Annotated in this window: 57 protein-coding genes and 1 pseudogene (2 of these 58 running past the window's edge); 44 read left to right on the forward strand and 14 right to left on the reverse strand. The window is 43.1% G+C overall.

The window, feature by feature from the left end; genetic code table 11:
• The 4 genes from EV213_RS03270 to EV213_RS03285 all read left to right on the forward strand — a co-directional run.
• Nucleotides 1-613 carry the 3' end of a copper amine oxidase N-terminal domain-containing protein gene (locus tag EV213_RS03270; protein ID WP_133579060.1) on the forward strand. The gene continues 1,001 nt to the left of window position 1, outside the view, so the window shows 613 of its 1,614 coding nt (coding positions 1,002-1,614); its start codon lies off the left edge, out of view; the stop codon is at nt 611-613.
• 197 nt (nt 614-810) lie between these two features.
• On the forward strand, nt 811-2,016 hold the full coding sequence (locus EV213_RS03275; RefSeq protein WP_133579061.1) for an aminotransferase-like domain-containing protein: 1,206 nt from the start codon (nt 811-813) through the stop codon (nt 2,014-2,016).
• Between the two features lie 73 nt (nt 2,017-2,089).
• A complete protein-coding gene (locus EV213_RS03280) occupies nt 2,090-2,326 on the forward strand; it encodes a hypothetical protein (protein ID WP_133579062.1) in 237 nt (78 codons plus the stop codon).
• A 59-nt stretch (nt 2,327-2,385) separates the two neighbouring features.
• Nucleotides 2,386-2,982 (forward strand): S-layer homology domain-containing protein, encoded by a 597-nt coding sequence (locus EV213_RS03285; protein ID WP_133579063.1) that lies wholly within the window; start codon nt 2,386-2,388, stop codon nt 2,980-2,982.
• 1,016 nt (nt 2,983-3,998) lie between these two features.
• On the opposite strand, the gene EV213_RS03290 is transcribed toward EV213_RS03285, so the two are convergent.
• On the reverse strand, nt 3,999-4,844 hold the full coding sequence (locus EV213_RS03290) for a PRC-barrel domain-containing protein (protein WP_133579064.1): 846 nt from the start codon (nt 4,842-4,844) through the stop codon (nt 3,999-4,001).
• 157 nt (nt 4,845-5,001) lie between these two features.
• Here EV213_RS03290 and EV213_RS03295 point away from each other — a divergent pair, with 157 nt between their 5' ends.
• From EV213_RS03295 to EV213_RS03320, 6 genes are all read left to right on the forward strand, one after another.
• On the forward strand, nt 5,002-5,685 hold the full coding sequence (locus EV213_RS03295) for a FadR/GntR family transcriptional regulator (protein ID WP_133579065.1): 684 nt from the start codon (nt 5,002-5,004) through the stop codon (nt 5,683-5,685).
• Between the two features lie 46 nt (nt 5,686-5,731).
• Nucleotides 5,732-6,463: a (Fe-S)-binding protein gene (locus EV213_RS03300; RefSeq protein ID WP_133579066.1), complete on the forward strand. Its 732-nt coding sequence runs from the start codon at nt 5,732-5,734 to the stop codon at nt 6,461-6,463.
• A gap of 6 nt (nt 6,464-6,469) precedes the next feature.
• Complete coding sequence (locus tag EV213_RS03305; protein ID WP_133579067.1) at nt 6,470-7,912, forward strand: LutB/LldF family L-lactate oxidation iron-sulfur protein; 1,443 nt, start codon at nt 6,470-6,472, stop codon at nt 7,910-7,912.
• Entirely contained in the window at nt 7,893-8,612 is a 720-nt protein-coding gene (locus EV213_RS03310; protein ID WP_133579068.1) for a LutC/YkgG family protein, read from the forward strand. The genes EV213_RS03305 and EV213_RS03310 overlap by 20 nt, the downstream gene beginning before the upstream one ends.
• A 311-nt stretch (nt 8,613-8,923) precedes the next feature.
• Entirely contained in the window at nt 8,924-9,886 is a 963-nt protein-coding gene (locus tag EV213_RS03315; protein WP_133579069.1) for a sugar kinase, read from the forward strand.
• A 7-nt stretch (nt 9,887-9,893) separates the two neighbouring features.
• Nucleotides 9,894-10,538 carry a bifunctional 4-hydroxy-2-oxoglutarate aldolase/2-dehydro-3-deoxy-phosphogluconate aldolase gene (locus EV213_RS03320; RefSeq protein WP_133579070.1) on the forward strand — a complete coding sequence of 215 codons (645 nt, stop codon included), beginning with the start codon at nt 9,894-9,896 and terminating at the stop codon, nt 10,536-10,538.
• A gap of 1,126 nt (nt 10,539-11,664) precedes the next feature.
• Here EV213_RS03320 and zwf read toward each other — a convergent pair.
• Entirely contained in the window at nt 11,665-13,215 is a 1,551-nt protein-coding gene (gene zwf / locus EV213_RS03325; RefSeq protein WP_133579071.1) for a glucose-6-phosphate dehydrogenase, read from the reverse strand.
• A gap of 336 nt (nt 13,216-13,551) precedes the next feature.
• Between zwf and EV213_RS03330 the strand changes: the two genes are divergently transcribed.
• From EV213_RS03330 to EV213_RS03345, 4 genes are all read left to right on the forward strand, one after another.
• Nucleotides 13,552-13,869, forward strand: coding sequence for a hypothetical protein (locus EV213_RS03330; RefSeq protein ID WP_133579072.1), 318 nt, complete (start codon nt 13,552-13,554; stop codon nt 13,867-13,869).
• Between the two features lie 210 nt (nt 13,870-14,079).
• A complete protein-coding gene (locus EV213_RS03335; RefSeq protein WP_166639143.1) occupies nt 14,080-14,856 on the forward strand; it encodes a DUF4397 domain-containing protein in 777 nt (258 codons plus the stop codon).
• Between the two features lie 410 nt (nt 14,857-15,266).
• Nucleotides 15,267-16,139 (forward strand): Cof-type HAD-IIB family hydrolase, encoded by an 873-nt coding sequence (locus EV213_RS03340; protein ID WP_133579074.1) that lies wholly within the window; start codon nt 15,267-15,269, stop codon nt 16,137-16,139.
• A 59-nt stretch (nt 16,140-16,198) separates the two neighbouring features.
• On the forward strand, nt 16,199-17,200 hold the full coding sequence (locus EV213_RS03345; RefSeq protein WP_133579075.1) for a LacI family DNA-binding transcriptional regulator: 1,002 nt from the start codon (nt 16,199-16,201) through the stop codon (nt 17,198-17,200).
• Between the two features lie 334 nt (nt 17,201-17,534).
• Here the strand turns inward: EV213_RS03345 and EV213_RS03350 are convergent, their stop codons facing one another.
• Both EV213_RS03350 and proB read right to left on the reverse strand, forming a co-directional pair.
• Entirely contained in the window at nt 17,535-18,782 is a 1,248-nt protein-coding gene (locus EV213_RS03350) for a glutamate-5-semialdehyde dehydrogenase (protein WP_133579076.1), read from the reverse strand.
• Complete coding sequence (proB, locus tag EV213_RS03355) at nt 18,775-19,881, reverse strand: glutamate 5-kinase (RefSeq protein WP_243739974.1); 1,107 nt, start codon at nt 19,879-19,881, stop codon at nt 18,775-18,777. The genes EV213_RS03350 and proB overlap by 8 nt, the downstream gene beginning before the upstream one ends.
• 431 nt (nt 19,882-20,312) lie before the next feature.
• On the opposite strand from proB, the gene EV213_RS03360 reads away from it, so the two are divergent.
• From EV213_RS03360 to EV213_RS03485, 26 genes and pseudogenes are all read left to right on the forward strand, one after another.
• Nucleotides 20,313-22,580: a YcdB/YcdC domain-containing protein gene (locus tag EV213_RS03360; protein WP_166639144.1), complete on the forward strand. Its 2,268-nt coding sequence runs from the start codon at nt 20,313-20,315 to the stop codon at nt 22,578-22,580.
• A 448-nt stretch (nt 22,581-23,028) separates the two neighbouring features.
• Nucleotides 23,029-24,147, forward strand: a complete 1,119-nt coding sequence (locus EV213_RS03365) for a CpaE/TadZ family protein (RefSeq protein WP_133579079.1) — start codon at nt 23,029-23,031, stop codon at nt 24,145-24,147.
• Nucleotides 24,144-25,391 carry a TadA family conjugal transfer-associated ATPase gene (locus EV213_RS03370; RefSeq protein ID WP_133579080.1) on the forward strand — a complete coding sequence of 416 codons (1,248 nt, stop codon included), beginning with the start codon at nt 24,144-24,146 and terminating at the stop codon, nt 25,389-25,391. The genes EV213_RS03365 and EV213_RS03370 overlap by 4 nt, the downstream gene beginning before the upstream one ends.
• 12 nt (nt 25,392-25,403) lie before the next feature.
• Complete coding sequence (locus EV213_RS03375) at nt 25,404-26,375, forward strand: type II secretion system F family protein (RefSeq protein ID WP_133579081.1); 972 nt, start codon at nt 25,404-25,406, stop codon at nt 26,373-26,375.
• Nucleotides 26,376-26,378: 3 nt separating this feature from the next.
• Nucleotides 26,379-27,242 carry a type II secretion system F family protein gene (locus EV213_RS03380; protein ID WP_133579082.1) on the forward strand — a complete coding sequence of 288 codons (864 nt, stop codon included), beginning with the start codon at nt 26,379-26,381 and terminating at the stop codon, nt 27,240-27,242.
• A gap of 18 nt (nt 27,243-27,260) precedes the next feature.
• Entirely contained in the window at nt 27,261-27,467 is a 207-nt protein-coding gene (locus tag EV213_RS03385; protein ID WP_133579083.1) for a Flp1 family type IVb pilin, read from the forward strand.
• A gap of 32 nt (nt 27,468-27,499) precedes the next feature.
• Nucleotides 27,500-28,186 (forward strand): TadE/TadG family type IV pilus assembly protein, encoded by a 687-nt coding sequence (locus EV213_RS03390; protein WP_133579084.1) that lies wholly within the window; start codon nt 27,500-27,502, stop codon nt 28,184-28,186.
• A gap of 194 nt (nt 28,187-28,380) precedes the next feature.
• Nucleotides 28,381-30,447 carry a hypothetical protein gene (locus EV213_RS03395; RefSeq protein WP_133579085.1) on the forward strand — a complete coding sequence of 689 codons (2,067 nt, stop codon included), beginning with the start codon at nt 28,381-28,383 and terminating at the stop codon, nt 30,445-30,447.
• 15 nt (nt 30,448-30,462) lie between these two features.
• A complete protein-coding gene (locus EV213_RS03400; RefSeq protein WP_133579086.1) occupies nt 30,463-31,047 on the forward strand; it encodes a TadE/TadG family type IV pilus assembly protein in 585 nt (194 codons plus the stop codon).
• 12 nt (nt 31,048-31,059) lie between these two features.
• A complete protein-coding gene (locus EV213_RS03405; protein ID WP_133579087.1) occupies nt 31,060-31,560 on the forward strand; it encodes an A24 family peptidase in 501 nt (166 codons plus the stop codon).
• 13 nt (nt 31,561-31,573) lie between these two features.
• Complete coding sequence (locus EV213_RS03410) at nt 31,574-33,253, forward strand: DUF6382 domain-containing protein (protein WP_133579088.1); 1,680 nt, start codon at nt 31,574-31,576, stop codon at nt 33,251-33,253.
• Entirely contained in the window at nt 33,250-34,143 is an 894-nt protein-coding gene (locus EV213_RS03415) for a PP2C family protein-serine/threonine phosphatase (RefSeq protein ID WP_133579089.1), read from the forward strand. Before EV213_RS03410 ends, EV213_RS03415 begins: the two co-directional genes overlap by 4 nt.
• 6 nt (nt 34,144-34,149) lie before the next feature.
• Nucleotides 34,150-34,818 (forward strand): DUF4352 domain-containing protein, encoded by a 669-nt coding sequence (locus tag EV213_RS03420; RefSeq protein WP_133579090.1) that lies wholly within the window; start codon nt 34,150-34,152, stop codon nt 34,816-34,818.
• Between the two features lie 284 nt (nt 34,819-35,102).
• Entirely contained in the window at nt 35,103-35,780 is a 678-nt protein-coding gene (locus tag EV213_RS03425) for a DUF4352 domain-containing protein (RefSeq protein WP_133579091.1), read from the forward strand.
• 50 nt (nt 35,781-35,830) lie between these two features.
• On the forward strand, nt 35,831-36,022 hold the full coding sequence (locus EV213_RS21190; protein ID WP_133579092.1) for an FHA domain-containing protein: 192 nt from the start codon (nt 35,831-35,833) through the stop codon (nt 36,020-36,022).
• On the forward strand, nt 36,019-36,912 hold the full coding sequence (locus EV213_RS03435; protein ID WP_133579093.1) for a PP2C family protein-serine/threonine phosphatase: 894 nt from the start codon (nt 36,019-36,021) through the stop codon (nt 36,910-36,912). The genes EV213_RS21190 and EV213_RS03435 overlap by 4 nt, the downstream gene beginning before the upstream one ends.
• Before the next feature lie 6 nt (nt 36,913-36,918).
• On the forward strand, nt 36,919-37,590 hold the full coding sequence (locus EV213_RS03440) for a DUF4352 domain-containing protein (RefSeq protein ID WP_133579094.1): 672 nt from the start codon (nt 36,919-36,921) through the stop codon (nt 37,588-37,590).
• 271 nt (nt 37,591-37,861) lie between these two features.
• On the forward strand, nt 37,862-38,344 hold the full coding sequence (locus tag EV213_RS03445; protein ID WP_133579095.1) for a hypothetical protein: 483 nt from the start codon (nt 37,862-37,864) through the stop codon (nt 38,342-38,344).
• 371 nt (nt 38,345-38,715) lie between these two features.
• A pseudogene (locus tag EV213_RS21280) lies at nt 38,716-38,859 on the forward strand (FHA domain-containing protein); the annotation flags it as partial.
• The gene (locus EV213_RS03455) at nt 38,856-39,749 is read left to right on the forward strand and encodes a PP2C family protein-serine/threonine phosphatase (RefSeq protein ID WP_133579097.1); all 894 of its coding nucleotides are present in this window, start codon (nt 38,856-38,858) and stop codon (nt 39,747-39,749) included. The pseudogene EV213_RS21280 and the gene EV213_RS03455, both read left to right, overlap by 4 nt.
• A 6-nt stretch (nt 39,750-39,755) precedes the next feature.
• Nucleotides 39,756-40,433: a DUF4352 domain-containing protein gene (locus EV213_RS03460; RefSeq protein WP_133579098.1), complete on the forward strand. Its 678-nt coding sequence runs from the start codon at nt 39,756-39,758 to the stop codon at nt 40,431-40,433.
• Nucleotides 40,434-40,567: 134 nt separating this feature from the next.
• Nucleotides 40,568-41,236: a DUF4352 domain-containing protein gene (locus EV213_RS03465; protein ID WP_133579099.1), complete on the forward strand. Its 669-nt coding sequence runs from the start codon at nt 40,568-40,570 to the stop codon at nt 41,234-41,236.
• A gap of 104 nt (nt 41,237-41,340) precedes the next feature.
• Complete coding sequence (locus tag EV213_RS03470) at nt 41,341-41,586, forward strand: hypothetical protein (protein WP_133579100.1); 246 nt, start codon at nt 41,341-41,343, stop codon at nt 41,584-41,586.
• 54 nt (nt 41,587-41,640) lie between these two features.
• Nucleotides 41,641-42,009 (forward strand): DUF4352 domain-containing protein, encoded by a 369-nt coding sequence (locus EV213_RS03475; RefSeq protein ID WP_133579101.1) that lies wholly within the window; start codon nt 41,641-41,643, stop codon nt 42,007-42,009.
• Nucleotides 42,010-42,095: 86 nt separating this feature from the next.
• Entirely contained in the window at nt 42,096-42,779 is a 684-nt protein-coding gene (locus EV213_RS03480) for a DUF4352 domain-containing protein (RefSeq protein WP_133579102.1), read from the forward strand.
• A gap of 55 nt (nt 42,780-42,834) precedes the next feature.
• Nucleotides 42,835-43,491, forward strand: a complete 657-nt coding sequence (locus EV213_RS03485; protein ID WP_133579103.1) for a DUF4352 domain-containing protein — start codon at nt 42,835-42,837, stop codon at nt 43,489-43,491.
• 379 nt (nt 43,492-43,870) lie between these two features.
• On the opposite strand, the gene EV213_RS03490 is transcribed toward EV213_RS03485, so the two are convergent.
• The 9 genes from EV213_RS03490 to EV213_RS03530 all read right to left on the reverse strand — a co-directional run bounded on the left by EV213_RS03490 (nt 43,871) and on the right by EV213_RS03530 (nt 52,007).
• A complete protein-coding gene (locus tag EV213_RS03490) occupies nt 43,871-44,053 on the reverse strand; it encodes an AbrB/MazE/SpoVT family DNA-binding domain-containing protein (RefSeq protein WP_133579104.1) in 183 nt (60 codons plus the stop codon).
• 507 nt (nt 44,054-44,560) lie between these two features.
• Nucleotides 44,561-45,022 carry a DUF4385 domain-containing protein gene (locus EV213_RS03495; RefSeq protein WP_424923017.1) on the reverse strand — a complete coding sequence of 154 codons (462 nt, stop codon included), beginning with the start codon at nt 45,020-45,022 and terminating at the stop codon, nt 44,561-44,563.
• 122 nt (nt 45,023-45,144) lie between these two features.
• The gene (locus tag EV213_RS03500; RefSeq protein ID WP_133579106.1) at nt 45,145-47,370 is read right to left on the reverse strand and encodes a serine/threonine protein kinase; all 2,226 of its coding nucleotides are present in this window, start codon (nt 47,368-47,370) and stop codon (nt 45,145-45,147) included.
• A gap of 5 nt (nt 47,371-47,375) precedes the next feature.
• Nucleotides 47,376-49,244: a hypothetical protein gene (locus tag EV213_RS03505; protein ID WP_133579107.1), complete on the reverse strand. Its 1,869-nt coding sequence runs from the start codon at nt 49,242-49,244 to the stop codon at nt 47,376-47,378.
• Complete coding sequence (locus EV213_RS03510; RefSeq protein ID WP_133579108.1) at nt 49,241-49,879, reverse strand: hypothetical protein; 639 nt, start codon at nt 49,877-49,879, stop codon at nt 49,241-49,243. The genes EV213_RS03505 and EV213_RS03510 overlap by 4 nt, the downstream gene beginning before the upstream one ends.
• Before the next feature lie 200 nt (nt 49,880-50,079).
• Nucleotides 50,080-50,436, reverse strand: coding sequence for a YflT domain-containing protein (locus EV213_RS03515; RefSeq protein ID WP_133579109.1), 357 nt, complete (start codon nt 50,434-50,436; stop codon nt 50,080-50,082).
• Nucleotides 50,437-50,510: 74 nt separating this feature from the next.
• The gene (locus EV213_RS03520) at nt 50,511-51,242 is read right to left on the reverse strand and encodes a glycerophosphodiester phosphodiesterase (RefSeq protein ID WP_243739975.1); all 732 of its coding nucleotides are present in this window, start codon (nt 51,240-51,242) and stop codon (nt 50,511-50,513) included.
• A gap of 151 nt (nt 51,243-51,393) precedes the next feature.
• Nucleotides 51,394-51,837, reverse strand: a complete 444-nt coding sequence (locus EV213_RS03525) for a YkvA family protein (RefSeq protein ID WP_133579110.1) — start codon at nt 51,835-51,837, stop codon at nt 51,394-51,396.
• Between the two features lie 26 nt (nt 51,838-51,863).
• Nucleotides 51,864-52,007: an FbpB family small basic protein gene (locus EV213_RS03530; protein ID WP_133579111.1), complete on the reverse strand. Its 144-nt coding sequence runs from the start codon at nt 52,005-52,007 to the stop codon at nt 51,864-51,866.
• A gap of 1,538 nt (nt 52,008-53,545) precedes the next feature.
• On the opposite strand from EV213_RS03530, the gene EV213_RS03535 reads away from it, so the two are divergent.
• The 3 genes from EV213_RS03535 (at nt 53,546) to EV213_RS03545 (ending at nt 56,165) form a co-directional block, all read left to right on the forward strand.
• On the forward strand, nt 53,546-53,827 hold the full coding sequence (locus EV213_RS03535) for a hypothetical protein (RefSeq protein ID WP_133579112.1): 282 nt from the start codon (nt 53,546-53,548) through the stop codon (nt 53,825-53,827).
• 200 nt (nt 53,828-54,027) lie between these two features.
• Entirely contained in the window at nt 54,028-54,744 is a 717-nt protein-coding gene (locus EV213_RS03540; protein WP_133579113.1) for a response regulator transcription factor, read from the forward strand.
• Entirely contained in the window at nt 54,732-56,165 is a 1,434-nt protein-coding gene (locus EV213_RS03545) for a sensor histidine kinase (protein ID WP_133579114.1), read from the forward strand. The genes EV213_RS03540 and EV213_RS03545 overlap by 13 nt, the downstream gene beginning before the upstream one ends.
• Nucleotides 56,166-56,247: 82 nt before the next feature.
• On the opposite strand, the gene EV213_RS03550 is transcribed toward EV213_RS03545, so the two are convergent.
• Nucleotides 56,248-57,414, reverse strand: coding sequence for an aminotransferase A (locus tag EV213_RS03550; protein WP_133579115.1), 1,167 nt, complete (start codon nt 57,412-57,414; stop codon nt 56,248-56,250).
• 209 nt (nt 57,415-57,623) lie between these two features.
• On the opposite strand from EV213_RS03550, the gene EV213_RS03555 reads away from it, so the two are divergent.
• A protein-coding gene (locus EV213_RS03555; protein WP_243739976.1) for a MurR/RpiR family transcriptional regulator crosses the window boundary here: on the forward strand, nt 57,624-57,671 show its 5' portion. It continues 813 nt past the right edge of the window; only the first 48 of its 861 coding nucleotides appear in the window; it begins with the start codon at nt 57,624-57,626; its stop codon lies off the right edge, out of view.

Below are 57,671 nucleotides of genomic sequence, written 5' to 3' on the forward strand. Positions count from 1 at the left end.
ACTTGTTAGCTTTTTACATGACTTGACTGTCTCTAAACGCGGTGGTGGAGCGTTGAACTTCTCATTACGTACAGTCGTATCGAAAAATCCAACGAAAGATTTAGAGACAATACAAGGCGACATCCTACCTCTAGATTACCGTCGTCACCCAAGAGGTACTTGGGAAGGCAGTATCATTCAGTCCACGCTTCCTGAGTATACAGCCGGCGCAGAGATTGAATCCTTTATGATTTCGAACGGTGTCACGGATAACCTCATGTCGAAGGAAGCAAGTACAATTCCAGAGCTGACACAAGCCAATATTGGCCACTTCGGTGCTGTTTATCGTGTGCGTATTCCTGTAACGAAAACCACGCCAGGCACGGATGTTATTGAAGTCAAAATGACACCGCGTGGAGGGAATTATTCAGGCGTGTTGAAAACAAGAGCCGGGACATTTGTCATTCCAGTGACGAATGCGGCTAAGGAGTCGATTTTGATCTATCGTCAAGCCGTCACACAGGGCGAGTCTGTACTAGAATTTGACATGATGCATGCAGGTGGCTCAAGCACTCCGTTAGCCATAAGTGTTGAAACATTAGATGGAAACGTACCTGTTCAAATCGTTCGTTAAATAAGCAATAACCCGTAGGATCAGCAACATTTGAAAACAAATCAATAGGGGAATTCCACGACCACAGGGATTGTGATACAATGTATGACAATCCTTGTGGTTTTTTGTTCATTTATTTATATATTGTCAGAATTTTCATCGATTTATATTGTTGTTCTTTTGATCTAGTAACTATTTATGAAAGCTGGTGTCGTAAAATGAAGTATGGGTTTGCTCAACGCGTTCGGTTTATGCAGTCGTCAGCAGTAAGGGATATTTTGAAGGTTGTCAATAAAGGTGATGTCATTTCGTTTGCTGGAGGTCTTCCAGATGAAGATCTTTTTCCTGTAGCTGCGATGAAGCAAGCGTTTCAAAAAACGTTTGAAGCAAGTGATAATAAAGCGATGCAATATGGTGAAACAGAGGGGTACGCTCCACTAAGAGAACAGCTTTCTGAAAAATTACAGAAAAAAGGAATTCATCGTCCAAGTGACAATGTCCTTGTTACATCGGGGTCACAGCAAGCGATTGACTTGTTTGCGCGTGTCATGTTTAACCCCGGAGATATCGTGCTCACTGAAAATCCCACCTACCTTGCTGCTCTGCAAGTGTTTGAGTCATATGAGGTGAGGGTGGTTCCCGTACTTTCAGATGACAATGGAATGGACCCAGAGGATTTAGAGCAAAAGATGAAAAAGCTAAAGCCAAAATGTGTATATGTCGTACCGACGTTCTCAAATCCAGGCGGAAAAGTATGGTCCTTTGAACGCAGAAAGCTGCTTCTTGAACTCGCTCAAAAACATCAAGTTGTCATTTTTGAAGATGATCCATACGGCGATATCCAATTTAACAGCGAAGAGGTTTATACGCCTATTGCTTCTCTTGACAAAGAAAATAAATATGTTTTATACACGAGCACCTTTTCAAAAACAGTCGTCCCTGCCATGCGCCTCGGGTGGATCGTTGGACCACATCAAATCATTCGAATGATGGCGCAAGCGAAGCAAGCAACCGACCTTCATACGAATTCTCTTGCACAGGTGGCGATGCATCATCTTGTCAATGATTTCGATTTGGACGCTCATGTTTCGACATTGTGTAAAGCTTACAAGGAGCGGATGCTTGTGATGAAAAGCTTGCTGGACAGTGTTGAAATGGATGGGTTGACGTATGTTGAACCAAAAGGTGGGATGTTTTTTTGGGTGAGTCTTCCATCCTACGTGCATACCGCGTCCTTACTTCCAGAAGCCGTTGAACAGGGAGTAGCTTTCGTACCTGGGGCTCCGTTTTATGTGTCTAATGCGGAGGAAAATACGATGCGCTTGAATTTCACACATTCAAAACCTGAACTAATTCATGAAGGCATGCGACGTCTCGTGAATGTGATTAATGAAAAAAAAGAAGCAGCACCACAGCAAGTCTAACCTGAACTCCACGTTTCCTAACGAGGAAAAACGGGAAAATGATGGCATATGAGTGCTAGGGAGGAGACCTACCGTGCAGGAAATCCGTCATTGTTTATATCCAATTATTAATTCGTTAGGAGAAATGGAGTATTGGGAGGTTTCGATTGCCAAGCAAGATCGAGCATTTACAGCAATGGCGTTAGAGCGTAATTTTCAAATGTGCATCTCCTGGCATCCTCTTCAAGCTACCTCTGAGAGAGACGCAGAAAACGAAATTCGTCAATCAATACACAGAAATGGACAAGGAGTAAACGAACAAGAGTGTTAGAGAGTTTTATTCCAAGAGCTAGCTGGCTGTCCATAAGTGGCCAAGGAGGGTGAAGAAGGATGCGCAAACGAATGCTAGGGTGCTTTCTTATAGTACTCGTCGTTGTAGGATCAGGCTTTGAGAGAGTGTCTGCTGCCCCATTTGAAGATATTCAAGGGCATTGGGCGGAGGATTCACTTAGGAATGTAATCGAACAAGGATGGATGAAAGGGTATGTTGACGGTCGATTTGGTGTCAACCGGAACATTACCCGAGCAGAAGTAAGTTTAATACTTAAAAGATCGTTCTCCTTTCCCGCCGAGGGTTCTGAGGATTACACGGACGTTCCAACCTTCCATTGGGCGTACGATTCAATAAAATATGTCTCAGGAGCAGGGTTAATGCAAGGGATGACGGGAAACAAGTTTTATCCAAACGAGGAATTAACACGTGCACAGCTTGCACAGGTTATTGTGAGATTAGATTCGAATGGGTCGACCTCACAAACACGACAAGTTTTTTCAGATGTTCCCTCTTCCTTTTGGGGATATGATGCCATTATGCAAGCGAACGCAAATGGAAGCATGACAGGTTATGCCGATGGTAGCTTTTTGCCGAATAGAGATGTTACTCGGGCTGAGTTTGCTGTTGTGTTGAGTCGAATTAAAGTCGGTTGAGGAAAGCTACTTGTTCAGAGCTCATTGCCTCTATTGGTAACTGCGCTTTTGAAAGACAATTGTTTCTTGAAGGGAATCGATGAGGAACCATACAGTAAGTGGACTGTATGGTATACGAATTTGCTCACTGTATGTGAAACAATCCCGCAAGATATGTGGGATTGTTTTTTTTTTTTGCTCTTATTTCGAAAAAATGCATTTTGCGTTTCTATTTTGCTCATTTGAGCCATGGTTGAACAAGAAAAAGAAAATCAAAAGCTAGCGAGACTCCAGCAGCAAAGAAATTACGACGAGTTTTTTCGAGTCGATGATGTATTGGGGTGCAAGGGAATTACGACCGCTTCGTCAAAATACTTCGCTTTCTGTGGGGCACGGCTTCAGCTTCCTCGGGAAGCAAGCTTTCCGAGGGGATCTTCAGCTCGCGCTGATCCCACTAGAGTCTACGTATGTTGACTTCGCTGGGGTTTGCTTCTGCATAAATTGTTTTTATTTTTTATTGGTCTCCGTCTAACGGGGAAAAAAGCGTGTGAAGGCGTGATTGCTTACCAATCAAGACAAGGAAGTGCATCGTTTCATGCAAAGTTACATCACCTAGTGCAGTATTGATGCAGCGGTGGACTTAAGGATTGTTTTTAATTTAGACAACTTGTGCAGTGCGAAATCACCTTCAACGCAGGCTGTGCTTGAGTGGCCGCGAGGTGACATAGATCAATGGACTTCATAAAAATAACGCCTGCTGTATTCAGTAAATATAAAGATATCATTGCTCACAATCCTGTGATTTCTAATAGGTCGTCTTTCAGATATGATGCTGACTTCTGCCCCTTAATCAATAAAAGAGTCTTTTTTAATAGTGATCAAATCATAAAAAATGAGTCAATCATTAAAAGCAAGCGTATGACCGAACGTCTTTATGTCAACCCCTAGTTGTGGTGATGAACCCAATAAAATTTAGGTTTGTCTCCTGAGTTTATTATAAAAAAAAAGCAAGAGCATATGCCCTTGCTTACTGATGATTATTTCGTCCAATAGTGAGGACGGTTATAATGTGTAAATAAACGCTCCTCATAATCTCTCGTAATGGCTTGGTCATGCTCGAAGACGGGTGCATTCTGAAGGAGATCGTGCTCTAAAGGAACCGTAACGGTGCGGTCAATCCAGCTAATATCTTTTACCCACTCTGGGGAAAGAAGGATGGTTTGACGATTAAACGTGCTTCCAGTGTCTATGACAAGATAGCGTATCTTTTGTGTTTCACCTTCTATAACGACATCACGAATCTTACCGATCTCACCTTCTTTGGCATGGACGTCATACCCTTTAATGTCGTCGACACTTTGCAGGGCACTGTCATCATGACGCAAATGTTCTTCCAATTCCTTTTCTTCATGCCCTTCTCGGATGTCGTCCTGTGTGCCAGCACGATTTTTATTGGCCTCATTTCCAAGTTCTTCAGGAATTGGTGGCAGCGGAGCAACCGACCCAGGGACCGATGTTCCTGAAGAATTATAACCGCCACCTGCCATATTACCGGAGCCGAGCCAATAATAGCCCCAGCCGTGAAAGTCACTTAGTTCCTTCTCATATTGTCGATTTATCGGTTCATGCTCCTCAGGTTTAGGACTATCCTTAATTTGATCTTTTGTTAGGTTGACATGAATGAGCTGCTCTTGTGGATCAAGCCTTTCAAATGATTTTGGGCTTAACAGCACTTTTCCACCAAAAAACCATGTGCGCGTATCCGCAACGACGTAACGAACTACAAAAGATTGATCATCAAAATAAAAATCTTTAACCTTTCCAACCTCACCGTCTACAGCACCTAATTTATATGACTCCAAATCTTTTGCTTGATATAGCATGATCTTCAGCCTCCTGTTAGAAAAATTATATTTGTAAGATTACATTCCCTTGCATTGTTTTTCATAAACTTATTAATTTTCTGTTGAATGATCGGAGTGTGTTTTGTAAAATGAATGTATGTATAGGTTGAAGGAGAACGGCAGAAGGAGAACGGCAATGGAAAAAATTCAACGTAAAAAAATGTACGAAGAGGTAGCGGATCGAATAACACAACGTCTTGAGGATGGTCAACTAAAACCAGGAGATCGTTTGCCTTCTGTGGAAGCGTTATCAAAAGAGTTTGGTGTAGGAAGATCGGCTATTAGAGAAGCCCTAAGCGCTTTGCGAGCGATTAATGTCCTTGAAATGAAACATGGGGAAGGGACTTATATACGAACCTTTCAGCCGCAACACATGACGTTTCCATCTGTGTCAGCATCATTAATGAAAAAAGAAGATATCGCTCATCTTCTTGAAGTCAGGCAGTATCTTGAGACTGGGACAGCGGCTGCTGCTGCCATTAGAAGGACGCCTGATCATTTAGCTGAAATGAAGCAGTCGCTTGCATTGATGAAAGGAACCGTTATAGAAGAAGCTGCGGATTTTGCATTTCATCAGACCATTCTTACAGCCGCACAAAACCCTTTATTACAGCAACTTTGGAACACCATTTCAGATATGTTGAAAAGAGCAATGCGGGATACACGCCGAATTTGGTTTGAGCAGGAGACGATGAGTGCACAGCTTCACAAAGAGCACAAGGCCATTTATCTCGCCATCGAAAAAGGGGACGCCAATGAGGCGAGAACCACCATGGAGACGCACTTGCGAACAGTTCAAAGGCAGTGGAATGAAATTTAACGATACAATAGTCATCAGATGACCTGATGACCTAAGGAGGATACACATGAAGGTTAGTTTGTTTGCGACGTGCTTAATGGATGTTTTTTATCCAGAGACTGGCAAAGACACTGTTGAATTATTGGAGCGTCTTGGATGTGAAGTTGATTTTCCAGAAGCACAAACCTGTTGTGGACAGCCTGCTTTTAACAGCGGGTATCATACGCTATCAAAAGAAACGATGAAGCATATGATGACTGTTTTTGCTGAATCGACATATGTCGTCACACCTTCCGGCTCATGCGGAACGATGATAAAAGAGTACCCAACACTATTTAAAGACGATCCTGAATGGTATGAACGTGCGATCTTGCTAAAAGAGAAAACCTATGAACTCACAGATTTTATCGTTCATGTTCTTGGGGTCGAAGATGTCGGTGCCACATTTCACGGCACAGCGACGTACCACACTTCCTGCCATATGACACGGCTCTTGAAAGTCACAGAGGCACCGAAGACATTACTTGGAAACGTCAGGGGATTAACAATGAAACCATTAAAAAACGCGCAAAACTGTTGTGGGTTTGGGGGGACATTTGCGGTGAAAATGCCACCGATCTCAAAAGAAATGGTGGATGAAAAAGTAAACCATGTGGAAGAAACAGAGGCGGACGTTCTAATTGGTGCAGATTGTGGCTGTTTAATGAATATAGGGGGTCGCTTGCAACGTAGAAACAGTGACGTCAAAGTGTTGCACATAGCTTCTATTTTAAATAGCCAAACAGGTGCAAAGGAGTGAAAAAAAATGCCCATTCGATTTGGTGAACGAGTGTTTGATAACCGAGTACAATCTGGCATCGAAAATACATTTATGCGTGGAGCGGTGTCTGGCGCTCAAGAAAGGCTGTTTGAGAAAAAGGCGGTTGCTGAAGAAGAGCTTGGTGATTGGGAAGAATGGCGTTTGTTAGGTGAAGAAATTCGGCAGCATACGATCGAAAACCTAGATTATTATTTACAACAATTGACTGATGTTCTTTCCGCGCGTGGGGGACATGTGTATTTCGCAGAAACTGCGGATGAAGCCAATCAATACATCCAAGCTATTGCTAAGCAAAAAAAGGCAAAAAAAATTGTCAAATCCAAATCCATGGTCACAGAAGAAATTGGTATGAACGCTGTGCTTGAGTCCCTAGGATGTGAAGTCATAGAAACTGATTTAGGCGAATACATCCTGCAGCTCGATGATCATGACCCGCCGTCGCATGTTGTTGCGCCAGCGCTTCATAAAAACAAAGAACAAATTCGAGATGTGTTTAAAGAAAAAATCCAGTACACAAAAACAGAGGATCCAAAAGAGCTGGCAAGATATGCGCGTGAAATGCTGCGTGAGGAATTTCTAAAAGCGGATATCGGCATCACAGGCTGTAACTTTGCTGTTGCTGAAACGGGGAGTATCGCCCTCGTAACAAACGAAGGGAATGCTCGTTTGTGCACTGCGTTGCCGAAAACACAAATTACCGTTATGGGAATGGAACGGATTGTGCCTACCTTTGAAGAGCTCGATATTATGGTAAGCCTCCTTTGCCGGAGTGCTGTCGGTCAAAAGCTGACTAGCTACATTACTTCTCTTACAGGCCCTATTGATGAGACGGAAACGGACGGTCCGGAAGAATTTCATCTCGTGATTTTAGACAATGGTCGCTCGAATATTTTAGGCACGGCCTTTCAATCCGCTCTCCATTGCATTCGTTGTGCGGCTTGTATGAATGTATGTCCAGTGTATAGGCATGTTGGAGGACATGCTTATGGATCGATCTATCCTGGGCCAATTGGTGCTGTACTCACGCCTTTGCTAGATGGTTATGACGATCACAAGGAGCTTCCTTATGCATCGACGTTATGTGCGGCTTGCACGGATGCGTGTCCTGTACGTATTCCCCTCCATGAGCTTCTGAATGAACATCGGAAGGTCATTGTAGAAAAAAATAAAAAGCAACCTCTGGCTGAACGGGCAGCAATGCAAGGGTTTAAAACCGTTACCACGTCGGCAAAATTGTTCCAATGGGCGACGAAGGCGGCCCCGTATCTTACTGTGCCGTGGGCGAGACATACGTACATTCAGAAAGGCCCTGGTCCGTTAGCAGATTGGACCGACTCAAGGGATTTTCCTGCACCTAAAGCGGAGCGTTTTCGCGATTGGTACAAAGCGCACAGAGAGGAAAAGGCCAATGACAAAAGGACGCATTGAAGGACGTGATCGATTTTGTGAGCGCGTGGCCACATCATTAGGGAGAGAGCGCCTTTTTACAGTAGCGAAGCCTGTATGGTCACGGGCGCCTCAAGACAACGTGCTGTCACAATGTACGCAGGAGGAATTGGTAGAGGTCCTAAAGGCACACTGTGGCACAATTCACACAGATGTTTACGAAACGACATCAGAGTCACTCGCATCAACACTCACTAAACTGGTCAATACCTATGGAGGAGGACCTCTCGTCTATTGGCGTGACAAACGGTTTTCTGAATATGGCTTGACCACACTGCTTGAGGAAGAGTTCCCAAAGCAGTCTGTTGTCACAACCTGCTGGGACAATCGTAACCGCGAACGAAGTATCACAGCCTGCGAGCAAGCCAACATTGGGATTACGTTTTCGGACAGTACGCTCGCAGAGTCAGGAACGGTGGTGCTCTATAGTGGAGAAGGAAAAGGAAGATCAGTTTCTCTTTTGCCTACCAATTATATTGCAATTATCCCTCAAAGTACGATTGTGCCAAGAATGACACAATCAGCGAGAGCGTTACGTGAATACAGCAAGACAAACGGTGGAGCTCCATCCTGTGTCAATTGGATTTCAGGGCCAAGCAATTCGGCAGATATCGAATTGAGTCTTGTTGTTGGCGTCCATGGTCCCATTGCGGCGAGTTATGTCATCGTCAAGGATGCGTAAAAGCACGTGCTCAGCTTTCGCATCTGAACAAGCTGTTGATACATTGTAGTTTAGCTTAGGTACACCACTGTTATTAGCTATATAGTGTAAAGAGAGGTCCCACTCAAGAATTACATAAACGAAATGGCGGGCTGTCTATAGTCAGGTCAAGCTCACTTTTCCGCAATTGTTCTAACGTCAGCACTTTGCTATACTAGTGAATAGAGATCGTAAGGTTGTTGTTGGTCCAGTAAGACTAGTCTTTGAGTGAAAAGCCTAGTGAACAGTTTAAAGAGTTCAGTGTAGCATTTAGTGTAGAGGGGGCTATAAAAATGAACCCAATGGATATCGTTACAATAGGGGAAACAATGGTCTTGATGAGTCCACAAAAGTCAGGTCCATTGCGTTATGTGCCCGGATTTCATAAGCAAATGGGTGGCGCAGAGTCGAACGTAGCCATTGGCGCAACACGTCTTGGCTGTAGTGTGGGATGGATATCTCAAGTTGGTGATGATGAGTTTGGTCGATACATCACACAAAACATTCGTTCCGAGGGCGTTGATGTGTCGCAGGTCGTATCAACAGGAAAAGCGCCCACAGGTGTGTTTTTCAAAGAAAAAAAGAATGCTAAGCAAACGAGAGTTTACTATTACAGAGCGAATTCAGCAGCCAGTCAGATGTCAACTGAGCAGCTGCCTTATGAGTATTTAAAGAATGCTCGACTTTTACATTTAACTGGCATTACGCCTGCATTGAGTGAAAGCTGTAAGCAAATGATGTTCGATCTTATCACTTGGGCAAAAGCAGAAGGGATTCTTGTCTCATTTGACCCAAATGTACGACTCACGCTTTGGAGCAAAGAAGAGGCCGCACAGGTCCTTCATGATTTGGCTATACAAGCGGACATCCTGCTTCCAGGCATTCCAGAAGGCGAATTAATGTGTGGGGAAAGCGACCCTGTGAAAATAGCGAGCTATTTTAGACAAAAAGGCGTCGACAATGTGATCGTAAAGCTTGGACCAGAAGGGGCTTATTACGATTGTGAAGGCGAGCAGGCACAAGTCAGTGGCTTTAAGGTGGATACGGTTGTTGATAGCATTGGTGCTGGCGATGCATTCGCAGCTGCTGTACTCTCTTCGCATTTGCAGGGGTTCCGTTGGGACGAGGCAGTGAAGCGAGGCAATGCAGCTGGTGCGCTTGTCGTTATGACAGAGGGTGACTATGAAGGACTGCCTGATACGGAAGAATTAGATGCCTTTATGGCACAAAAAATTGAAGACGATGTGTTGAGGTGACCACAAAATGAAACAAGAACACTTATTGAAGCTAAAAGAATCAGGGATTGTTGCGGTCGTACGTGGAGCAAACGAAGAAATCATTGAGCCCCTTGCCGAAGCATTGGCTAAAGGTGGCGTTTATGCACTCGAAATTACGATGGATTCTGAAGACGGCGCTTCAATGATTAAAAAAGCACGTGAATTGCTCGGGGATTCTGCGTTAATTGGTGCAGGAACAGTGCTTGACAGCATCACCGCAAAGCGAGCGATTGAAGCAGGGGCAGCGTTTATTTTCTCTCCAAATTTGGACATTGAAACGGTAAAGATGACAAAACGTTATAACAAAATTTCAATCCCTGGTGTCATGACGCCGACAGAAGTGCTTCAAGCCTATGAAGCTGGTGCGGATATCGTAAAGGTGTTTCCTGCGAGCGTTGTGGGACCTGCCTTTTTCAAAGACGTACGCGGACCACTACCATTCGTTGATATGATGCCAACAGGCGGCGTCACGATTGACAATGTACAGGAGTTCATCAAGGCCGGTGCATGTGCTGTTGGTTTAGGTAGTGCGCTCGTCGATATTAAGCTTGCGAAAGAAAATCGCTATGATGAAATTACTGAACGCGCAAAAGCCTTCAAACAAAAAATTGATGAAGCAAGACAGTCTTAAACAATCTCTATACGCAAATAGCTGAACGTATTCCTCTTCAAGTGAGTTAGGAACGTTTGAACCTCTTCCTTTTGGAGAGGTTTTTTGCTGTAAGAGCAAGTGAGTAGTGGCTAGTGCCCTTTCCACTACCTTCGTTGGTTATGGTCGACATTGAACCAACTAGGTCTATCTCATTTCATTCGTTCTTTACATTAACCAAAAACGGTCACTAGTGAGACTCTAGCAGTAAAGAAAACATGACGAGGTCTTTATGGATCGCTGCGTCAACAAACTTCGCTTTCTGTGGGGCACGGCTTCAGCTTCCTTGGAAAGCAGGCTTTCCGAGGGGATCTTCAGCTCGCGCTGATCCCACTAGAGTCTACGTATGTTGCCTACGCTGATGTTTGTTTCTGCGTACATTGTTTACTGTGGCTCGCTCTCGTATAGAGGGTAAAAGCCGTGTTGCAACCAAATAAGGCAAGTACATGCATTGTTTCAAGGTAGATCACCTGGTGCATCTTACACGAGTTCGTAATGTCGTTTGGTAAAGGAGTTAAGTGAAACTTTAAAAGGTCGGTCTCCTTTGATTCGCCCTTTATTATTAACCAAAAGCGACGACTAGCGAGACTCCACGACTAAGAAGTCACGACGAGGTCTTTTCGAGTCGATGATGCACTTGTGCCCTTTCAGGCTGAACGCGAATGTATAGCCGTTTGCCTAGAGAATGGTTTCAAAATGGGCATTTGTAAGAGAACACGCACATCTTTTTTTCTAGGGTGTGTCTGAGAACTCAGAAGGGAGTAGATGTTGCCGAATTTTCGTTCCAAGCAAGGCGCTTTTTCGCAGACGTACCGGACGTACGTCAAGGAAAAGGAACGCAGCAGGGGACGAAAAGGCGGTGACAGATGCCTCTTAGCGAGTTTTAAGACACGCCCTAAATAGAATAAGATCTACATTACCTGAAAAGGCACTAGTTCTGTAACATTTGAATGAAAGCCTACTTTCATAAAGATTTAAACGTACTGGATGCAAAAGTAGAAGGCGGGTCCACGCCATAAAAGCGATCTATGAGGCAATGTTCTTACGAAAAAGCTAAAAGGGGTGTCCAAAAAGTCATAGCCATGACGAATGGGACACCCCTTTTACATTATTGTTTTATTGATGTGTCGTTCTCTAATGCTTTGCCAGAGATGACCGTGTTTTTGTTTTCAACATTTGTGATCGGCCACCAGTGAAAGCCATCCTTAGCTAATAATTCGTCTGAAGCAATTGGTCCCATTGAACCAGCAGGATAGTTCGGGAATTCTTCTCCCAATTTATCTCTCCAATGCTCCGCGATGCTGTCAATAAATTGCCACGAATGGGCAACCTCATCCCAGCGTGTGAAGTTTGTAGCGTCACCAATCATGCAATCATGCATTAACCGTTCGTAAGCTTCAGGTGAATTCATTTTTAAAGCGCTTTTTTTCGAAAATTCCATAGCAATTGGTGTCGTCTCTCCATTACTACCAGGTTTTTTCACATTCATTTGTAGCGTAATGCCTTCATCGGGCTGAATATGAATCGTTAAAAGATTTTTGCCGAGGCTGACATCCTGTGTACCATAAAGGTTCATTGGCAAGTCTTTAAATTCAACGACAATCTGTGTTGATTTTACGGTCATGCTTTTTCCAGTTCGAATGTAAAAAGGAACGCCAGCCCAACGATGATTGTCAATCATCAACTTTGCAGCCACAAACGTTTCCGTGTTGGAATCATCGGTAACACTCTCTACTTCGCGGAAGCCTTTAATTGCTTGAGAATCAATTTCTCCGGCACCGTATTGTCCACGAACAAAGTAATCATCTGCTTCACTTGCTGGGACATGACGTAACGAACGTAATACTTTTACTTTCTCTCCGCGGACCTCTTCGGTCGAAAGGTTAATTGGCGGCTCCATTGCTAGAAGGGACACCATTTGGAGCATATGGTTCTGGACCATATCACGCAGAGCACCAGACTTCTCATAATAATTGCCACGTTCACCGACATCAAGTGACTCACTAGAGGTCAGCTGAATGTTAGCAATGAAGCGATTGTTCCAAAGCTGTTCAAACATTGCGTTCGCAAACCGAATGACTTCAATGTTTTGTACCATTTCTTTGCCCAGATAATGGTCAATACGATAGATTTCATCCTCTGAAAACACTTGGCGAATTTGATCGTTAAGCACCTCAGCAGAAGGAAGGTCATGACCGAAAGGCTTTTCAATGACAAGTCGCTTCCAGCCGTCTACTTCAGTTAACTTAGCTTCGTCGAGATGCAGAGCAATTGTTCCAAAATATTCTGGAGCCATCGCCATGTAAAACAAGCGATTGTTCGGCACTTCATATGTATCATCTAGCTGATCAAGCAGCTGTTTTAGGCTAACAAACGAAGCGGTATCACGAACGTCAAAAGGATGATAGTAAAAGTGATCGGAAAAGGACGCTACGTCTTCGGAATCGACCTCTGCATCGCTTGCATCATGAACAGCTTCAATCACTTTTTCCCTAAAGAAATCATTTGACCATTCTCTACGGGCAACGCCAACAACAGCGAAGCGATCAGACAAATTACCGTTTTTAAAAAGGTTGTAAATTGATGGGAATAATTTTCGCTTTGCTAAATCTCCGGTGGCTCCAAAAATAACTATTACACAAGAGGGCTGGTTGGTCATTGCTCTTCTCCTTTATTGCGTTCTATTCTGAAAAAGGTTTATTGCTAAGTGTACCGAAAGCGCGAGCGAACTTCAACTAAAAAAGACTCATAAGAGAGGACATAGGTCTCTCTGTGAAGAACACTCACAACATAAAACGACAGATAATCAAATTAAAACAAGATTTTGTTTTTTTATTGTATCATATAAAAAGGGTTGAGTACGCTAATGCGTTAAATTAAAAACGTGCAAGCGCTATCATTTTGTGGTATAATTCTTTCACTTTAAACAAAGAGTTTCAATCAGGGCAAGTGTCACAGCTCATGCGTTACAAAAAAGCGAGGGGAAGTGAGGCTGTTGCTAGTACGCCGTGATCTTTCATCCTGTCGTTCGCCGTTCGTGACCGTTCAATACGTGCAAGATACGTTGCAGAAACGCTTGGAGTTTTTCAAAGAAAGTACGTTAAACAATGAAAGACTGCTTTGTGGATACGTTGATATTGAAGCATCAAAAAAGACGATCCAAGTCGTATTGCTTGATGAAACGATCGACCGGGATTTTATAGAAGATACGCTACGGCAGCTAGGTCTTCAATTCGCCCCGGACCGTGATAAAGACGCTCTTCATTTTAGCTTGACCCTTTTGTCTTGGAAGGAGCAAGAGGAAATGATTTGACCATTTAAAGGTAGAGAGCACCTCTTGATTTTCGGAGACCGTCTACTGAACCGCTCCTGTTACCAAAAATGTGATTCGTTTCAAGAAAGCCTCTTCGAAAAGGAAGTTCCTTTTCGAAGAGGCTTATTTGATGATATGAAATGGTGTTATCCTTGTCCTCCATCGCATAGGTTTTTAAAGGAACAAAAACCGAAAGTAGGAGGAATCTTGATGATGCACTCGCAAACCTTGCAAAAAGCGCTGTACTACGGTCAACTGGCAGAGTACTATAAATACATCAATCCCCACCAGCATATTCACTATTATCAGAAGCATTACCGGTACGTTTGTCAGCTCGTCCAAGAAAGTCACTCCCCATGGCGATCTACAGACGATGAACGGACATTCGCAGATCCATCGAAGTATAGCTATTACGCCTATGCCCGCGTCTTACATGCTTCACCGGATGCACCACCTGTGGATGTGTATGTGAATGGGCAGCCGTTGCTTCGCCAATTTGCCTATGAGCAGCACAGCCAATACGCTCGCCTTCCGGAAGGTACCTATACCATCGAAGTTTTTCCAAGCGGCAAAACGACAAACCCCGTCATTCGCACAGAAGTTTCCTTAGATGGCGGCAAGGCGTATACGCTGGCAGTAGGTGGCACATTGGATGACATAGGACTATATGTATTCGAGGATTCTCCACGCGTGCCCGCAAACGAATCCAAATTCCGTGTCGTTCATTTGTCCCCAGGTGCGCCATCCATTGATGTAGGGGTTGTTGGGCGCGATCTTGTATTTGAAGACATCGAATTCGGCGAAGCGAGTGATTATCTTGGCGTTTCCCCGATGACAGTGGATTTGGAGATCAAACAGGCAGGAACGAATACGGTTCTTTTAGAGGTTCCAGATGTCACCTTTAGAGAAAATCGAGTATATACACTGTACGCTGTAGGTTTGCCTAATGGGGAGCCAGCCTTGGAAGTCCTTGCACTTGAAGATTGAGCAAAGAATGTAATGAGCGCTAGGGGAATGCAAATCGTAGGTTAACTTAATGCGTTTTATACGGAAATACTTAAAATGGCAATGGCGTGTCTACAAGCTTATTGTCATTTTTTTGTGAGCAAAAGCAGATTAACGTATAGACCAAGACATATAGTCTCGCTTCGAGCCAGAGGTTTGATGAAGCTGTGGCTAAAAAACTCATGCAGCCTCATAATATGAATACATGTCATTTTTTTAATCGATTCAATCATTATTTCTTCATTTACTGTCAAGAATAGAAATGATAGCGATTTCTATAGCATGAAATTAATCCCATTTTAATAAAAAGAGTCTATTTCGTTTACACGTTTTTAAGAATTCTATAAGATGATGACAGGCACGAAAATATAACAGTAAGGCAGGGATAACGTATGAAATGCATAGCCTTAGATATGGACGGAACATTGCTAGGACATTCACATGAGGTCGAGGTGGAGGAAGCAGATGCTATCCGTTTTGCTCGCAAACAAGGTACAGAGGTTGTCATTTGTACGGGGCGTTCAAGAAAGGAAGCTCTTTTGCCAATCGAAAAAGCCGGTCTTTCACTGCCGATGATTTGTGTGAACGGTGCACAAACGTGGTCTGAAGATGGTGAATTGCTATCTGCTGTTCATTTAGAGACAGACCAATTTCGCTCTGTCGAATCAATCTTAACTGAGTTGGATATTTATTTTGAAGTGTATGCGACGTCAGGCAATTACACGACGGATGCAGATAAAGCTGTGAGTGTGTTTATTGATCTTTTGTCTTCCTTTCAAGGAAAGGATTCGGATTATGAGCAAATCAAGAAAGCAGCACAAAAGCGTATCAATGAAGGATCTGTTCATATCGTAGATGATTATCAGGATGTCATTGGAAATGAGGGCGAAGGGTTTTTAAAGGTATTAGCCTTTTCATTTGATGACCATAAACTTCAGAAAGCAAGAGAGCTTTTGGATGACATCGAAGAATTGGCTGTCAGTTCCTCAGGTAAAGGAAACCTAGAAATTACGAATGTAAAGGCACAAAAGGGGTTTGCACTTGCCGAGTTTGTGCAAAACAAAGGCATTACCCTTGAAGATACGATGGCTGTAGGAGACAACTACAACGACGTTTCAATGTTTACGCTTGCTGGAAAAGCGGTGGCAATGGGCAACGCAGACGACACAGTAAAGAGCAAGGCGGATGAAGTGACGCTCACCAATGATGAGCACGGGGTGGCACATGCCATTTTAAATGCGTTAAACGTTAGTGAAAAAGCGTAACATCTCGAATAAGTGTATACTAGAGAAATAGGACTGAGCCTATTGGAGGGGGATGCACGATGGCCGCCAAAATGAAAGAAGTGGCAAAGCTGGCCAATGTGTCCACAGCAACAGTGTCGCGTGTCTTCCATGAACCGGAAAGAGTGCGTCAAGAAACAAGGGAGAAAGTTCTTGCGGCAGTAGCACAGCTGAATTACCAGCCGAATGCACTTGCGCGTCATCTACGTCGTTTAAAGACGAACATTATTTTGGTTGTTGTGCCAGACATTACGAATACCTTTTTCTCAGGCGTACTCCGCGGTATCGAAGAGATTGCGACGAAAAATGCCTATCGAGTCATTGTGGGAGACGCTGAATCTGATCCGGAGAATGAATATGACTATGTCAATTTACTACGGCAAAAACAGGCGGATGGGATGATTTTGCTTAGCGCGCGTATGGATCAAGGTATGATTGAACAGTTGGCAGAGGAATACCCTGTCGTTTTAGCCTGTGATTATGTGAAAAGTTCGACCGTGCCGATTGTCTCCATCGACAATGAGCTTGGTGCCAAGCAAGCCGTAAGGTATTTAGTAGAGCTTGGTCATAAACACATCGTACATATAGCTGGACCATTACATACAGTGTTAAGTCAGGATCGAAAACGTGGGTTTCTGAAAGGTATGGAAGAGGCTTCTCTCTCTGTAAATGACGGTGATGTGGTGATCGGGCACTTCTCTTATGAAGGAGGCCGTGATGCGGCGATGTCAGTCATTCAAACGGGGAAGGTGCCAGATGCTTTTTTCTGTGCTAGTGATGAGATGGCCTTTGGCGTCATAAATGCGCTGCATGCGTCAGGGTATGTTGTGCCTCGTGATGTGTCAGTGATCGGATTCGATAATATTCCGTTTGCTTCGATTTTCCAACCACAGCTCACGACCATTGCCCAGCCGATGAGACAAATCGGCGTCAAAGCAATGGAGATGATGCTTGCGTTATTGGAAGGTGAAGCTCTTTCTCTCCGTCATGAAGTCCTCCAGGAGGAGCTTCTTGTGCGAGAAACGACGAAGCCTAACGCATAATCGTAAAAATCACTAGAAGTCTGTCAGCATGAAATAGAGTATAGAAAAAATCCGAACGACGATGAAATTTTGCTTAGAATTTCATAGGACCGTTCGGGTTTTTTTGTATCAGTCAATATGCGGTTGTTTTACTTAACTCAATTTTTCGTAGCGCAAAAACCATCTTAAACGATTGCTATGCTTGAGTGGAGGCAAAGTGGGGTAGATCGATTAATAACTTGTGAACCCAGGGAAAGATCGCCTTTTAGTAACAAAGCGGATCTCTACGCTCTAAATAACGAGCGGCAAAGGAATAACGACGAGAGCCTTTCGAATCGATGTATCAGTGATGATCTTACCCTTTAATTTGACCGGTTCCTTCTATTAAATATTTGCTGGAGGTCAAGGCGAGCAGCCCCATTGGTCCGCGGGCATGGAGTTTCTGCGTGCTGATGCCGATTTCCGCGCCAAAGCCAAACTCAAACCCGTCTGTAAAACGAGTTGATGCATTATGATACAGAGCCGCGGCATCGACTTCTTGAAAGAAGGACGTCACATGTTCAGTTGTTTCTGAAACAATGGCTTCTGAATGGGTGGTCCCATACGTATTGATGTGGGCAATGGCTTCCTGCACATCAGAAACCATTTTCACCGTGACGATTAGGTCATTGTATTCTGTAGCCCAATCGTCTTCCTCTGCTGGAATGGCTTCTTCATAAAAGGAAACGATGCTCGCGTCGCCACGAATTTCAACGCCATTCGCTGTGAGGTCGTCTAAAAGTGCTTTGAGATAATTTGCCGACCAATCTTTGTGTACAAGGAGCGTCTCGGCAGCATTGCATACCGAAGGGCGTTGCGTTTTGGCATTCACAGCGATTGCAATGGCCATGTCTTTTTGGGCGGATGAATCAATAAATACATGACAATTGCCAGCTCCGGTTTCTAAAACAGGCACTGTAGATTGCTCCAGGACAGCTTGAATAAGAGCGGCACTCCCACGAGGAATCAATACATCTAAGTGAGAATTAAGCTTAAACATCTTTGCAGCGGTTTCCCTCGATGTGTCCTCTAAAAGCTGTACCGCACCTTCAGGGAGTGCAGAAGCTTTAAGAGCTGTTTGGATCGATTTCACAAGCGCGCGGTTTGAGTGAATGGCGGTCGAGGAGCCTCGTAATAAAACGGCGTTCCCCGTTTTTAAACATAGGCTAGAGGCATCAATTGTGACATTTGGTCGCGCCTCATACACCATGCCGATGACGCCAATGGGCACTCGAACCTGCTGAATCGAAAGTCCGTTCGGTCGCTTCCATGTTGTCATTTCTTCTCCAATTGGATCAGCGAGCTGCTTTAGCTCACGCAGAGCACTGCTCATTTCCTTGAGACGGTCTGACGTCAACCGAAGGCGATCTTGAAGCGATTCACTCATGCCTTGGCGTTGTCCTTCCTCAAGGTCAAGGCTGTTTGCCTCTAAAATGGACGTCTCATCTACCGCGAGCTGAACCGCGATGCGTTCAAGGGCATCGTTTTTTTCATCTGTCGTGCTTGAAGCTAAAGCTGTACGTGCTTCTTTTGCTGCAGTGGCTTTCGTTAGCAAATCACTCATGAATCATCTCTCCTTGTTGGATAGTGACTAAATTGTTCCGGTGAATCAATGGTGCGGTTGTATCACTGGCATTGCTTTTTTCTTGCACTACTTCTTGCTGTGAGTGCATTGAGGCAATGCCTCGAGCGATGAGCTGACCTGACGGATTTCGCACATCCACCACATCACCCGCTGAAAATGCCCCGCTCATTTGCAACACACCCGCTCTTAACAAACTTCTTCCTTTTGAAAGAATGGCTTCCGCCGCCCCTTCATCAACGATGAGCGTACCTTTTGGCACAGAATGAACCGCAATCCACTGTTTTTTCGTCGTCGCCTGACTATTTCCTTGGAAGCCGATATACGTCCCATCGCCTTTTCCTTCGATAATATCAAGCAATTTCTCAGCACCAGACCCACTGCCAATAAACACTTGACTACCGAACGCCATCGCAGCTTTTGCTGCCTCCACTTTAGAGCGCATACCGCCCGTACCAACATTGCTGCTGCTTTTCCCGGCGGCTTTTAGTAGTTCGTCTGTCACCGCAGGAAGAAACTGATATTTCTTTGCTTCAGGGAAAAGGTGGGGAGGGCAATCATATAAACCGTTAATGTCCGTAAGTAAAATGGTCATTTGTGCATGAACAAGACCACTGACGAGTGCCGACAGCATGTCGTTGTCCCCAAAGGTCAATTCATCAATCGCCACAGAATCGTTTTCATTAATAATGGGAAGCACGCCACGCTTCAACAACTCTTGCAACGTCTGGTGGGCATTTCGGTATTGCTGCGAGTGTGAAAAATTCTCGCGCGTGAGCAAAAGCTGACTCACCGTGATGTTCTCATGCTGAAAGGCTTCAGAATAATGCCGCATCAATTCCACCTGTCCGATAGACGCCGCGGCTTGTTTGCCTTGGACGGTCACAGGACGACTTGGATACCCAAGAAGGCTATACCCTGCTGCGACCGCACCAGAAGAGATCAACACAATTTGATGCCCGGCTCGCCTGAGCATGCCGATGGCGGTTGTATGATCGTGTAGCTTTGCCACATCAAGGGCACCCGTCGCATTGGTTAGCGATGAACTGCCTATTTTGACGACAATCGTTTTTTTACGCACAAGTTTCGACCTCTTTCTTCGTACTGCTTTTAAAAAACACAAAAACCCGTCCTTAAAAAAGGACGGGGAATCTCCGTGGTACCACCTTTATTTTGGTTTTGCTGCGCGAAAAAGCGCACAAAAAACCAAGCTTCCGAATGCCTGTATCGCTGGCAGCGCCTCATTTATCACAAGGGAACTCCAGGGCGGGTTTTTGTCTCCATTCTTGCTGAAGCCTTTCAGCCAAGGGCTTCATTCTCTATCAAGCGGGCGACAATACTATTCCCTTTCATTGTTCATCGTTTTGTATTGTTCTCATTATTACGCGAATTTTTTTAAGTGTCAAGCAGGTCATGTGTAAACAAAAAAAGAAAAATAAAGAAGGCTATGTAACCTTTACCAGTTCTCGTACGACTAATGTATATATTAACGCATTCATAGGAGGAACAACCATGTCAAAGAAGACTGTACTTACCATCCTTACTGCTGCCATCGCATTCCCTGCATTGCCAACAACAGGCGCTTATGCGTCAGAAACCGTCAGCTCATCAGTGGCGAATAGTTATGTAGAGGAACCCTCGATGCCAATGGATCGCTCCATCTCCTCTGACGCTGATGGCGAAGCAAAGTCGCAAGCAGAGCTCCAGGCTGAAGCCACTGTGACAAAAGATGAAGCAGTGCAAGCGGCAAAGGCGTTTAAAGCAATTCCATCGTCTTACACACTTCAAAGCGTGTCGCTGCATTCTATGGGTGACACCCCTGTATGGAACATTGATTGGGAGTGGCAGGGGGGCGAGGATGAGGAGAAGTGGGGAAACATCTCTGTTGAAGTAGATGCTACTTCAAAAAACATCCTGACCTACCGTCATTCGATTCCTCTCGATGAACAAATTAGCCAGTACCCGCCTGATGTTGAAAAAGCAGAGGCCGAAAAAATCGCGCAGTCTTATTTGGATAAGGAGTTCCCTTCCATTAGTAAAGAGCTTGGCGACGTATTGGAAAGCGAAGACCAACGTCCTCCATTAAACGGGCGTGTTAGCTATTCCTTTACGTTCCCACAGGTAATCAATGGGGTTCCTTTCCCGGAGAACCATGTACAGGTGGAGGTCCGTGGTGATGGAAACATCGAATCTCTTCGTATCCGACAAAGAGATGTGCAAAATGTACAGTCGCCAGGAGAAGTTCTTGACAAAGAAGCAGCATTGGCTGCGTTTCAGCAAGACGTCCCTTTGCAGCTGTACTACAAGACTTTCCACCGCGGGTCACGGAGTGGTAGTGATGAAGTGACCGTGCTCGCGTACGAACTGGCATACCAATCTGCAATGTTTGATGCGAAAACTGGCGATTGGATTCGTTTGGATGGTGAAGTGATTGAAAAGGAGAATGAACCGGTTGCTCCATTAGCGGAAGAGGCGATTGCCCCAGCACCTGAAGCGAAAAAAGAGCTGTCTCAGGAACAGGCCATTAAGCTGTTTAAAGAAAAAGCAAAGGTTTCAGAGGGGTTCACTTTAGAGAACATTTCCTATGATCAATATGATGACCAAGCTTCATGGCGGATGAGCTTAACGAACGAAAAACAGACCATTAGCGGTGCAATAGACGCTAAATCACATCGCATTGTTGATTATTCTTTTTGGAGTCATAATAGCGAAGATGAGCAAAAAGAACCTGCTCTCAAAAAGGATGAAGCAAGAGAAAAAGCAATTGAAGCCGTGAAAAACTTTGCGCCACATTTGCTTCACCAACTTACAGAGCATCCAAATCGATATACGATTTATTATAATGAGGATGAATATTCGTTTGAGTTTGCGCGTTTGTCTGATGGTGTAATTGTTGAGAACCAATCGGTGAATGTCAATATCGATTCGCATACGGGCGAGCTATCAAATTATCATGAGAACTGGGACGCTGGATTTGAAGGACCACCAAAAGCAGAAGCACAATCGGCAGAAGAGGTGCGTGAAGATATTGTTGCTCCATTTGACATAAATCTCATGTACACAACCATTGGTGGAGAAGAAAGTGACGAGGAACGACTTCAGCTCGTGTACGCCTTGAGTGGTTACCAAGATCAATATGAAACGTATTTTGATGCCGTTAAAGGCCGTTACCTGTCCATAGAAACAGGGTCGCCTATTATCCCCGTAGAGAATGTCACAGATATTGAGGGGCATTGGGCAGAAGAAGCCCTGCGTCTCCTCGTAAGCTACGGTGCATTAAATGTAAGTGAGGAAGGCCTTGTTCAACCAGACCAAGAGCTCACAAAAGGCGAAATGGTCAAAATGATGATGCTCGTGGAACGACCAGACCCGATGTACTATAAGGAATCCATGGAAGCTGATTCTAATGCCTCCTTTGCCGATGTCAGCAATGCTTCACCTTATTTTGCGTACGTTGAAGCGGCTGTACGTCAGGGGTATTTAAATTCTGAAGAAAGTCAAAATTTTAATCCGGATGCCGTCGTCGATCGTGAAGAGCTAGCGCTTTTCGTCTCCCGTGTCCTCGGGTACGATGAGCTTGCATCAGCTGATGATTTGTTTAAATCCCCTTTTAGCGATACGAGCGACATTGAACACCTCGGTGCAGCCGCCATCGTGTCCCACTTTGGCATTATGACTGGCATAGAAGGCAAGTTTGAGCCAGAGGCTGAAGTGACAAGAGCACAAGCAGCCACCGCCTTCCTTCGTCTGTTGTCCGTTCGTGCCAATCAGAATGAATAAAAGAGATATGTAATCAATGAAACGCCCTGCACATCGTGGGGCGTTTTGTTGTAATTTTGTTCGTATGGGTCATTTGAAACGGTTTGTTTTATAGGTAATAAGACTCATTTTTAACTTATTAGGATTCGATTTAGAAAAATAAGGGTAGGTCTTTAGTGGATGAACATATGAAAATAATGGAATGAAAGCGGTGAATTTACATGGAATGTAACATCTTCCGAGACTTTTGTCCTTGCTCCTGTCATTTTCGTCATACAATTTAAACGTGAAAAAAAACAAGAGTTTCGCTACAATGGGCAATGAGTTAAAACATGTAAAATATGGAGATGAGCACAGTGGAAGCTGTAAAATACCAACGAATTTCATTAGCACTGTTTGCTATTGGCATCATTTTAATTGTTGGCGGTCTATTGAAATAAAAAACTTAATGTTCTAGGAAGTGAAGGAAATGGAAGTGAAACGTAGCCTCACGCTTGCAATCGCAGATTCTGATCAAGAATATTTGCAATCGATTGGTCAATTTTTACGATCCTCTGAGGAGTATAAGCGTTATCAAGTCAAATTTTTCTCAAATGAAGAGAGACTAGCGGCGTATCTTACATCAAGAACAAAAACCGATGTCGTATTGTCGTCCTCTGATATTCACATTGACGACGAGCTTCTCGAGAAAAACATTCGTTACCATGCGGTACTTTCTGATCAGCCAGATGAAAATACCATTTTCAAGTATCAACCATTGCCGCAAATGTTCAGAAAACTTGTTAATCAATATTACGCAAGGAACCGTCCGATTGCAGGTGCAATGACAGGGGAAGGGAAGACACAAGTTCTCACTGTGGCATCGGCAAGTGGTGGTACTGGAAAGTCTACGCTGGCCGTTTTGCTAGCATCAACAATGGCTTCCCAGCAATATGATGTGTTGTATCTCAGCCTAGAAGAATTCCATCTGACAAAAATGTTTTTCCAGTCAGACGAAGATATTGATTCATCACCAGTGTTTTATTATGCCAAAGCCAAGCCAGAGTTATTAGATGAATCCTTCGAAAATTATGTTGTTACAGATGATGCGACAGGCGTTCACTTCTTTCAGCTTGCTGATCAGGGGTCAGATATTCGTGAATTGACCGCAAAAGACACCGAAGTGTTTATAGATGCCATTTTAGCATCAGAACAATTTGATTTTGTCATTATTGATGGCGATGGATCTTTACAGGATCGAATGGTTGGCGCATTTAAAAAGAGTCATTACATCTTGCAGGTTCTGACAAACGATATTCGAAGCTATGAAAAAACGAAACAGTTCCTAGAAGAAGTACAAGTATTAACAGAGGATCCAGGGATAGACCGCAAAATCGGTTTTATTATTAACAAGTTCCTCGGAGAAGACATTGATGCTTTTGAACCTTATGGAATTGACATTCAAGCAAGATTCCCATATGTTCCGGAATGGAAATTGGTTACTGAAGCAGAACAGCTCTATAATTCAGCTTTGTTTATGGATCAGGTGCGCGAGTTGTTTAAACTGATGACCACGGTGCGAAGCAATGACAAGGTGGCTTCCGGATGAAGGACATCTCACTCGTAAAGCAAATGAAAGACGAGGTTATGGAAGATCTTGATCTTACCGGATCAACCTCAGATGAGGAATTAGAAGCAAAGATCGAGGAGATCATTTTTGCCTACTCAAGAGATCAACGCTTCACAGCAACACAAAAGCAACAACTTGTCGACGCTGTCTTTTCGTCCTTTCGTGGGTTGGATGCACTTCAGCCATTGCTAGATGATCCATCGGTGACAGAGATAATGATCAATAGTCACAACGAAGTCTTTATTGAGCGAGCTGGTCAAACGATCCAGACGGATGTGCAGTTTCCATCCCGTGCTAGATTGGAAGACATTATTCAGAGCATCGTTTCGCGGGTAAACAGAATTGTCAACGAGTCGTCACCTATTGTCGATGCTAGGCTACAGGATGGTTCGCGGGTAAACGTTGTTCTTCCGCCCATTGCTTTAAAAGGACCGACGATGACGATACGTAAATTCCCCGAAAAGCCAGTAGGGGTTGAGGATTTAATTAAATGGAGAGCTTTATCGGCTCCGGTGGCATCGTTCTTAGAAGATCTCGTCAAAGCGAAATACAATGTGTTCATCTCTGGTGGAACGGGTTCAGGGAAAACAACCTTCCTAAACGTATTGTCAAACTTTATTCCACAAGATGAACGGATTATTACCATTGAGGATTCCGCGGAGCTTCAGATTCGTAATGTACCAAACCTCGTTGCCCTAGAAACGAGAAATGCGAACACAGAAGGCAAAGGGGAAGTAACGATTCGTGATTTAATTCGTGCTTCTCTCCGGATGAGACCAAACCGAATTATCGTTGGTGAGGTTCGTGGCTCGGAAGCCCTTGACATGCTCCAAGCGATGAACACTGGACATGATGGGTCCTTATCCACTGGCCACGCAAACTCCACAAAGGATATGCTCAGTCGACTTGAAACAATGGTTCTCTCCGGTGCTTCGCTTCCAGTGGAAGTCATTCGTCAGCAAATTTCCTCAGCCGTCAATATTATGATTCACTTGTCCAGGCTTCGAGATAAGACTCGTAAGGTGGTAGCAGTCAGTGAGATGCTGGATGTAGTGGATGGGGAATATCAAATGAATCCATTGTTTGAATTCGTTGAAGAGCGTGAAACCGATGATGGAAAAATAATCGGTGATCTTCAACCCACGGGCAATCAGCTCCAACAAACCCTCCGTCTCAAAGCGGCCGGTATTCCTGTGCCCGATGTGACGAAGCTGACGTCGTAAGGAGGTTGTCTCATGGATGTGCTCATTCTTGCGCTCGTTGCCGGCGTCATTATTATGCTTTTATTCGCAATTGCGGATCGCAAAAAGAAGAAATCAGAGGAACAACCAGAAGAAGAGGTTGCACCAAAAGAGAAAAAGCAATTGTTTGGAAAGAAGCCTAAAGCTGAAGAAGCTGAGAAACCGAAAAAGACAAAAAAGAAAGAACCAACAAAAAAAAGAGGTCCACTAACGCAATATGAAACAAATTATGCGGAATATCAGTTGTCAAAGGCAGAGTGGCTAACAACGATCATTGCCGTTGCAGGTTTGTTCTTTTTAATTGGCATTGTCTTTTATCAAAATGCCATTGTTGGAATTCTCTTATCCGGGATTACGTTTTTTTCACCAAAGTTCCGCCGTGCCCAGTTGATCGTAAAGCGAAAAGAAGAGTTGAGTCTACAGTTTAAGCAGGCGCTCTATTCACTCTCTTCTTCACTTGCTGCTGGGAAATCGCTTGAAAACGCCTTTCGAGAGGTCGTTATCGATTTGAAGCTCTTATACCCAGATGAACGTACATATATCATTCGTGAATTTGAGCTCATCAATCGAAAGGTGGAAAATGGGACGCCAATTGAACGTGCTGTAGAAAATTTTGCTGTTCGTTCTGACATTGACGATATCCAAAACTTTTCTGATGTTATTACAACATGTAAACGAACTGGTGGAGACCTAGTCGAAGTTGTACGAAGAACATCAACCATTATTGGCGATAAGCTAGATATCCAACAGGAAATTACGGTCGTTGTATCACAGAAACGGTTAGAGTCGCGGATCTTAAACGTGGCACCATTTATAATGATTACGGCATTGTCGTTAGGTTCGCCCGATTATATGGCTCCACTGTATGAGTTTCCAGGTGGTGGGCCCTTTATTATGACGCTTGCCATTGGTGTGCTCGTGTTTAGTTACTGGCTCTCGCAAAAAATAATGAATATCAAGGTGTAGCGTATGTACATTTATTTAGGCGTTGTCCTCTTTTTGTTGCTTTTGTACCTTTTATTCTCTAGTAAGGCGAAAAAGAAATACGGTGGGTTTGTAAAAGAATACGAGAAGGATTTTCAGCTTACGTTTATGGCGCCGATGGCTCTACTCATCATCGAAAAAATCAAGTTTATGGAGCGGTTTCCGCACCAGGTTACACAGCTACACCAAAAGATTATTCGTCTTTACGGGAATCGGCAAGCCTTGGACTTTACCCGCATGACCTTAGCACAGTTGGCTTCCTTTTCCCTCGTTATCTTTTTCATGTTCACGCTCCTTGCAGCGGTGAATGAGGGGGATCATGTCCTGTTTGGCTTTGGCTTATTCTTTGCCTGTATTGTCCCACCACTGATGATTAAACGTATTGGTGATCAGATTAAAAAGCGTGAAGAAGAAATCGTGCTCTCGCTCCCGGAGTTTGTAAACAAAGTAACGCTTCTTGTCAATGCAGGGGAGACTGTGCAAAAAGCGATGGTGCATTGTGTTGAACAAAATAAAGATGAAAAAAATGCCTTATATGTGGAACTTAAAGACACGGTTATTCGTATAAGAAACAACGAGCCCTTTACCCAGGCGCTCGAGCAATTTAGTAAGAACTGTGCAATTCAGGAAGTGTCTGTCTTCACGACAACAGTGCTTCTAAACTATCGTCGCGGGGGCAGCGACTTTGTCGTTGCTTTAAGAGAACTGGCACGTGAGCTTTGGGAAAAGCGCAAAAACATTGCTAGGCAACGAGGGGAACAAGCCTCCTCGAAGTTAGTATTCCCAATGATTTTTATTTTCGTCGCCATTCTCGTTATCGTTGCTTACCCCGCATTATCAATCATGTAAATTTAAGGAGGAAGTAAAATGAAAAATGCATGGACAGCTGTAAAAAACTTTTGGAATGATGAAGAAGGCTTAGGAACATTGGAAATTTTATTAATCATTGCAGTGTTAATTGCGGTGGCAGTGATGTTCCGAACTCAACTGGAACAATGGGTTAGGTCAATCATCGATGCTAACACAGGTCAAATTGATAGCATAATAGAAGGTGGAGGCGGAGGAGGCGAATAAGCCTCTGAAAACGTTGAAAAGGATTTGAGCGCATGAACATGTCGCGAAAACGAAAATTATCCATTTGGCGAAACAATGAGGGGAGCTTCACGCTCGAGGCTTCTCTCGTATTTCCAATCATTTTCTTATCCATCCTCTGTATGTTAATCATGTCTCTTTATATTTATGAACGCGTCGTCCTTTACCAACGCGCATCTGTTGCTGCAGAGCGAGTCGCCTATATTTGGGACAACAGCAACAAAGATGCCAAAACAGGAGAGTTCGAAATTGGAGAATATGATAACTTGTACTGGCGATTGACGAGCGATCAAGTGTTAGAGTTACTGTTTGATGCCCTTGGAGATGGAGGAAACACGGAGATTGCGATTGGAAGTACAGGTGCAGAAGGAGAATTAATTCAAACGAAACTTGGTAAACATGCAACAACTGTTTTTCCAGACGGTGCGACAGGCACAATTTCATACAGCAATCACTTGTACGAAAAAAAAGTCACAGTCACCTTGGAAAAGACATTGCGTATGCCTGAGGTGATGGGAGACTTACTTGGAGGGAATATCCAAGCCGAAGCAAGTGCTTCCATTGCTGATCCGGTTGAATTTATGCGAACGGCAGATTTGATGGCAAGCTATGCTCAAAGACTCGCTTCTTATATAAGTAGTGGAAACTCCGTGATTAGTTTAGATCGTGCAAAATCAATTATAAACAAAAATAAGAAATAGTCTTCACCGAAAGCAAGGAGGTGAGACCTCTGTGGCGTAAACGTAATGAGGAGTATGAACGAGGCTCAGTAACGATTTTTTTATTACTTATTATTCTCTTAGTGTTTGTGTTTCATGCCGTTTTAATTGACTATGCCAGAATTATGGTAGCCGATCAAATGGCAGAGAATGCGGTGAAAACAGGGGTTCGTTCGGTGGCATCCTCTTATGACGGAGGGTTACAAGGCTTCGGCATGTATAGCTACACAGAAGGTGATGAAACTGCCCAGGAAATCTTTGAGAAAGTTGTCCGTGAAAACTTAGGAGAAGAAATCAACGGTGATGGAGTGTTTAAGCTAGTTTCGCCAACAGTTGATGTTGCGCAGGTAGAACTTGGCGAAAATCGAGAACTGGCAAGAGATGAAGTATTTGAAAGACAGATTCTTGAAGAAATGAAATATCGTGCGCCGATTGAATTCACGCTCTCCATCATTGATAAATTCACTGTGGTCGCTGATGCAGCGGAAGAAGCAAATAAGTTTATTGATATTACTGAAGAAATCGCCCCAGATTACGATAATCGTGAGATAAGCTTAGCAAGCGTAGAAGCCGAACTTAAATTGGCATTAGCTTTAGCAGAGGAACAAGAAGCAGGAACGAAAAATATGCAAGGGAGTACTCTGTCAAGCGTAAAATCAATTAAAGGAATCATAGATTTACATGATGATTTTATTCAAGCACTTGAAGATGCTGATGAGGCAGAGGATGAAGCAGATAGACTTGATGGAGGAGACGAAGAAGATCAAGAACGCGCAGGTGACCTGAGAGATGAGGCAGAGCGTTTAAGGGAACAAGCAAAGAATTACTATGAAACAAGCAAAAGTGTAATGTCAGATGCTGAAGAAAAACAAGCACAAATCGTTACGCATCTTAAAAATGCAGGAAGACTACATGGTGAGGCTGTGGAATCAGACACAGCTATTAAAAAAAAGATTGAAGACTATGAAAGAAAGTATGCGAACAGCGGGACTGGTGAAGCGTATGAGAATGTACGTGAACATCAAGGTGAAAACAGCCCGAGTAGTGAATTAAACCAAACAACCGGTGACATCGCAGAACAGAATTGGGAAGAGCTCATTTACGAAGATGAGCTTGATACATTGGAAGATAAATTGCTAAAAGCGTTAGGTGATGCTGAGCAATTGGCAATGCGATTAAATGTGTATGCCGGAGAATTTACGAGTCAAAGTGAATTAGAGAATGCTGGAACAGAAATCGCTAATGGAACTAGTCTGCAAACTGACGCTGAAACCTCTTTACAATCCATTCAGGAAGCTCTGGACTATATCCAGGAAGATTGGAGAAAGCGAGGCGGAGAAGAGGAAGCAGCACAAGGCGAAGCCGACGATAATGCCAAACTTACCAATGAACAATTAGACCAAGCCTTTGCTGTGGCTGATGCAGCGCTAGCCGATCAAGAGCAATACGACGCATTAAATATAATTCTACAAAAGTATGGTAGCTACAATAGCGATATTGCAGAGCATTTGGAAGCAGAAGGCAGTATTGGAAAAGCAGCTGAGATGATGGGATTTATCGATACAATCATGAACGAGCTTTCGAACTTGCTTGTCTCTGCCCGTGATGAGCTTTATATCAATGAGTATATTATGACAAGATTTACAAGTTCTGAACCTTATGTAATAACAAATCATGAAAGCTATTTGTTCGAAAACAAAGAAATCGAATACATGATCTACGGACATCACATCGCAGGTGCGAATTATGCATCCATGATAAGTAATTTGTTTATGTTGCGTTTTGCATTGAGATTGATTGATGCTTTTACTCAAAAGTCAGTAAGGACAGGTGGCCACCCTATAATTGTAGCTATTTTAGCAATTAGTTATGCCTTATACTGGGCAACAGAAGACCTCACAGCATTAACGAGCGATTCTCAGAGGGAAAGAAACCAGGTGCCACTGATATCTGATGATTTGACAAAAGGGATAAACTTTAATTACACAGATTATTTACGTTTATTTTTGCTATTAACACCAGATAAACAATCTAAACTAGATCGTATCAAAACAATGCTTGAGGACAAAACATCTTCAGACTTAACTGAACGGCCAACGTATATTCAAGGGGAAGCTGAAGTAACGGTCAAGCTTTGGTTCCTACCCGGGGTGGCAAAACTTTTAGATACTGCTGGGATGCTTCCTGGAGAGGTAAATGGAAATGAACTAACGATTAAAAAAGAAGCGGTGTTCTCATATTAAAAAGGGAGGTGTGGTATGAGACGTTTTTTAAAAAATAAAGAAGGAAGCATCTCCCTTGAGGCATCCATCGTCATGCCATTGTTCCTCATGTTCCTGCTTTTCCTTGTAGGCATTCTTAAGATTGCAGCTGCTGAAGCTGCATTACAACATGCCGTCTCTGAAGGCACAAAACAGGTAGCCACACATATTTACCCTGTGCAACAGCTTGCTGGGGCTGCATCAGGAGCAATAAGTGGAGAATTAGGCAGCTTTGAAGACTATTATAACCTATCCACTAACGAATTTGATGTACAAGGCATGATGAGTGACATGGCGCAAAAAGCTCTGAGTGATTATATAGATGGATTTGATCTGAGAGGCTTTATAGAAGGAGCCGTAGAAGGCCCAGCTCAATCGCTCGTTAAGCATTACCTTGATGAAGGTGTTATGCCTGAAGAAGGCATTAAAGACATTAAGGTAGAACTGCCTGGGATGAACGGAGGGGCAGATTCCTATTTATCGATCGAAGTCACTTATGAGCTTCCTTTGCCACTACCGTTTATCGATGAAACGATCTTATTGAAAAAGAAAGGCTTTGAACGTGTCTGGACAGGTGCTTAAGGAGGAAACACGTTGGCTCTCTATGAATATTTTACGATTGTTGTGCTCTTGATCGCTTTTGTTACCGACCTTCGTACATCGAAAATACCAAATTGGCTTATAGTCATAAGCTTGATTTTAGGACTGTTGTACCATGGTCTAAACGGAATGGATGGGGTATTGTTTGCAGGTGCAGGCTTTTTAGCTGGAATTTTGCCAACGATGTTTCTCTATGTGTTTAAGGCGTTGGGTGCAGGAGATGTAAAATTGTTTGCTGCTTTAGGTGCAATTGGTGGAGCCAGCTTTGTGTTGACTCTGTTGATTTACGCTGTCATTTTCTCTGGAATCATTGGTCTCATTGTTGTTGGTTTACGTTTTATGAAAATTAAACGGTTTACAACTTGGGGACAGAAGATTCCCGGCGTCCATCATACAGAGTCTCAATCAGGAAAAAAACAACTGCGCTTCCCCTTTATGTACGCTGTACTACCAGCTGCAGTTATTACATTCACATTAGGCACAATTGCCCTTTGAAAGGAGGCTTCATATGAAAGCGAAAGTGGAAGGTTATCACTATGATTTTATTGAACAAAACGGGCACTACCTTGAACTGACAAAGGATGAAACAGCGATCCATAGCGACGAGCTTGCACAGGTCGAATTGAATATGCTGCGATCAAATCGAATCCCATATGTTGCTGTGATGGATGCGGAGGAAATGGATTTTAACGTACGCCTTATGTACAATGTGACCTCAATGCAGCCTCTACATACGTACATTAAAGATCGTCCTATTCAGATGAAGGACTTGTATCAATTCTTGCTCTTAATCGTAAAAACCCTTGATGAAAGCAAGGATTATATGCTTCGAGAGCAAAAATACATTTTGGATGAAAACTTTATTTTTATTGGGAAAGAGCTTTTTGATATTCATTTGATTTACGTGCCTGTAAAGGAAAGACCCCAAACGATTGGATTGAATGAAAAGCTCAAAGCTCTTGCGACCGCACTTGTCGGTTCAGTTGATGAGATGCACGGAAGTGGCTATCAAAAAATATTGCAGATTGTGAATGCCCCGTCTTTAAGTGTGCAGGAGTTAAGGAAGACACTGCAATCACTGGTAGAACAATCCTCCAAAGGATATAAGCAAGTACCCAACGAGGAGTACGCTTATGATGAGGTCGAAGGGCAAGAACATACGGACGAGGCACATGTCCCAATTGAACAAAAGCAAGTAAAAGCACCACCGCCCATTGCAAAGTTGCCTAATAAACCAGCAGGTACGTCAGCAAATAAAACGACAACGTCTAAAAAAACGTCTCAAAAAGCGCAAACCCCAGTTTCTGAGCAGGTGGAAAAAGCAGAACCTTTGCCTAAACTAACACAGCGTGAAATCACTGTAATGGGCGTTATTGCTTTCTTCTTACTTGCACTCTCTTGGAAAATGTATTTTGACAATAGCTCTGAAGGCCAACTTTATATTAGTTTTGGCATCACTGTCATGATTTTGGCGGCAACTCTCATCTATGTAAAGGTGTGGCGTTTTGGTCGTCCAATCTCAGAGCTTTTAAAGCCTGGTGGTAATAGCAAGCCTATAAAGACACAAACAGGTAGTACAGAATCAAAAAAGAAGGGACCAACACCCGCTCCTAAACAGACGCCTGCGCCAAAGCAATCTGTTCAACCTAACGCGCCTACGGCAATGAGTTCTGTCGGAAATGCTCAACCAGCGGCAGCTGCTCCCCAAGCTGCTTTAGATGTACCTGCGCCAGCCTCTAGTGCATCTGCCGCAGCGGTAGACAAAGAACAGCAGCACTATCAGCAGTTAAATCACCAAACGACTTTACTGCAAAATAAACCTGACCAAACAACACTACTTGGCCAGGACAATCGTCAAGATGCGCCTGTCACTGAACAGGCACCTGCTTATTTAATCAAGGATCAAAATGGAAACAAAGACAAAATTCACATACACTCATCGAATTTTATCGTAGGTCGTAGTGAAGATTCCGCCGATTATGTGGAGCAGGCTGATGGAATATCTCGTGCCCATTTTGAAATCATTCGAGTCGACGATGAATTTGGCGTTAAAGACTTAGGTTCTTTAAATGGTACTACTCTAAATGGAGAGAAGATGGTCCCGTATAAAGTGTACAGTCTATCCAACAAGGATGTCATTGGTTTCGCCAAGGTGCAATATACATTTGAACAGGATGCTTCCGCATGAAGAACAAGCAATGGGATATCGGTGTCACCTCTGTAGAGGGACCTCACAAAGACATTAATGAGGACAGCGGGTTCGCCAAGGTTTTCGCGAACAAAGGTGGTGATCCATATACAGTTGCCGTTGTCGCGGATGGTATGGGGGGCTATCGTGCAGGCGACGAGGCAAGTGAGCTCGTTGTAAATGCAGTCCATCAATGGGCAGTAGAGGAAGCGCCAACGTTGCTGGGAATGAGCCATCCGTACAGTCATATCAGTCGCAGTTTAGACCAAAAGATGCAAAAACTTAATGACACCCTGCTGGACTGGAGTGCGGGTGGCAAGAAAGCGGGAAGCACCGTCTCGATCTTGTTTTTGCATAGAGACCATTATGTTATCAGGCATATTGGGGATAGTCGCATTTATAGCTTGTCCGATGATGTCCAAGAGACACGGGAGCAGGAGTTTACAGGCGACACAACGATGCCGTTACAGGCAAATGCTCCACAAGTAATGCTTGTGACGGAGGATCACTCGTGGGTGGCAAAGCAAATGAAGGAAGGTCGTCTCTCTAAAGAGGAAGCACGGGTTCACCCAAAACGGAATGTTCTTCTCGCATGTCTTGGGATCGAATATGGCTGCCAAACATATCATCGCGATGGAAAGATCGAAAAGGGTCAACTGTTTCTCCTGTGCAGTGACGGATTTTACACGCAGTTTCCTGAAAGGGAAATTGAGGAGCTTATGCGTTTTAGTCGTGTGTATGAAGATGTGCAGGAAGCGAGCCGACGTTTGGCTGTTCAGGCCGAACAACGAGACACGAAGGACAACGTGACGGTAGTGATCGTCAGACCAGCAAAAAAAACACAAGAAAGTTCATTTTGGAAAGCATTGTTCACAAAAACAAAGGAGTGACATTAAATGACAATCGCAAAACAAATCAACTGGAAAACAATCATGGCAGGGACAGCTTTATCAGCGATGCTTGTCCTATCAGCATGTAGTGGTGGAGGGGAAGAATCTCCAGAAGAAGAGCCTACTACCGAACCAGGGACAACGGAAGATGCATCTACCGAGGTGGATGAAAGCGATGAAGCAGCAACAGGTGATACTGAGACGCCAGATTCAGACACCGCAGAGGCTGATGAAAGTTCAGATGAACTTTCATGGGGAGAAGGAGAAACAGAGCTTGAGCTTGGGGAGACTGGTGAGATTCATTCAACTTTGGGGACATTTGACGCTACGATAAGTGATGTTTCTTATGTTGATACATTAGATGGTGAGAACGTAGGAGAAGGCGGTGTATATGTACTGGCTGAAATATCTATTACAAATACGTCGGATGATGCACTAGACTCTGGAGAAGTATCAAGAGCAGAGATTAAGAATGTAGATAGCGACGTTTCTTTACAGAATGTCACCTATTTTGAAGAAGTCAATAATTTCGAAGGAGAAATAGCGCCTGGGGAAACAGTAGAAGGCGAGATCGTTTCTATACAAGACACAAGTAGTGAATTTAAAATTATCTTAGGAAATAGAGCTACTTCAAATTTACTCGTATGGACAGTAGATGGTCCAGAAGCTAATTAAATGACAAGCAAACTAAATATATTTCTGTAAATATATAGTTCATCGTGGGTATTGGCTAGATAAGAATAATTTAAGCCCACGCAAAAAGACTTCTCTTGAATATATAAATTCTCAAGGCAATACTTATTAAGAAGCAGGGGGTGGTACCTCCTGCTTTACTTATAGCTAGATAGGGGAATTTAGTTTATTCTGCTAGATTGCAGATACATAACATAACGCCATTCAGTCATGAGCGTATCTAAAATAATGGTTCTAATTCTTCAATAACAAAGGAATGACATCTCATGACAATCGTAAAAAGAATTAATTGGAAAACAATTATAACAGGTGTGGCATTAACCGCTATCTTGGTGTTATCGGCATGTAGCGATGAGAGCAACAATACACCAACTGATAATACAACCCTGTCAGAGGATACGACGACTGATGCAAATGAAGGTACAGATGATCCAACAACGGACGATGCAAGTGGGGAAGAAGCAGATACTGAAGACACAGATGATAGCAGTAAAGGTGGCGCAGGAGACATTTCAAAAGGAGAAGGGACGTCCGAATTAGAAATTGGTGACACCGGTGAAGTACAATCAACGTTAGGTACATTTAACGTCACTGTAACTGAAGTCACTTTTCCTGAGACATTAGATGATATGGAACCTGAGTTTAGTGACGGTCTGTATGTCGTTGTAAGTGCAACAGTTGATAATACCTCTGGCCAACCAATAAATGCTGAAGATATCGCATTTACCTGGTTAAATAACTTAGATAGTGAAACTTCCACTGAAAATTACGGGACGTTCGAGGAAGTTCAGAACTTTGAAGGTGAAATCGCACCAAGTGAAACGATGGAGGGCGAATTTGCCTTCGAAGCTGGCTACACAAGCAACTATCAGTTCCAAATTGGGAATGAATCGTATTCCAACGTCTTGCTTTGGAATGTTGAAGCACCAGAACAAGCACAGTAAATAAAAGTGGCAGGAGACATTAAATCCTCCTGCCTTTTATTTCTAACTTTATGAAAGCCAATCATTTCAAATATACTTTTTCATATATCAATGAATTTGGTGTGAAAGATTTAGGCTCACTAAATGGTACAACATTAAATGGAGAGAAGATGGTCCCGTATAAAGTGTACAGTCTATCCAACAAGGATGTCATTGGTTTTGCCAAGGTGCACTATACATTTGAACAGGATGCTTCCGCATGAAGAACAGGCAATGGGATATCGGTGTCACCTCTGTAGAGGGACCTCACAAAGATATTAATGAGGACAGCGGGTTCGCCAAGGTTTTCGCGAACAAAGGTGGTGATCCATATACAGTTGCCGTTGTTGCGGATGGCATGGGGGGCTATCGTGCAGGCGACGAGGCAAGTGAGCTCGTTGTAAATGCAGTCCATCAATGGGCAGCAGAGGAAGCGCCAACGTTGCTGGGGTTGAGCCATCCGTACAGTCATATCAGTCGCAGTTTAGACCAAAAGATGCAAAAACTTAATGACACTCTGCTGGACTGGAGCGCGAATGGCAAGAAAGCGGGAAGCACCGTCTCGATCTTGTTTCTTCACGGAGACCACTACGTCATTAGGCATATTGGAGATAGTCGCATATATAGCTTGTCCGATGATGTCCAAGGTTCAGTGTCGCATGAGTTTACAGATGATACAACGATGCCGTTACACGCGCATGCTCCACAAGTAACGCTTGTGACGGAGGATCATTCTTGGGTGGCGAAGCAAATGAAGGAAGGTCGTCTCTCAAAAGAGGAAGCAAGGGTTCACCCAAAACGGAATGTTCTTCTCGCATGTCTTGGAATCGAATATGGCTGCCAAACGTATCATCGGGACGGAAAAATCGAGTCGGATCAACTGTTTCTCCTGTGCAGTGATGGTTTTTATACGCAGTTTCCAGAAAGCGAAATAGAAGAGCTCATGCGTTTTAGTCGTGTGTATGAAGATGTGCAGGAAGCAAGCCGACGATTAGCTGTCCAGGCGGAACAACGAGACACGAAGGACAACGTGACAGTAGTGATCGTCAGACCAGCAAAAAAAGCACAAGGAAGTTCATTTTGGAAAGCATTGTTCACAAAAACAAAGGAGTGACATCAAATGACAATCGCAAAACAAATCAATTGGAAAACAATCATGGCAGGAACAGCGTTATCAGCTATGCTCGTCCTATCGGCATGTAGTGGTGGAGGAGAAGAGGCTCCAGAGGAAGAGCCTACATCCGAACCAGGGACTACGGAAGATGCCTCTACCGAGGTGGATGATACAGATGAAGCAGGTACAGATGATAACGAGACGCCAGATTCAGACAGTGGAGACGCTGATGAAAGTTCTGATGAACTTTCATGGGGAGAAGGAGAAACGCAACTTGAGCTCGGAGAAACTGGTGAGATCCATTCGACCTTGGGTAAGTATGATATTACGGTTTCAAATGTTAGTTACCCAGAAACAGTAGATGGTGAGCCTATCGGCTATGAAGATGCCACTTATGTTCTAGTCGATGTTTCTATTAACAATAAAACAGAAAATGCATTGCCTGCTGAGGAAGTCTCTATTTCTGGAATAGGATCAAAGGATGATGCTGCATACAGTGAAAATAGAACTATTTATGAGGAAATCGAAAACTTCACAGGAGAAATTCCACCAGGTGAAACAATGGAGGGTGAGGTATTATTCAGATCGACAATGGAAGATGAATTTCAAATTCGATTTGGAAACAGTGCAGTCTCAAATGAGCTTTTTTGGAATTTCGAGGGACCTAACGCAGAATAACAACATTAACGCCTATTGACCTGTTAAAGGAAACTATGCTTTTACTTCGACTTGAATCATGGATCATTTTTATTTCCAGATTATGAATGACTCGTATTCCGACGTATTACTTTGAAAGGAAACAAAACAATCTCAATAAATAAAAGTGATAGGAGATGAACAATAGCTTCTGCCTTAATTCATTTCCTTTTACCTATTTAAGAATACGATAGCTCCATAATTTTTTCGTAAGTCCATAAAAGTAGGGAATTCAAAAATGTAGTGACATCTCATGACAATCACAAAACAGATTAACTGGAAAACATTTACGACAGGTGTGGCGTTATCCGCTATTTTGGTATTATCGGCATGTAGCGATGAGGGCAATAACGCACCAACCATCGATGGTGCAAATGATGATTCAACCCAGTCGGAGGATACGACAACTGATACCAATCAAGGTACAGATGAGCCAACAACGGACGATGCAAGCGAAGAAGAAACGGATACTGGAGACACAGATGATAACAGTAAAGGTGGCGCAAGAGACGTTTCTAAAGGTGAAGGGACGACAGAACTAGAAATTGGAGACACCGGTGAAGTACAATCCACTTTAGGTACATTTAACGTCACGGTTAGTGAGGACACTTTTCCAGAGACATTAGATGATATGGAACCAGAATATAGTGATGGTCTTTATGTCGTTGCAAGCGCAGCAATTGAAAATACCTCTGGCCAGCCATTAAATGCTGAAATATCACACTTTCCTAGGTAACTGACCTGGGAGGCGGCAGGACCACCACTGAGAAATTATACGACGTACAAGGAAGTTGAGCTTTTTGAAGGTGAAATTGCGCCAAGCGATACAATGAAAGGCGAATTTGCCTTTGAAACCGAGTACACAAGCACGAATTGGAAGCAATTCTTATTCCAACGTATTGCTTTGGAATGTGGAAGCACTAGAACAATGAGAGTAAAAAGGGCAGGAGACGAGCAATATCTCCTGCTTAATATAAAACGATGTTTGAAAGCCAATCATTTGAAATATAGTTGGTTATTTGGTTATAGGTGAATTTTTACATATCCTTTTTACATATGTAAGTGATTGTATGAAAAGACAAAAAACATAGAGTCGACGATGAATTTGGTGTGAAAGATTTAGGCTCACTAAATGGTACAACATTAAATGGGGAGAAGATGGTCCCTTATAAAGTGTACAGTCTCTCCAGCAAAGACGTCATCGGGTTCGCAAAAGTTCAATATACATTTGAACAGGATGCTTCCGCATGAGGAGCAGGCAATGGGATATCGGCGTCACCTCTGTAGAAGGGCCTCATAAGGACATTAATGAGGACAACGGGTTCGCAAAGACTTTTGCGAACAAGCGTGGTGACCCATATACAGTTGCCGTTGTTGCGGATGGCATGGGGGGCTATCGTGCGGGCGACGAGGCAAGTGAGCTCGTTGTCAAAGCAGTGAACCAATGGGCCGTTGAAGAAGCCCCAACGTTGTTGGGCTTGAGTCATCCCAACAGTCACATCAGTCGCAGTTTGGATCAAATGATGCAAAAACTTAATAACACCCTGTTAGAATGGAGCGCGAATGGCAAGAAAGCCGGAAGCACCGTCTCCATTTTGTTTCTTCATAGAGACCACTATGTCATTAGGCATATTGGCGATAGCCGCATTTACAGCTTGTCCGATGACGTCCAAGAGGCACGGGCGCATGAGTTTACAGATGATACAACGATGCCGTTACACACGCATGCTCCACAAGTAACGCTTGTGACGGAGGATCATTCTTGGGTGGCGAAGCAAATGAAGGAAGGTCGTCTCTCAAAAGAGGAAGCAAGGGTTCACCCAAAACGGAATGTTCTTCTCGCATGTCTTGGAATCGAATATGGCTGCCAAACGTATCATCGGGACGGAAAAATCGAGTCGGATCAACTGTTTCTCCTGTGCAGTGATGGTTTTTATACGCAGTTTCCAGAAAGCGAAATTGAAGAGCTTATGCGTTTCAGTCGTGTGTATGAAGATGTACAGGAAGCAAGCCGACGATTGGCTGTCCAGGCGGAACAACGAGACACGAAGGACAACGTAACAGTAGTGATCGTCAGACCAGCAAAAAAAGCACAAGAACGTTCATTTTGGAAAGCATTGTTCACAAAAACAAAGGAGTGACATCAAATGACAATCGCAAAACAAATCAATTGGAAAACAATTATGGCAGGAACCGCTTTATCAGCCATGCTCGTCCTATCGGCATGTAGTGGTGGAGGAGAAGACGCTCCAGAGGAAGAACCCGTGACTACAGAACCGGGAACAACGGAGGATGCAACAACTGAAGAAGAACCTGATGAAGCAACTTCGGATGACGAAAAAACTAATGAAGATACTATAGACTCAAGCAGTGATGAAAACACAGATGAGCTATCTAAAGGCGAAGGAGAACAAGAGTTAGAACTAGGTGAGACAGGAGAAATAGTTAGTTTTCTTGGCACATATGAGGTCACTATCGAAAATCCAATCTTTAAGCAAGATGTAGGCGGAGAAGACCTATCAAGTGAAGGGGGAACTTGGGTAATTGTAGATGCTACATTTAAAAATACATCTGATAAGCCATTAAACTCATACGATATTATTGACGGATCAATCTATAACGAGGAATCAGATGTTAGGATGGAAAATGTATACTACCAAGAGGAGTATCTGGTACCTGAAGAAGAGCTTGCACCAGGAGAAGAGATTGCCACAAAAATGATTTTTGCAACGACAAAATCAAGTGGTTACCAAGTCATTATAGGGAACGATACTTATTCAAATGTCTTAATGTGGAATATTGAAAGTCAAAACATGGCTGAATGACCAAGCTGTTTATTACTAGGGATGTCAAGATTATTTCAGAGGATGCAAGCTAATTCATTGGTTGGACAATCACCATGATGGTTAATCGGTGCTCAAAGATGAATACAAAAATACATACATAGGAGTGTTCTTAAATGACAATTACAAAACAGATCAATTGGAAAACAATTATGGCAGGATCCGCTTTATCAGCCATGCTCGTCCTATTGGCATGTAGTGGTGGAGAAGAGGTTCCAGAAGAAGAATCCACAACCGAAGCAGGAACAACAGAAGATGCCTCCACTGAAGTGAATGAAACCGATGAAGAAGATACGAATGATAACGAAGCGCCAGACTCAGACAGTGCAGAGAGTGATGAAAATTCAGATGAACTTTCATGGGGAAAAGGAGAAACAGAGCTTGAGCTCGGGGAGATTGGTGAAATCCAATCAACATTGGGGACATTTGAAGCTACGATAAGTGATGTTTCTTATCTTGATGTATTAGATGGTGAGAACGTAGGAGAAGGCGGTGTTTATGTACTTGCAAAAGTTTCTATCACAAACACGTCGGATGATGCACTGGATGCTGGAGAAGTATCAAGAGCAGAGATTAAGAATGTAGATAGCGATGTTTCTTTGCAGAATGTCACCTATTTTGAGGAAGTCAATAATTTCGAAGGTGACATAGCGCCTGGTGAAACAGTAGAAGGCGAGGTTTTTTCTATACAAGGCATAAGTAGTGAATTTAAGATTATCTTAGGGAATAGAGCGACTTCAAATCTACTCGTATGGACAGTCGATGGTCCAGAATCGTCTTCATAGACAATCATCATACAGTAGAGACGCTTTCATTCCACTGGAGATCGTGAGACTGCTTAGCGTGTTTCAATGTAAGAAATGGACCTTTGGAAGGTAGGAGAGATAGAATGACAATTTCAAAAATGAATTGGAAAAGTATAGCTGTAGGAACAACGCTTTTTGCCATCCTTGTCCTATCGGCATGTAGTGGTGGAGGGGAAGACAGTCCAGAAGAGGAGCCTGTAATGGACACTGGGACAACCGAAGATGCCTCCACTGAGGTGAATGAAACCGATGAAGAAGATATGAATGATAACGAAGCGCCAGACTCAGACAGCGCAGATGCAGAAAAAGGTTCAGATGACCTTTCGTGAGGTGAAGGAGAAACAGAGCTTGAGCTAGGGGAGACGGGCGAGGTTCAATCTACTATAGGTACGTACGCGCTCACTGTGAGTGAGATCACATTTCCCAAAACGTTAGATGGCGAGAAACCAGATGGTCAAGGGATATTTATTGTTGCAGTATTAGAAATTAAAAATATGTCTGATGAGCCAATAGATGCTGAGGAAGTGGCCGATGCATGGTTAATCAATGTAAAAGATGATATTCGTGTGGAAAACAGAAGCTACTATGAAGAAGTAAAGAACTTTGAAGGCAACATACAGCCGGGGGAATCTTTGCAAGGGGAACTTGCTTTTTATGAGCTTCCATCAGAACAATATCAAATTAAAATTGGACATAGCACGTATTCGAATGTATTGCTTTGGAATTTTATGGGTCCTAATAATGAGCAATAGTAAATTGGATATCTAAGCTATTAAGGTCCACATCAAAAATTTTTTTGTGCGACATACAGAAAAGCTAAAAAGGAGCGTTTAAATAAATGACAATCGTAAAACAAATCAACTGGAAAACAATCATGGCAGGGACCGCGTTATCAGCGATGCTTGTGCTATCGGCATGTAGTGGTGGAGGGGAAGAGACTACAGAAGAAGAGCTTTCAACGGACCCAGGTACAACGGAAGATGCCTCTACTGAGGTAGATGAAACGGCTGAAGGAAACGATGGAGATGAGGAAAGCACGGATGATGGCGATGTCTCTGAAAACTCTACTGATGAAGACGAGACAGGTCTTTCTGCACGAGGCGAAGGTGTTACAGAACTTAGTTTGGGAGAGACAGGGGAATTGGAAACAACATTAGGGACGTATAATGCATCTGTTACAAATGTAGAATTTGTTGAGACGATAGACGATAAAGAACCGGACGAAGGAGGACGCTTCTTAATTGCGGACGTCACTTTTGAAAATACGTCAGAGCAACCATTGGATTCATATGAGATCTCAAGAGCTTGGATCATTAATATGGATGATGAAAGTAACTTTGAAAGTCGAGATTATTATACAGAATTAGATAATTTCGAAGGCGAAATTCCACCTGGAGAAACAATGCAGGGTCAACTAGCATTCTTAACTACTGAAGGTGGTGAGAATTACCAGATACAAATCGGTCTTGAAGTATACTCAAATGAATTGTTATGGAATTTTACTACAGCAGAAGCAGAATAGGTGCTGCTAGAGTAAATGGAGGCATGTTAGTTCATAAACAAAGGAGTGGTATCAAATGCCAATCGCAAAACAGATCAATTGGAAAACAATAATGGCAGGCACGGCGTTATCAGTTATGCTCGTCCTATCGGCATGCAGTGGTGGCGGGGAAGAGTCTTTAGAAGAAGAACCTGTATCGGAACCTGCCTCCACTGATGTAGCTGAAACAGTTGAAGAGGGTACGAATGATGATGAAGCGTCAGAAGCTGTTACTGCGGAAGATGGATCAGAGGGATTGTCAAAAGGTGAGGGAGAAACACAACTTGAGTTAGGGGAGACTGGTGAAATCCATTCAACCTTGGGGAAATATGATGTTACGGTTTCAAATGTAAGTTATCCAGAAACAGTAGACGGAGAGCCAATCGGTTACGAAGATGCTACGTATGTTCTCGTCGACGTGTCTATCGAGAATAAAACGGATAAACCGTTACCTGCTGATGAAGTTTCTATTTCAGGAATAGGAGCAAAGGAGGATTCTGCATACAGCGAAAATAGGACTATTTATGAGGAAATCGATAATTTCACAGGCGAAATCCCCCCTGGTGAGACAATGGAAGGTGAAGTTTTATACAGATCGACAATGGAAGATGAATTTCAAATTCGCATTGGAAACAGTGCAGTTTCCAATGAACTTTTTTGGAACTTCACAGCAGAAGATACGCTAAAATTGTAGGGGATATTTGCATTAGTAACTCAACTCTCGCACGTAAGTAAAAGTGTGGATGTACTATGTTCCTAAGGGTACAATCCGAAAGTTAACTAACTGATTACAGACAATTAAACGTGCCTTCATTGACTAAGCAAAGTTCTTACAATTGAATGAATCGGTGATTTTCAGGTTATGTAACTGGTGTTGTCCGAGGAAATGTTAATGCACCACAGTATTGTAATTGCACCTTCCAATGTAATACAGCTTGACACGGAGCAGCCATGTGCGTGCTCAGAAAGCCTAGAAGCCAAGCATAAATGCTTGGCTCAACATGTTAGCACGCCCAACTCTCCGTGTAAAGTTGCAACGAAATATTGGCGTGAATAGATATACATGTATAAAATTATGCAAGGTTTGTTTTGCTTTCATGTTCAGGTGCTTTTGTTTTTTGAATGACGATAAGTAAGCCCATTTGTTTTATCTCTAAAAAATCCCCTTCTTTTATTCCAATCTCATCTCTGAGCTTTTTAGGAATGCTAAAGCGACCTAGTGAATCACACGAACGCAAATCATCTATGCTTTTCATAAGAACTTCCTTTCGGATGAATGATCTGAATAATTTAAATTTATTCTTTCTACCTTTTGTCTAAGCTTAGAGTACCCTAAACCTAAATATAGCTAACACATCTATCTTACCAGAAAAAAATGCATCCATGTTTTTTAGAAAGGCATTTCTGTATGAAGCACTCCTTCTTAAAATCTTTAATACTCGTCGCGAAGTGAAGTAATCCAATATATTCTATTTTCGATTTGACATTGATGGATGGTAAGGGAAGTCGGGCAATGGAACCTTAGCTGAGGAGTATGACATCTTTTTGATGGGGACACATGAGAATTCACCGACAGAAAACCTAAGTATGGAAATGGCAACACTTGGCTCTACGTCTGAGTTCCAACAACAGCTAAATGAACCAACGGACCTGATCACTAACGAAGCATGGTCAAGTCATTCGCAATCGATGGTATATTTTCACGCAAATTGTGGTGTAAAAAGCCTCATATGTAATAAGAATCAGCGCCGTAGATAAACCCTTCACTTATCTTCCTTCTCATAAAGCTCCCGGTGTCTTTTCTTCATTTCGACATACGTTTTATCCTTCTTTGCCTTTTCCCATGTCGCTTTGAAGATTGCCGCTGCTTCTGCCTTTTCATCGTCGTGATCGTACGGAAGCACAGATCCATCCTTCGCGTATTTCTTCCCGCCTCTATGGTTGGTGTATCGCCTGGCACGGGTATATCCCATTTGCAAAAACTTGCGCGCCATGTCCATCCCAACAAAATCGTTGTCTTGCTTGTAGGCGAGAAACATTTCATAAATGGCTTTTGACGATTGTTTCGCAATGTCAGGCGTTTTAAAGCGCCAATGAGGCAGTATTTCCTTTTTGTAAGGCTGAATCATTAAAACGCCTTGTTCTCCACGACCGACCGTATACAGTTCTGGCTGCTTTCGCAAATCAAGGTACTCATAATCTAATTCGTAGTCAAACTCTTTCAACGCTACCAGCTCCTTATCAAGAGGTGTGCCCTTCATAGTCTTTTCCCTTAGGGGATACCTGCAAACGGCAATCTATTACACAAAAGCCCTACCAGTATGAATGGCAGGGCAGTTCGTCATCGTTAAGATGAGACGGAATCGTTTTGCTGTGAGGCGGCTTGTTGGCGGACTCGTTTTAATCCATACATTATCGAGAAAAAGACAATAGAAACAATAAATGTAGCGAGACCAGACATCAATATGGGGACGCCGAAATTAAAGGAAGTATCACCAGCGTAACCATTGATTCCGGTCAGCCAAGCGCCAATCATTGCTGTTATCGTTAATGTGATGACGATCCGAACAATAAACCGTAAAGGCAATTGTCGCATTTGAAACAGAATGGACAAGAAAAGAAAAGCGAGAACGTAAGGCAACCAAGTTTGTTGGAAAAGGGCTTGCGTTTGACTGATCCAAGGACCAGAGGCTTCTGAATGGACGCCTCCTAGTATATGTGCCGAAAATGGTGCCTCAACGCCTAACCAGGAAACCATTCCGCTTCCTGTGACGTGAAGTGGCGCCCCAATGCCGTATAGAAGTGCTTGGAACAAAAAGTTTGGCCACATCAGGACGTACCAAAGATCTAAGCCTGCTCGTTCGAAAAGCTCCCCCCATGAGACGATGGTGCTTTGATAGAGATTAGTAGGGGACGTTAAGGAATACTGTACAAGTAACCCAACCGCCACAATACATAGACCTAAACCTAAGCGTTTACTGCTTCGCCCTAAGGCATAAACCCATAACGGCCAGTTAATATCCTTGTGCATTTTTAAGCCGAGCGCACCTGCTATGGCAAAGAGAAGGAAGCATTTCACAAGAAAGAGTAAGCCAGGGCTTGTAGCTGAAATATAAAGGACAATGTCGTCATCCCGATATTGCCATGAAGGATGGGATAACCAGACATAACCTGAGACAAGTATGCTATAGGTCACACTAGAGAGCAGCAAATAAGGCCATTTTTGCTGAAAAAATACGGGACCTTGTTTCCGCAAAGTGAGAAATGCTATGCGCATGATGACAAATAATATCAGACCATGGATAAAGAAAAGTGAAAGAACAGGTATGCCAAGCTGGAGTTCTTCTTTAAACGCATCGCTTTCCACATCGAACGTCATATTGCCGCCATGGAGTAGGGTCATGGCGTCCCAAAGTGAAAATTGCCAGGCTGCTGCAAGTTCTTTCATGAGCGCTTGCGTTTGCCCATCAAATTCTAGACTGTTCAGCATCGCAAGCATCCAGCTATTTCGTATTGTCGATGATGATAATAGTTGCACCATTCCAAAACAGGTTAGAAAAGCTACCATTGTAGAAAGGAGAGCAAATAGAATACTAGTCACATTCATGTTTTTTGTTAATTTTGCAGTCTTTTGAAATGCGCTTACATGTGAGCCTTCTAGTAGCGTCGTTTCCTGTTCGCCATAAAGAAGGTTGAGATCAGTTTGAACAGCGGTGGCACTATGATACCGTTCTTTAGGGTTCATTCTTACGAGTCGGTTGACGATACTGACAAACTCAGGTGACCCAAATCCGGTAAGGAGGTTTGTTTGACCAGTATTGGCGTAAACATATTTTCCGCCAGTTGCTAAGTAATACATCACTGCACCAAGTGAGAACAAGTCCGTACGTACATCAGATTGTTTGTCCTCGAATTGTTCAGGGGCAGCAAATCCTACTGTCCCAATTTGTACAGTGTCTTGATTTTGCCCTTCTTTATATTCTCTAGCAATGCCGAAGTCGATTAATTTTACAAGACCTTCTGGATTAATCATAATGTTTCCGGGTTTTAGATCTCGGTAGATGATTGGTTCTCCTGTAGCTGTATGAAGGTAGTGGAGCACATGACAAAGCTGGAGAGCAATTCGGACGATATCTTCTTCCTCCATTTTTCTATTCGCTGCTTCAAATCTTTCAAGCAATGACTGCCCCTCAATATACTCCATGATTAACCAAGCACGTTGTTTCTTTTCATCTGAAAAGAAGTCGACCATTTTAGGCAAGTTTTCATGGTCTAAACGCATAAGCATTTTTGCTTCATCTGCGAAGGATCTGTAATGGACCGGGTGGAGGGACGACTGCTTTACAGCATACAAGACCCCAGCTTGATTTACATCCTCCGTTAAATAAACCTTTCCCATGCCTCCTTGTCCGAGAGTCCGATGAATTACGTAACGCCCTTGAATAATATCACCAGGTTCTCCAAAGTGAACTTCATTCAACGTTTCTTCATCTTCATCTGTTAAGAGAACCGTATCATCGGCTGGTGGTGGTCCTGAGTTTGGTTTATTCTTCGATTTGTTCCTTTTTTTCATTTAAATCACTCCTCTTGCTCAACAGTTGTCTCTGAGACTTTGCTATTCGTAAACAGAATCTGTTGATATCCTTGGGCACCAGGCATTTGTTCAAGTGTGATATTAATGACACTTGAATTTGCTAATGAAAGCTCGAAAGGCCCGTATTGTACAATGTCATCAAGACTTATCTGTCGAACCACCTCGCCACCTACAGAAAACGTTATTAGGCTTGTGCCATACCCTTTTCCAGAAGTTGCTTCACTAACCGCAATTGAGCCCGAGAAGCTTCTTTGATTCGGAGAAGCAAAAATATCAAATGTTGGATTGTCGCCAGAAGGTCCGCTTGATACCGCAATAGCATTGAACCACTGTTCGCCATTGACATCGGAAAAAAATTGCCCTGTCGCTGCATTAATGGCGATCTCTTTCTGATAGGCGGTTCGTGACAGCCAAGGCTGATCAACTAATAGTTCTTCCACTAATGAGATGCTTCGCTGCTCCTGCAAGCTAAGTGTTGTGCTCATTTGATCAACTGTCCATTTAAATAAATTTGTGTGTTCGGATAACGTTTGATCGAATGTAAATTGAACAGAGAAAGGGCCACTTTCTCCAGCAGCTAAATCAATGTTAAGCTGTCCTTTAGCCGTCAGTTCAGTGCCGGGAAGTTTGGCATAGACGGTTTTTGATGTTTGCAAATCTTGGTTAGCTTGGACAGTACCTGATATAGTTAAAACTTCATCGCTTGCTTTGAATGAAGAAAATGACAACTCATATTCTGAGTTAATAAGTCTACCGTTAAGCGGTGTTGTATCTTGTGACAACCGCTTCACAGCTGGTGCCATTGTTTTAGGTGTAACTGGATTTACAACGACTTCTCTTAAAGGCTGCTCATTGTTTGCCCACGAAAAAGATACTTGCTCAAGGGTGTTTTCTGGTGATGGAAACGCTGCTGTAGCTAAAGCGTTGTCTTGTTCTAATTGGTAAACAGACCAGTTTCCTGATTGAATCGTTTTTCCGTTTGTAAGTGTAGCTCTTGCCGTTATAGGAAGCTTATCCATCCAGCGCGCAATCGGTCCTTCGATACGAAAGAATAACTTCCGAGTATCTTCATGAACACCATCTCCGAGAAATGTGATCGTTCCTTGCTCCATATTTTCAAAAATAATTTGCTCGCGTTGAAACATTTGCCCTGGTTGAAGTAAATAGGACGCTTTGTATTGGACAAAGGCGATCCATTGCGCTTCATAAATTTCGCCTGTGACTCTTGGTAGTTGTTTCTCAATATCTTGCAAGCTTTTCAAAGCAGAATGTGCACCGGCGGTATCTTCTTTTGAAATCGCTGCGGATATCTGATTGGTTAAGGGTTGAATTAAGGTGTTCCGAACATATTGATCTGCCTCTTTTCGAATCGCTGCGACATCATCTTCTAGTGGGAGGGATGGCATGAACTGGACATCTTCTTCGAATTGATTAAGCTCTTTATAATACGCTGACACTTCCGTAATATCAGGTTCGAACGCCGAAGTCTGCCATTGATCAACCGTTCCTTTTAACGAGGTAATTGTTTGATTAAGCTCTAATAAGGAAGCAAGCTGTTCTGGGCTAAGGTTTGTCCTTTCCTCATTTGAAAATTGATTCAACAAAAGGCTGGCTTGTTCTTGACGAGTTTTTATAAGATTCATTCGTCCATCATAATAAGACAATTCGTCTTCTGAGTAGGTTAACATTTGGTCGTAGAGACTTTTTGCTTTTTCGAACTCCATCCCTGTAATCGCTTCTTCGGCCTGTTCTAATAAACTTTGAAAATTAGCGTCTTGAGGTTTTGATGCTAATTCTTGACTACAAGCACCTAAAATCAATAGTAAAAAGAAGGTGTATAGGTATTTTGTCATTTTGCCACCTTCCTTTTTTGCCACAACCTGTTCGTTAGTGTGATGAAAATGACCAAAAAGAGCATGACGGCAAATGCTGCCCACATTGGAGAGAAGGGCACGCCATTGGTTTTTGGTTCGTAGATCAGTACGGTAGATTGTTCCCCAAGTGCGACAGTAGATTCATCAATCTTTTCTCCACCAATCACAGATTTTACAATCCCTTCAACGGAGACGGTCTCGGGTAAAATTTGCAAATTATCAAACGTAATAACTGGCCAATTCTCGTTAAGATCATGTTTTGCGTTTTCCCGTAGCTCAGCAGCTTCAGACGGATAAACGCTAGAAAAATCCGAAAAAGGAAGCAAGTAATTTTCTGAAGATAATTGACTAAAAGAATCAAACAATAGGATAGCTTCTAGAGAATCTGCTGTTTCTATAATTCGTCCCAATTCTAATGTGGAGCCACCGGAATCTTCATTCATCTTGTCAATGTTTTGATTTAATTGGGTTTCGATCGTCTCTTTATTAGCTTCCTCTGTAGAATAAGGTAAAATGAACTTCCCATTCCCATTCGTCTCAACAAAACTCGCAGACGATTGGCACCCAACCAAAAGACTAGTAAGCAATAAAATAATACAAATTGGTCCTTTCATAGTACGCCTCCATAGATAAAATCCTACGTTATTATAGCAAACATTCCATAATTTAGATTGTATCTATATGTAATTTATAAAGTTTAGTTCAAAGGTCCTATTTAAAGAAAAGAATATTGCTTATTCAACATTAAAAACCATGAGGTCGACGTGTTAAATGTCGTCACCCATGGTTTTCTCAATTCAATAAGTTTTGTAATTCAGCTCGTCGCCCAATGAGCGGCTTTCTCGCTGTCTGTGACAAATACGAAGAGGGAGCCGTGATCCATTTTTTCTTCGTACATCTCTGCTTCTTGAGCGGAAAGGCCAATCTCTTTCATTTTTGATCGAAGTTCGTCACCTTTTTTACGGAAGATATTTCCTGTATATTCAGTTAAACCTTGTTCTCTTAATCCGATCGTATTGGCGTCTGCTTTTTCAGCGACACGTTCAGTCCGGTCATCGTCATGAGTTAAGATAAACACGTCCCGTGCTTCCACGCCTCGACTTTGCAGTTCTTTTACATCTTCAACTAATTTGACGTCATCCGTGTATTCGCGAACATATGGTTTTGTCATGAGAATAACCTCCTGTGTATTTGGTGTACACAATAGGTATTCACGAGAAATCGCATGTTTAAACATCTTAAGATTTACTTTTTGAGAAGGGCATTCATACGTTCTGGAAAGTTTGTGATAATGCCTGAAACGCCTGCATCAATCCACGACTGAAGGTCTTTTTCTGCGTTTACAGTCCAAGGATACACGTGCAATCCGGTCTTTTCCGCTGCTGCTGCCGCGGCAGCAGAGATCCCTATGAACATCGGATGAAGTGAATAAATGTCGGCATCAATTGTTTGAACCAGCCGGTCGTGATGGACAGCGTTCATCGCATACAGGAGGCCAAGGCGAACGTCAGGATTTAAAGAAGCTAAGGCTTGCAAGCTATTGTGATCAAAGGAGGAGACTACAGTTGAATCGATGCGCTTGTATTGTTGCAACACGTCAAGCACCTTCTGTTCAATGCCGTTGTAATAGCAAGGAATGTTTTTAATTTCAACATTGATCATGATCGTGGAAGGAATGGCTTCAAATACTTCTTGGAGTGTCGGAATTTTCTCTTCTTTGAAATCGTCAGAAAACCAGCTTCCTGCATCAAGCTGCTGAAGTTCATTAATCGTCATTTCTCCGACCAGTCCGGAGCCATTTGATGTTCGGTCGACCGTATCATCGTGAATGACGGCAAGTTCACCATCCTTCGTTAAGTGAATATCCAATTCAATGGCTGTTGCCCCAAGCTCAATGGCTCTATTAAATGCGGCCATCGTATTTTCTGGTGCGGTTCCAGATGCCCCTCTATGAGCAATGATTAATGGTTGTGCCAACGCGAATTCCTCCCTTTTATGAATATACAGCAAGTGTAGCAAAAGAAGAGGGGACGTAGGAAAATTTCATTCAAGTTGTTTGTAAAGTTTTGTGAAGCCGCAATGTAGTCGTCATCTAAACAGTTTCCAAAAAAAATAAAAACGACCACGTTTAGCGGTCGTTTTCAGGAAGATCATCGTGTGAAGTTTTCATTGGTGCTGTCTGAGAATGGTCCTGGCTATCTTTCCAAGCTTCGAATTTTTTTAGATCATTATTGAAAGTTCGACCAACGAAGAGCAACACCGTGGCGTCATCCAATAACCCAAAAGGCAAAAGAAAGTCTGGAATGATGTCAAGTGGAAAAGCAAAGTAGAGTAACCCTGCGATCAGGGCGATCATTGATTTTACGGGCACATTTGTATATTCACGACGCACATATGCCATGATGAGATCGGAGCCTAAACGTAGCTTATGTGTCATCGCAGGCAGGAATGCTGGCTGCCCTTTTAAGTTTTGCTTTTCTCTTACGACTTGAACAAGGGAAACCATCGTTTCTTTATGTCGAAAAATGCTCTTTGCCATGGAAAATAGGCGAAAAATGTTCAACACTCTCATTTAGAAACCCCTCCATTCGAGTTATCTTAATAGCGGGTTTTGTGATCTGTCTTTACGGCCTTGTCGTCTAGTCTTTTTTCAAGTCTCTCCATTTCTTCCTTATCAGAGAGCAAAGACTGTTTATTTTCTGACACTAATTCTTTAAACGACATATTTTTTCTTTTTCTCAACGAAATCGCCATCCTTTTTGTCATTTATTGCGGAAAATCGTCTGTTATTGAAATCAATTAATTTTAATAAAGAAATTTTCAAACTTATTATATCATTAACTATAGATCAAAAGTAACATTGATAGCAAATTTAACAAAACTGTCACGTTTGCTAAGAAGAAGGTCATTCTTAGAGAAATAGCAGCGTTTGCAAAGGTTAACAAACATTCGCTTACTTTATCCGATGTAAAAGGATCGTAAAGAAAATCCGGCGCCTTGAAAACGGTTGCCTGTCTTCATATTTGTGATTTCTTTGTTTACATAGTTGCCTCCTCTATTTTAACGCACCACCCTTTGGTATCATTATTAGAAACAACATTGAATTCTTAAATACAATTTCAGTGTTGTTTCTATACTAAGTTACTCTCCTACGATTCCTTATTTGGTAACGACGTAAACGAGGGATTTCAAAAAGCATGTTAAACGATAGCTGTGTTTCTACTATATAAGACGACTTTCGCAGTGCAAAAAACACCTTCAATGTTGGCAGTGCTTGAGTAGTAAGGTGAGATAGATCGATTGACTTCAAAGAAAACACGATGAGGTCTTTTCGAGTCGATGTTGCAATCACGATCGCTTCGTCAAAATACTTCGCATTCCGCGGGCACGGCTTCAGCTTCCTCGGAAAGCAAAAGCGGCTTTCCTGCGGGATCTTCAGCTCGCGCTGTTCCCGCAGGAGTCTGCGTATTTTGACTACGCTGATGTTTGTTTCTGCATAATTTTTTTATTTGTCCGGGTCTCGTATAACGAGTAAGAAATTGTGTTATGGCGTGTTGTTTACTAAACAAGATAAGTAAGTGCATCTTTTCAGCAAAGTTATATCACCTAGTGCAATGTGATACAGCAGTGGACAAATGCTTAGATAACTTGCGCAGAGCAAAAATCATCTACAACACTGGCTGAGCTTGAGTCGACGCGAAGTGATATAGATCAATTGACCGAATGATGCCGGTGCTCACAATTCTGTATTTCTGAAAGGTCGTCTTTCAGTAATGAAACTGACATCTACCCCTTAATCACTAAAAGAGTCTTTTTTGAAAGTAATTAAATCATAAATGCGGATCATTAAAAGCAGCCACTAGCGAGACTCCAGCGGGAAAGCGAGCTAAGCGAGACCCCACAGAGCGCGCACGCGATCGAGGAGGCTCGCAGTTCGCCCGCGGAAAGCGAGCGTATGGCAGCTTGCATAGAAAGCGACCCTACTATTGAATTTCAGATTTACTCAGCTATATTTAAGCGTGGCTGCAAAATGTAAGGTGCGAAAGTTGAGTATATAAGGTGTTGAAACATAATAAAGATGTCAATCTTTACGGGTTCACTCATCGAAAATGCTGCTTTGTTGCGGAAGAGAAGTGGTGGACATAAAAAGGACATATTTATTTCATAAAAAGATCTTGTTTAGAAAATAGTTTGGCTATCTTTAAGGGTTATAGTATAAATGTGCTTAACAAACAGCACACGAACATAACTTTTGGTTGAATTTAAGGAGGACGTTTCATTTGAATAAGAAAATCGTATTTTCATCAGCTGTACTTGCATTTGGACTATTAGCAGGATGCTCATCCGGTGGAGAAGAGCCAGCAGGCGGCACTGACACTGAAGTACCAGCTGGAACAGATGAAACAACAGGTACTGACGACGCAGCAACAGATGAAACAACTGGTACAGATGACGCAGCGACTGACGATGCGACAGATGATGCAGCAACAGATGACGCTTCTGATGATGCAGCAACAGAAGGTGCAGACGAAGCTACAGATTCTGATTCCTCTGGATCGTAACAACCGGAAACGATTGACAGACGTCAATTACGCTTAATCAAGATTTTCTCCCTCCCCCTGAACGAATATATTATAGGACTAGCCTTATGGCTGGTCTTTTTTTTGCATGTTTGTCCTTACACGAAGAGCTGTGATGGATTTATGATACAATCAGTCAAAAGAATGAAGTCGATTTTAAAAGGTTGAAGGAGGACTTTGGATTGAGCGCATTTAAAGTACTGGTGGCAGATGACGATCCAAATGTAGTGGAAATCATCCGTCTTTATTTTGATACACAAAATATTTCGCTTGTGACTGCAGAGAACGGTGCAGTTGCGCTTGAGATGGTAGAAACTCAACAGCCTGATGTCATTTTGTTGGATGTTATGATGCCAGTGATGGATGGCTATGATGCATGCCGAGAAATTCGTAAAAAACATGATACACCCATTATCATGTTAACCGCAAAAAATGAAGAGTTCGATCGTGTTTTAGGCCTTGAACTTGGTGCTGATGATTATGTCACAAAGCCTTTCTCACCACGAGAACTTGTTGCACGGATCAAAGCGATCTTTCGACGGATGCAGCCAAGGCAAGTGGACAAGGCCGCAGAAGAGGTGATGCAGGAAATCCGTTTCCCGCAGCTCTCGATTTTTTTACATCGGCGAGAAGTCATTGCAGGTGGAGAGAAAATCACACTTCGTCCGAAGGAATTTGATCTGTTGACGTATTTAGCGAAATCACCTGGAAGTGTGTATACGCGTGAGCAGCTTTTAGAGCATGTGTGGGGCTATGATTTTCTTGGAGATATTCGCACAGTAGATGTTCATGTGAAAAAGCTTCGTCAAAAATTACGTGTTCCACTCAAGGCAGATTGCATTCATACAGTGTGGGGCGTCGGCTACAAATTTGAGGTGGAGAACGAATGGGGCACTTAAACAAAAACCTTTTCCGCCGACTGTTGTTTGGGTATTTAATCGTCGTGCTTGCTGGATTAGGGGCTGTCGGTCTGTTTATGTCGTATACGATGAAAGACTATATGTACGATATGACGAAGGATGGCATGATGCGCAAAGCGAATAAGGTGAATTTGTCTATCCAAGATCTAAATCCTGGGGAAGCGATGAATAGTCGATTGGCTATGCTAGATGGCTCATTTGATACGAGAGTTTGGGTGTTTGGCAAAAATGGTGAGATCATCGCTACTTCAACGCCAAACGAGGTGTCGGTAGGCAAGTCTGTCAACCATAATATCGTAAGAGACGTCATGCAAGGACGTACACCGCCTGTGCAAGAGCTTGCGTTTGATGGATTGAATGAGCCCATGCTTTCTGTTGTAGTACCGTGGGGGCAGGGGGATTCGATCTATGGGGGGATTGTCCTTCATTCACCGGTGAATGGGCTGAATCAGACGATTGGGCATATTCGTGAGACGATTCTTTGGGCAGTGCTCATTGGTCTTGTCATTTCCACAGCGATGGTTAGCTATTTGTCATGGTCGATTTCAAGACCACTTCGTGAGATCGAACGTGTCGCAAATAAGATAGGCATTGGGGATTTTAGTGAAAAGATTGAAGTGCATTCTTCGGATGAAATTGGCGAGCTGGCTACGACAATCAATCAAATTTCGTCGCGTCTCGAAATGACTGAGGCAGAACGGAAGCGATTGGATCAAATTCGGTCGGATTTCCTTGCCAATGCGTCACATGAGTTGCGTACTCCTCTCACCGCCCTGCAAGGGTTTTTAGAGGCACTCCAGGACGGCTTGATTTCGGAAGAGGGGCGTACAAAATACTATGATGTCATGTATCACGAAACGCTTCATATGACGCGACTAGTTGATGATCTTATGGACCTCGTCAAGCTGGAAAATGACGATATTGCCTTCTCTATGCATGAAGTTCAGCTTGAGGCGTTGTTAAAACGACTTGCCTTTTCATTTGACAATGCCTTAAAAGAACGAGGCAATACGATTCAGTTAGAGATTGAGGCCAATTTACCACGAATCGAAGCGGATCAGGATCGACTTGAACAAATGCTCAATAACCTCATAAAAAACGCGAATAAATTTACGGAAGATGGAGCGATTACGGTGACTGCAAGTACTCGTGATCAGGACATGGTAATTGAAGTGAAGGACACTGGAGTTGGCATTTCGGATAAAGACAAGCCCCTCGTTTGGGAACGGTTTTTTAAAGTTGATCGTGGTCGTGAAAGACGTAATTTAGGCACAGGTTTAGGTTTATCGATTGTACGTGAGATTGTCCTGCGACACCATGGACAAATTGAACTACAAAGCGAAGAGTCTATTGGCACTGTGTTTACGATTACGCTTCCTCTAACGCAACAAGCGTCATAAAACGTGCTTGTTGCTCAAATTGAAAAGAGTTTAAAAGGGTGCCCTATGTCAGCGTTGCGACGATGGGGCACCCCTTAGCACGTTACCTATCTAAAGAGGCAAAATGTGTGACAAACGCTTCAAGTCGATCCAGCCCTGAGGCTAATGCTTCCATACTATAGGCAAAAGAAAGCCTTACGTACCCTTCACCATAGGTGGAAAACGCGTCTCCAGGAATGAGTGCAAGATTTTCTTTCTCAAGAAGCTGTAAGGCAAAATCTTCGCTTTTCAATCCGAATTTTTGAATGCCAACGAACACATAAAATCCACCTTCAGGTTGCACAAAATCGAGATCCATGGCGGTTAATCGCTGACAAACATAATCCGCTCGTTGTTGATAAACGCTTCTCATCTGGTCAGGTGCTCCGGCAGCTTCTGTCAGTGCCGCCAATGCAGCATGTTGGCTAATTGAAGAAGCGCAGGCGACATTGTATTGATGCACTTTAAGCATTTGCTTCGCCAACGGTTCAGGTGCGAGCAAAAAACCAATGCGCCAGCCAGTCATTGAATGGCTCTTTGAAACTCCTTGTACGACAATCGTTTTTTCTTTCATTCGCGGTTCACTTGCGATCGATACATGATTGTTTTGAAAACAAAGGGCGGCGTAGATTTCGTCTGCGAGCACGAACACATTTTTATCGTGAAGGAAGGCAGCGATCTTTTCGACATCGTCCTTCGACAAAATACGACCTGTAGGATTCGAAGGGTACGGCAAGATAACGGCTTTTGTTGTCTCTGTAAAATGAGCTTCTAATTGGTCGACCGTAAGTAAGAAGTCGCTGTCTCGTGTATCGATAAATACGGGTGTTGCCCCACATAAACGAATAATCGGTTCATAGCCAGGGTAGACAGGGGCTGGCAAGATCACCTCATCGCCAGGCTGTAGAATTGTTCTAAGGGCGACATCAATCGCTTGGCTGGCCCCTGTTGTCACAATGATCTCTGTGTTTTGGTCGTAACAAAGTCCATAAGATTGCATCGTCTCACTCACGGCTTTTCGCAATGACAACATACCAGCATTTGCTGTGTATGTTGTTTGGTTTTCTTCGATCGCCTTTACAGCCGCGGCTTTGGCAGCGTCAGGTGTGGGGAAATCAGGCTGACCGAGCGTCAGCTGTACTGCGTCAGGAAACCCTGCGACTAAGTTGAAAAACCTTCGTATGCCAGATATTTGTATTTCACGAACTGCTTCATTTAAGTCATTAAGCATAGGGATCCCCTTTATAAGTGACGTCATGAATAACCGCCAATAATTTATATGGATTTAACTCTAACAGAATTCATTTAATCTGTTAAGGTTGCAAAGAGCTTAGTTGGCGTTCTTGCAGGGTGCAGGGCACTTTGCTACACTGTTCTTAACGTTGTTAAAAAGCGTCCTCTAATGACGAATGATGCTTATGTGAAGGAGCGAGAAAGCTATTGACACTTGAAGCAGAGCACCAGCATACGTTGTTATCCATTCGCAGC

The sequence above is a fragment of the Aureibacillus halotolerans genome (genome assembly GCF_004363045.1).
GTDB classification, from domain to species: domain Bacteria; phylum Bacillota; class Bacilli; order Bacillales; family DSM-28697; genus Aureibacillus; species Aureibacillus halotolerans.

Excerpts from the sequence above, each read along its gene's own strand:
- EV213_RS03275 (WP_133579061.1), top strand. The coding sequence starts at position 811 with ATGAAGTATGGGTTTGCTCAACGCGTTCGGTTTATGCAGTCGTCAGCA.
- EV213_RS03285 (WP_133579063.1), top strand. The coding sequence starts at position 2,386 with ATGCGCAAACGAATGCTAGGGTGCTTTCTTATAGTACTCGTCGTTGTA.
- EV213_RS03290 (WP_133579064.1), bottom strand. The coding sequence starts at position 4,844 with ATGCTATATCAAGCAAAAGATTTGGAGTCATATAAATTAGGTGCTGTA.
- EV213_RS03295 (WP_133579065.1), top strand. The coding sequence starts at position 5,002 with ATGGAAAAAATTCAACGTAAAAAAATGTACGAAGAGGTAGCGGATCGA.
- EV213_RS03300 (WP_133579066.1), top strand. The coding sequence starts at position 5,732 with ATGAAGGTTAGTTTGTTTGCGACGTGCTTAATGGATGTTTTTTATCCA.
- EV213_RS03305 (WP_133579067.1), top strand. The coding sequence starts at position 6,470 with ATGCCCATTCGATTTGGTGAACGAGTGTTTGATAACCGAGTACAATCT.
- EV213_RS03310 (WP_133579068.1), top strand. The coding sequence starts at position 7,893 with ATGACAAAAGGACGCATTGAAGGACGTGATCGATTTTGTGAGCGCGTG.
- EV213_RS03315 (WP_133579069.1), top strand. The coding sequence starts at position 8,924 with ATGAACCCAATGGATATCGTTACAATAGGGGAAACAATGGTCTTGATG.
- EV213_RS03320 (WP_133579070.1), top strand. The coding sequence starts at position 9,894 with ATGAAACAAGAACACTTATTGAAGCTAAAAGAATCAGGGATTGTTGCG.
- zwf (WP_133579071.1), bottom strand. The coding sequence starts at position 13,215 with ATGACCAACCAGCCCTCTTGTGTAATAGTTATTTTTGGAGCCACCGGA.
- EV213_RS03335 (WP_166639143.1), top strand. The coding sequence starts at position 14,080 with ATGATGCACTCGCAAACCTTGCAAAAAGCGCTGTACTACGGTCAACTG.
- EV213_RS03340 (WP_133579074.1), top strand. The coding sequence starts at position 15,267 with ATGAAATGCATAGCCTTAGATATGGACGGAACATTGCTAGGACATTCA.
- EV213_RS03345 (WP_133579075.1), top strand. The coding sequence starts at position 16,199 with ATGGCCGCCAAAATGAAAGAAGTGGCAAAGCTGGCCAATGTGTCCACA.
- EV213_RS03350 (WP_133579076.1), bottom strand. The coding sequence starts at position 18,782 with ATGAGTGATTTGCTAACGAAAGCCACTGCAGCAAAAGAAGCACGTACA.
- EV213_RS03360 (WP_166639144.1), top strand. The coding sequence starts at position 20,313 with ATGTCAAAGAAGACTGTACTTACCATCCTTACTGCTGCCATCGCATTC.
- EV213_RS03365 (WP_133579079.1), top strand. The coding sequence starts at position 23,029 with ATGGAAGTGAAACGTAGCCTCACGCTTGCAATCGCAGATTCTGATCAA.
- EV213_RS03370 (WP_133579080.1), top strand. The coding sequence starts at position 24,144 with ATGAAGGACATCTCACTCGTAAAGCAAATGAAAGACGAGGTTATGGAA.
- EV213_RS03375 (WP_133579081.1), top strand. The coding sequence starts at position 25,404 with ATGGATGTGCTCATTCTTGCGCTCGTTGCCGGCGTCATTATTATGCTT.
- EV213_RS03380 (WP_133579082.1), top strand. The coding sequence starts at position 26,379 with ATGTACATTTATTTAGGCGTTGTCCTCTTTTTGTTGCTTTTGTACCTT.
- EV213_RS03385 (WP_133579083.1), top strand. The coding sequence starts at position 27,261 with ATGAAAAATGCATGGACAGCTGTAAAAAACTTTTGGAATGATGAAGAA.
- EV213_RS03390 (WP_133579084.1), top strand. The coding sequence starts at position 27,500 with ATGAACATGTCGCGAAAACGAAAATTATCCATTTGGCGAAACAATGAG.
- EV213_RS03400 (WP_133579086.1), top strand. The coding sequence starts at position 30,463 with ATGAGACGTTTTTTAAAAAATAAAGAAGGAAGCATCTCCCTTGAGGCA.
- EV213_RS03410 (WP_133579088.1), top strand. The coding sequence starts at position 31,574 with ATGAAAGCGAAAGTGGAAGGTTATCACTATGATTTTATTGAACAAAAC.
- EV213_RS03415 (WP_133579089.1), top strand. The coding sequence starts at position 33,250 with ATGAAGAACAAGCAATGGGATATCGGTGTCACCTCTGTAGAGGGACCT.
- EV213_RS03420 (WP_133579090.1), top strand. The coding sequence starts at position 34,150 with ATGACAATCGCAAAACAAATCAACTGGAAAACAATCATGGCAGGGACA.
- EV213_RS03425 (WP_133579091.1), top strand. The coding sequence starts at position 35,103 with ATGACAATCGTAAAAAGAATTAATTGGAAAACAATTATAACAGGTGTG.
- EV213_RS21190 (WP_133579092.1), top strand. The coding sequence starts at position 35,831 with ATGAAAGCCAATCATTTCAAATATACTTTTTCATATATCAATGAATTT.
- EV213_RS03435 (WP_133579093.1), top strand. The coding sequence starts at position 36,019 with ATGAAGAACAGGCAATGGGATATCGGTGTCACCTCTGTAGAGGGACCT.
- EV213_RS03440 (WP_133579094.1), top strand. The coding sequence starts at position 36,919 with ATGACAATCGCAAAACAAATCAATTGGAAAACAATCATGGCAGGAACA.
- EV213_RS03445 (WP_133579095.1), top strand. The coding sequence starts at position 37,862 with ATGACAATCACAAAACAGATTAACTGGAAAACATTTACGACAGGTGTG.
- EV213_RS03455 (WP_133579097.1), top strand. The coding sequence starts at position 38,856 with ATGAGGAGCAGGCAATGGGATATCGGCGTCACCTCTGTAGAAGGGCCT.
- EV213_RS03460 (WP_133579098.1), top strand. The coding sequence starts at position 39,756 with ATGACAATCGCAAAACAAATCAATTGGAAAACAATTATGGCAGGAACC.
- EV213_RS03465 (WP_133579099.1), top strand. The coding sequence starts at position 40,568 with ATGACAATTACAAAACAGATCAATTGGAAAACAATTATGGCAGGATCC.
- EV213_RS03470 (WP_133579100.1), top strand. The coding sequence starts at position 41,341 with ATGACAATTTCAAAAATGAATTGGAAAAGTATAGCTGTAGGAACAACG.
- EV213_RS03480 (WP_133579102.1), top strand. The coding sequence starts at position 42,096 with ATGACAATCGTAAAACAAATCAACTGGAAAACAATCATGGCAGGGACC.
- EV213_RS03485 (WP_133579103.1), top strand. The coding sequence starts at position 42,835 with ATGCCAATCGCAAAACAGATCAATTGGAAAACAATAATGGCAGGCACG.
- EV213_RS03490 (WP_133579104.1), bottom strand. The coding sequence starts at position 44,053 with ATGAAAAGCATAGATGATTTGCGTTCGTGTGATTCACTAGGTCGCTTT.
- EV213_RS03500 (WP_133579106.1), bottom strand. The coding sequence starts at position 47,370 with ATGAAAAAAAGGAACAAATCGAAGAATAAACCAAACTCAGGACCACCA.
- EV213_RS03505 (WP_133579107.1), bottom strand. The coding sequence starts at position 49,244 with ATGACAAAATACCTATACACCTTCTTTTTACTATTGATTTTAGGTGCT.
- EV213_RS03510 (WP_133579108.1), bottom strand. The coding sequence starts at position 49,879 with ATGAAAGGACCAATTTGTATTATTTTATTGCTTACTAGTCTTTTGGTT.
- EV213_RS03515 (WP_133579109.1), bottom strand. The coding sequence starts at position 50,436 with ATGACAAAACCATATGTTCGCGAATACACGGATGACGTCAAATTAGTT.
- EV213_RS03525 (WP_133579110.1), bottom strand. The coding sequence starts at position 51,837 with ATGAGAGTGTTGAACATTTTTCGCCTATTTTCCATGGCAAAGAGCATT.
- EV213_RS03545 (WP_133579114.1), top strand. The coding sequence starts at position 54,732 with ATGGGGCACTTAAACAAAAACCTTTTCCGCCGACTGTTGTTTGGGTAT.
- EV213_RS03550 (WP_133579115.1), bottom strand. The coding sequence starts at position 57,414 with ATGCTTAATGACTTAAATGAAGCAGTTCGTGAAATACAAATATCTGGC.